The organism is Leisingera aquaemixtae (genome assembly GCF_001458395.1).
GTDB classification, from domain to species: domain Bacteria; phylum Pseudomonadota; class Alphaproteobacteria; order Rhodobacterales; family Rhodobacteraceae; genus Leisingera; species Leisingera aquaemixtae.
This window is the reverse complement of record NZ_CYSR01000002.1, coordinates 55,919-111,574: the sequence shown is the minus strand read 5'-3', so window position 1 is coordinate 111,574 and position 55,656 is coordinate 55,919. Positions and strand designations below refer to the sequence as shown.

Sequence of the window (55,656 nt, the reverse complement as noted above, 5' to 3'; positions counted from 1 at the left end):
AAGCTGCCGATCCTGCCGATGAGCGAAGGTGTCATCGACCCGCGCATCATCCTGGGCCTGAACGCCGCTGCCGAAGACGATCTGGAGGCCCGCCCCAGCCACCACGACGGCCACCACGACCACGAGCATGACGATTTTGAAAGCATCGTTGTCGAAATGGGTGAAGTCTCCGACCCCGAAGCGCTGCAGAATGCCATCGTGAAACTCGCCCGCGAACGCAACATCCTGCGCGTCAAAGGCTATGTCGCGGTGGAGGGAAAACCGATGCGGATGCTGGTTCAGGCCGTGGGCGAGCGCCTGCGCGCCCAGTACGATCAGCCCTGGGGCGCGCAGCCGCGCAAGACCGCCCTGGTGGTCATCGCAGAGCATGACGATATCGACGAACAGGCCATCCGCGCCGAGCTGGGGGCCTGAAGCAAGTGAAATTGAAGCGTCAGAAATTGAACGGTCCAGCCCGGCGGCACGCCGGGCAGCGCCCGTCCCGCCCCCGTCAAACCGAAGGTTTGCCTTCGGCAAAACGGGGCGGGCGCTTCGCTTCCTGCCCCGCCGGGCCGGGCGCTGCCCTCCCCGCTACCAAACGACCTTACAGGCAGGGAGCCTGACCGATGCACGTCGTCTTCCGCGAAAGCCACGGCCTTGACGAGACCGACACGCCGCAGGACCTCGGGCAGACGCCCGGCGATCTGGTGGTGCTGTCGTTTTCCGACAGCGATCTCGGCGCCTTCGCGGCAGGCTGGCACCGGGCAGACGGCAAGCTGCCCTCTCTGCGCCTCGCCAACCTGGTGGCGCTCAAGCACCCGCTGTCGGTCGACGTCTACGCGGAACAGACGCTGGAGGGCGTCAAGGGCGTTCTCGTCCGCCTGATCGGCGGCGAAAGCTACTGGTCATATGGCCTCGCCACGCTGCAGGACCTCGCCCGCCGCAAGGGCATCGCGCTGGCCATCCTGCCCGCAGACGGGCGCGAAGATGCGCGGCTGGATGAGCTGTCCACCCTGCCCGTCTCCACCCTGCGCCGCCTGCAATCCCTGTGCGACGCCGGCGGCGCGGTGGCAGCCCAGGCAGCACTTGCCCAGCTGTCGCTCGCCGCTGGCCTTTACGCAGGCCCGGTCCTCGGCCTCAAATCCATGCCCGAGCACGGGTTTTACGACCCGGACAAGGGCGTGCTCGCGGACCTTCCGCCGCAGGACAGGCCGCTGGTGCTGGTCAGTTTCTACCGCTCCTACCTCACATCCGCCGACACCGCGCCGGTGGACGCGCTGATCGAAGAACTGCGCGCCCGCGGCTACGCCGCCTTCGGCGCCTTTGCCGCCAGCCTTAAGGCGCCCGCGGCTGCGGACTGGCTGCGCGCCAAGCTCCCGGAGTTGACCCCGGCCGCAATCATCAACGCCACCGCGTTTTCGGCCCAAGGCACCGACGGCAGCGCCTCGCCGCTCAGCACCACCGGCTGCCCGGTGTTCCAGGTTGCCGTCTCAACGGCCCGCAGGAAAGACTGGCTTGAGGCCGGCCGCGGCTTGTCGCCCGCCGACCTTGCCATGCATGTCGTGCTGCCCGAGGTGGACGGCCGCATCTTCGCAGGCGTCGTCAGCTTCAAGTCGCCGGGCAGGAAAGACCCGGACCTGCAATATTCCCGCTTTGCCCACCGCGCAGACGCGGACCGCATCAGGGCTGCAGTGGACCGTGTGGAGGGCTGGCTGCGCCTCGCCAAACTGCCGAATGCAGACAAACGCCTTGCACTGATCCTCTCCACCTACCCCGGCCGCGACCACAACCTCGCCCATGCGGTCGGGCTGGACGCACTGGCCTCCTGCGACGAAATCCTGCGCGCGCTCTGGGATCAGGGCTATAGCGTCGAGCCGCAGGAAAACACCGGTCTGCGGCTGATGGACGAGACGCTGAGTGTCCCGCTGGAGGACTACAAGGCCGCCCTCGCCGCCCTGCCGCAAAACCTGCAGGATACCTTGGCCGAGGCCTGGGGCCGCCCGGAAGAAGACCCAGACTGCCGCGATGACGCCTTTCAATTCAAGGCCTTGCGCGCTGGTGAAGCGCTGATCGCACTGCAGCCGGAACGGGGTGAAGTGAAAACCCGCGTCGACGATTACCACGATCTCGACCGCACCCCGCGCCACGCCTATGTGGCCTTTTACCTGTGGCTGCGCGCCCAGACCGACGCCCTCGTCCACATCGGCGCCCACGGCACCCTGGAGTGGCTGCCGGGCAAGGCGGTGGCGCTGTCGGATACCTGCTGGCCTGAGGTTCTGACCGGCCCGCTGCCCGTCGCCTACCCCTTCATCGTCAACGACCCGGGCGAGGCCGCCCAGGCCAAGCGCCGCATCGGCGCCGTCACCATCGGCCACCTGCCGCCGCCCTTGGCGCAGACCAATTTGCCCGAGGGCATGGCGCGGCTCGAAAGCCTGCTGGATGAATACTCCACCGCCGACGGCCTGGATCCTGCCCGTCGCGACCGGCTGATCGGCGACATCCGGGCCGAGGCCCAGGGAACCGGTGTGGAAGCCGACCTGGGCCTCACCCCCGACACCTCGCCTGCCGAGGCGATCACCCGCATCGACGCCTTTGTCTGCGACATCAAGGAAAGCCAGTACGGCGAGGGGCTGCACATCTTCGGCACCGGCCAATGCGGAGCAGAGGAACGCGCCGGGCTGATCGCCGCGCTGGACGGCAGGATCGTCACCCCCGGTCCCTCCGGCTCGCCGTTCCGCGGCCGCGCCGATGTGATCCCGACAGGGCGCAACCTCTTTACCACCGACCCGCGGGCGGTGCCGTCGCGGGCGGCGCATGCGCAAGGGGTCAGGCTGGCGGAAGAGCTGCTGCGCCGCCACCTTCAGGATCACGGCGACTGGCCCAAGGGGCTGGTGATCGACCTCTGGGGATCCGCCACCATGCGCACCGCGGGCGAGGAGTTTGCCATGGCGCTGCATCTTGCCGGCCTCGCACCCAAGTGGGATGAAGGCTCCGAGCGCGTCTCCGGCTTCGAGGTGCTGCCGCTCTCGATGCTGAGCCGCCCGCGCATCGACGTGACCCTGCGTGTCTCCGGCCTGTTCCGTGACGTCTTCCCGGGCCTTGCCCAGATGTTCGAAAGTGCCGCCGCTGCCCTCGCGGCCCGCGAGGAGACCCAGGCGGACAACCCCTATCTGATTGAGACGCCGCGCGTTTTCGGCCCCAAGCCGGGTCAGTATGGCCTCTCAATGAACCCGCATCTGGACGACTACACCGACGCGGCCCGCCAGGCGGCGGGCGAGGCGTGGCTCAACGCCTCCTCCCACGCCATCGACGCCAAGGGCGAAATCAGCGACGCCCGCGAAGCGCTGGAAACCCGCCTGCAAGGCGCCGACAGCTTTGTGCACCTGCAGGACCTGCCGGAAACCGACCTGCTGGTCGCCTCGGACTACGCTGCCCATGAAGCGGGTTTTGCCGCCGCCATGGCGCGCATTGGCCAAGCCGCCCCAGCGCTTTACCACCTCGACGCGACCCGGCTTGACAAGCCGCAAGCGCGCTCCTTGGGCGAGGAAATCGCCCGCGTCACCCGCGCCCGCGCCGCCAACCCGGACTGGGCCACCTCGATGATGAACCACGGCTTCCGCGGCGCCGCCGAGATTGCCGCGACGCTCGACCACATGGCCGCCTTCGCGCATCTGGCGCAGGTGGTGCAGCCGCATCTGTTCGATCTCTACTTCGAGGCCACCCTGGGCCGGGAGGATCTGGTGGCGTTCATGGAGCGCGAAAATCCGGAGGCGCTCGCCGCCATGCGCGACCGCTTCCGCGCGCTGTTTGACGCAGGCCTCTGGAGCACGCGTCGCAACTCGATCATGGCAGAGCTGGAGGGCGCCGCATGAGCGGCTCGCCCGAACCCAAGGTCTATGGCTGGTGCCCCGGCGCTTTGCGGCCGATGATGTCCGGCGACGGGCTGGTGGTGCGGGTGCGCGCGCCTTTGGGTAAACTGACCGTTACACAGGCGCGCGGCGTGGCAAGGCTGTCTGAGGAATTCGGCAACGGCCTCCTCGACATCTCAGCCCGCGCCAACCTGCAGATGCGCGGCATCCGTGAAAACGCGCATGGGACGCTGATCGAAGCCTTGCGCGATCTCGGCCTAATCGACCCTGACGCCAGTGCCGAAGCCCGCCGCAACGTCCTGCTCGCCCCGTTCTGGGCAGAGGGCGACGACACCCATGCCATCGCCACCGATCTCAGCACCGCGCTGACCGGGGCGGCAAACCTCACCCTGCCCGGCAAGTTCGGCTTTGCCGTCGACTGCGGCACGGAACCCGTCCTGCAAGACACCGCCGCCGATATCCGCATCGAACGGTCCGGCGGCACTCTGATCCTGCGCGCCGACGGCGCCGGGACTGGCCTGCCCGTTACACGTGAATCCGCCGTTGCCGAAGCCCTCGCCCTCGCCCGCTGGTTTCTGGAGCAAGGCGGCGCGCCGGAGGGACGCGGAAGAATGCACCGTCTCATCGCGCGCCGCGGGCCTCCGGCAGCGCATGCCGCACCGATGGCAAAGGCCAGCTTCACCGCAAGACCCGGCCCCTTCCCCGCAGGAACTCTTGCCGCTTTGGAGTTCGGCCAGATGCCCGCCGCCACGCTGGCGCAGCTGGCAGGCCACGGTCCAATCCGCTTCACCCCCTGGCGGATGCTGCTGGTGGAAGGTGCCAAAAGCCTGCCGCCCCTGCCCGGCCTGATCCTGGACGCCACGGATCCGCGCCTGCAAGTGGTCGCGTGCACCGGCGCGCCCGGCTGCCTGCAGGCGCTTTCCGCCACCCGCGATCTGGCGCGCGACCTGGCGCCGCATGTCCCCGCAGGGGCCAAACTTCATATCTCCGGCTGCGCCAAGGGCTGCGCCTGCCCGGGCACCGCGCCACTCACGCTGACGGCCACCGGCAAAAACGAATTCTCCCTGATCCGCAATGGCACCGCCGCGGATCAGCCGCTAAAGACCCGCCTGAGCGCCGGCGCATTGCGCGCCGCTCCCGAACTTCTGAAAGAGGGCAACTGACATGCTCCACACCTATGAAACCAACGGCGCCGCGATCTACGCCGAAAGCTTTGCCACCATCCGCCGCGAGGCTGACCTGGCCCGCTTCAACAAGGACGAGGAAAGCGTTGTCGTCCGCATGATCCACGCCGCCGGCATGGTAGGACTGGAAGAGCACGTGCGGTTTTCCGAGGGCATGGCCGAAACCGCCCGCGCTGCAGTTGCCAACGGCGCGCCGATCCTCTGCGACGCCTATATGGTCTCCGAAGGCATCACCCGCCCGCGCCTGCCTGCGGACAACGAGGTGATCTGCACCCTGCGCGACCCGAAGGTGCCGGAACTGGCCAAGGAAATGTCCAACACCCGCTCGGCGGCCGCGCTGGAGTTGTGGCGCCCGAAACTGGCGGGCGCCGTGGTTGCCATCGGCAACGCCCCCACCGCGCTGTTCCACTTGCTGAACATGCTCAAGGACCCGTCCTGCCCCCGCCCCGCCGCCGTCATCGGCTGCCCGGTGGGCTTTGTCGGCGCGATGGAATCCAAGGAGGCGCTGATGCAGGACCTGCCGGTTCCGTCAATGATCGTGAAGGGCCGCCTGGGCGGCTCCGCCATCACCGTCGCCGCCGTGAACGCGCTGGCGAGCTGGAAAGAGTAACCGATGGGCAAAGTCATCTGCGCGGGGCTTGGCCCCGGCGACCCCGACCTGATGAGCGTGCGCGCGCACCGGCTGATCACTGGCGCGCGCCACATCGCTTATTTCCGCAAGGCCGGCCGCCAGGGCCAGGCCCGCGCCATTGTCGAGGGCATGCTGGCCGAGGGCGTCACCGAACACGCGATGGAATATCCAGTCACCACCGAGATCCATTTCTCGGACCCCGAATACAACCGGGTTCTGGCGGACTTCTATGACCGCTGGGCGGAGACCCTGGCGGAGATCGCCAAGGGCGAAGACGTGGTGGTGCTGTGTGAGGGCGACCCGTTCCTCTACGGCTCTTACATGCACCTATATACCCGCCTGCAGGGCTGCGCCGAACAGGAGATCGTGCCCGGGATTACCGGCATGTCCGGCTGCTGGACTGCCTCCGGCCAGCCGATCACCTGGGGCGACGATGTGCTGACCGTGGCGATGGCAACCCTCAGCGAGGATGAGCTGGCCAAGCGCGCGGCTGAGACCGACGCGCTGGTAGTGATGAAGATCGGCCGCAACCTGCCCAAGCTGCGCCGCGCGCTGGAACGGGCGGGCCGCGCGGAGGACGCCTGGCTGGTCGAACGCGGCACCATGCCCGGCCAGACCGTGCAGAAGCTCTCGGAGATCGACGGCGAGGTGCCCTATTTCTCCATCGTACTGGTTCACGGACAAGGGCGCCGGCCATGAAACTACCGCAAAACGGCTGGGTGGTGATCGCGGGCCTCGGCCCCGGCAACGAGGCGCTGGTGACGCAGGAAGTGCGCGACGCCATCAGCGAAGCCACGGATATCGTTGGCTATATCCCTTACGTGAACCGCGTTGAACCGCGTGAGGGCCTGACCCTGCACGCAACCGACAACCGGGTCGAGGTGGACCGCGCAACCCACGCGCTGGAAATGGCCGCCGCGGGCAAACGGGTGGTGGTGGTGTCCTCCGGCGATCCGGGAGTGTTCGCCATGGCCTCCGCCGTGTTCGAAGCGCTGGAAAGCAACGCCGAACGCAACCCTGAGTGGCTGGATCTGGACATCCGGGTGCTGCCCGGCATCACCGCCATGCTGGCCGCCGCCGCCGCCATCGGCGCGCCGCTGGGGCATGATTTCGCTGCCATCAACCTCAGCGACAACCTGAAGCCCTGGAGCCTCATTGAAAAGCGCTTGCAGCTGGTCGGCGAGGCCGGGCTTGCGATGGCGTTCTACAACCCGCGCTCCAAGTCGCGGCCGCATCAGTTTGCCCGCGCGCTGGAGATCCTGCGCGAGGCCTGCGGCGCGGAGACGCTGATCACCTTTGCCCGCGACGTGACCAAGCCGGGACAGGAGCTGCTGACCGTGCCGCTGAAGGACGCGACGCCCGAGATGGCCGACATGCGCACCGTGGTCATCGTCGGCAACCGCGACACCCGCCGGGTCGGCAGCTACGTATACACCCCGCGCTACGCCGCTGAGGGTTAATCTGCGGGATGCGACAGCCAGGCCATCACCTCTGCCACGCTGCCCATGACGGGACGCTGAGGCACCTCGGGTCTGCCGATCATGATGACCGGCAGGGCGAGATTGCGCGCGGCGGTGAGTTTGGCTGCGGCGCCCGCGCCGCCCGCGTTCTTGGCGACCAAATGGGTGGTGGCGTGGCGCTGCATCAGCGCGGTGTCGCCCGCCGCATCAAACGGCCCGCGGGCGATCTCGACCGTGGTGTGCGGCAGCGGCAGGGGCGTTTCCGGCGCGTCCACCAGCCGCAGCAGGTAGTGGTGCTGGGGCTTGGCCGCGAAGGCCGCAAGGTTCTGCTTGCCGATCGCCAGGAACACTCGCGCCGGGGTATCAGGCAGCGCGTTGACGGCCTCTTCTATGCTGTCCGTGTGCAGCCATTGGTCGCCCTCCCCCGCCTGCCAGGCCGGGCGTTCGAAGGCGCACAGCGGCACACCCGCCGCCTCGCAGGCGTGGACCGCGTTGGAACTCATCTGTGCGGCAAACGGATGGGTTGCATCGACCACATGGGTGATGTTTTCGGCCTCCAGGTAAGCCGCAAATCCTTCTATGCCGCCGAAGCCGCCGACGCGGGTGGGCAGCGGCTGGCTGACGGGATGCGCGGTGCGGCCCGCGTAGGAAAACACCGCATCCATACCCGCCCCGGCCAGGGTCTTGGCCAGCGCCGAGGCCTCGGTGGTGCCGCCCAGAAGAAGGATGCGAGTCATGTCTGATGACCTTTCAAAACACTGGCTGACAATCATTGGTCTGGGCGAAAATGGACTGGAAGGCCTCAGCGATGCAAGCCGGAAGGCGCTGGCAGAGGCTGAAGTGATATTCGGCGGCCCGCGGCATCTGGAGCTGGCGGACGCAGGCAGCAAGGGCCAGCCCTGGCCGGTGCCGTTTTCCATTGATCCGGTGCTGGAGCTGCGCGGCCGCAAGGTGGCCGTTCTGGCCTCGGGCGATCCGTTCTGGCACGGCGCCGGCGGCTCGCTGGCGCGGCATCTGGAGGCGGGCGAGTGGGTCTCTCACCCCGTTCCCTCAACCTTTGCGCTGGCGGCGAACCATCTGGCCTGGAAGCTGGAAGAGGTGCTGTGCCTCGGCCTGCACGCGGCACCTTATGCGCGGCTGCGTGCGCTGCTTGGGAATGGCACGCGTGTGATCTGCACCCTGCGCGACGGTGCAGCACCTGCGGAACTGGCGGAGTGGCTGACGGCAGAAGGGTTCGGCGCCTCGCAGCTGACCGTCATGGAATGCCTGGGCGGGCCGCGCAAGCGGGAGCGCTCCGCCACTGCCCAAGGCTTTGATCTGCAGGGCATTCAGGCGCCTGTTGCCGTGGCGGTTGAAGCCCTTGGCAACAAAGGCCTGCCGCAGGCCTCCGGCCTTGCGGATGATCTCTTTGCCAGCGATGGGCAGATCACCAAACGCCCCATTCGGGCGCTGACCCTGTCGGCGCTGGCACCGCGCGCGGGAGAACTCCTGTGGGATATCGGCGGCGGCTCCGGCTCGGTTTCGGTCGAGTGGTGCCTGGCGGCGCGTGGGGCGCGGGCCATCACCTTTGAGCCGCGGGAGAGCCGGCTGGAAAACATTCGCGCCAATGCCGCCGCCTTTGGGATTGAGCACCGGATGACCGCTGTGCTGGGCAAGGCGCCCGCCGTGCTGGAGGGCCACCCGCTGCCCGATTGCGTGTTCATCGGCGGCGGCGGCTCGCAAGCGCTGCTGGATCACCTGTGGGCGCTGCTGCCCGAAGGCACCCGGCTGGTCGCAAACGGCGTCACGCTGGAGACCGAAACCCTGCTGATGCGCGCCCATGCGGAACGTGGCGGCCACCTGCTGAAAGCGGAGATCGCCGAAGCCGGCCCGCTGGGCACCATGCGCGGCTGGGAACGCGCCCGGCCCGTCATCCAGTGGAGCGTCACCCGATGAAGGTGGCAGGCATCGGGTTCCGCAGCACGGCCACGGCGGCGGATTTGCAGGCGGCGCTGGCGCTGACCGGGGAGCGGGTGGATGCTGTCGCCTCCATCGCAGAGAAGGCCGAGACCCCTGCCATGCAGGAGTTCGCGCGCAGCATCGGCCTGCCGGTGATTGCCTTGCAGGAACAGGATATTGCCGGAGAGCAGACCTTGACCTGCTCGCCCCGGATCAAGGCGCGGTTCGGCACCGGGTCGCTGGCGGAAGCCGCGGCGCTGGCGGGCGCGCGCCATGGGGTGGATGGCGCACGCGCGCGCCTGCTCGCCCCCAGAGTTGTCACCGCGGATGGGCTTGCCACCGCGGCCATAGCAGAAAGACTTGAGCCATGACCGTTCACTTCATTGGCGCCGGACCGGGCGCTGCCGACCTTCTGACCTTGCGCGGGCGCGACATCATCGCCGCCTGCCCGGTGTGCCTTTACGCAGGTTCGCTAGTGCCGGAGGAAATCCTGAGCCACTGCCCGGCGGACGCGAAAATCGTGAACACCGCGGCGATGGACCTGGATGCCATCGTGGCAGAGATCAAGGCGGCGCATGAGGCGGGCCAGGACGTGGCGCGGCTGCATTCCGGCGATCTGTCGGTGTGGTCCGCGATGGGCGAGCAGATCCGCCGTCTGAAGGCCGAGGGCATCCCGGTCAGCGTCACCCCCGGCGTGCCGTCCTTTGCCGCTGCGGCTGCCGCACTGGGCACCGAACTGACCTTGCCCGGCCTTGGCCAGTCTGTGGTGCTGACCCGCACGCCGGGCCGCGCGTCCTCGATGCCCGAAGGCGAGTCGCTGGAGAATTTTGCGCGGACCGGCACCACGCTGGCGATCCACCTGTCGATCGGCAATCTGGATCACGTGGTGGACAGCCTGACGCCGCATTACGGCGGTGATTGCCCGGTCGCCGTGGTCTACCGCGCCAGCTGGCCGGATCAGCAGATCATCCGGGCAACGCTGGAGACCCTGAAGGACTCGCTGGACGAGAAGATCTCCCGCACCGCGCTCATTCTGGTGGGGCCGGTGCTGAAGGGCGAGGGCTTTGACGAAAGCTGCCTCTATTCCGCCGACTACGACCGCCGCTACCGGCCGCAGAGCGCCGACAGCCCGTGGTCGAGCTGGAGCCATGGGGACGATTGAGGCCATGACAAATATGAACCCTCCCGGACTGATGATCTCCGCGCCCTCCTCGGGCACTGGCAAGACCACCGTGATGCTGGGCCTTTTACGGGCGCTGGCCGAGGGCGGTCTGACCGTGCAGCCCTACAAGAGCGGACCGGATTATATCGACCCGGCCTTCCACCTGGCAGCGGCCAAACGGCCCAGTTTCAACCTGGACACCTGGGCGATGGACGGCGCGCTGCTGGATGCGGTCTCCAGCCAGTCGGCAGGGGCGGAAATCTGCATCGGTGAAGGCTCGATGGGCCTTTATGATGGCGTCGCAACCCGCGGGCAGTCGGGCTTTGGCTCCTCTGCCGAGACCGCCAAGCGGATGGGCTGGCCGGTGGTACTGGTCGTCGATGTGGGCGGCCAGGCGCAGTCGGCGGCGGCAACCGCGCTGGGATTCAGGAACTACGACCCGGAGCTGCCCTTTGCCGGGGTGATCCTGAACCGCGTGGCAAGCCCGCGCCATGAACGCCTGACCCGTCTGGGGATGGAGAAGGCTGGTATCAAGGTGCTGGGCTCCCTGCCCCGCCGCGGCGATCTGACCCTACCGGAGCGGCATCTAGGCCTGATCCAGGCGGTTGAGCATCCCGATCTGGAAGCCGCCATCGCGGGCTACGCGGCCTTCCTGCGCGACCATGTGGACCTGGAAGCAATCAAGGCCGCGGCCCTGGCGGGCCAGGCGCCCGCCCCGGCCAGCCTGCCGGAACCGCCCGCGCAGCGGATTGCGCTGGCGCGCGACGCGGCGTTTTCTTTCACCTACCCGCATCTGCTGACCGGCTGGCGCGCAGCGGGGGCGGAGATCCTGCCGTTTTCGCCGCTGGCGGATGAGGCCCCGGCGGCGGATGCCGATCTGGTCTGGCTGCCCGGCGGCTACCCGGAGTTGCACGGTGGCACGCTGGCGTCAGCAGAAAATTTCCGCGCCGGTGTCCAGAAACACGCCGAGACAAAGCCGGTGCATGGCGAATGCGGCGGCTACATGGCCCTGGGCGAGGCGCTGATCGACAAGGAGGGCAACCGGCACCAGATGCTGGGGCTGCTGGGCCTTGTGACCTCCTACGAGAAACGCAAGTTCCACCTCGGCTACCGCCGCGCCATTCTGCAGGCAGAGATGCCAGGCTTTGTTGCAGGCACCGCGCTGCGCGGGCATGAGTTCCATTACTCCACCATTCTGGAAGAACCCGACGCGCCGTTGGCGCAGGTCATGGATGCCGACGGCGGCCCGGTGCCAGAGACCGGCTCCATCAAGGGCCATGTGACCGGCACCTTCTTCCACCTGATCACGGGAGAGCGCACATGAGCGGTTTTGTGAGCTTCGTCTCCTCCGGCCCCGGCGACCCGGAACTGCTGACGGTCAAGGCGGTGAAGCGGCTGGCGGCGGCGGATGCGGTGCTGTTCGACGATCTGTCCTCCGGCCCGATCCTGAGCCACGCGCGGGCCGATGCAGATCTGGTGGGCGTGGGCAAACGCGCAGGCCGCCCCTCGCCCAAGCAGGACCATGTAAGCCAGCTGCTGGTGGATTATGCCCAGAGCGGCCTCAACGTGGTGCGGCTGAAATCGGGCGACTCCGGTGTCTTCGGGCGGCTGGAGGAGGAAATGACCGCGCTGCGCGAGGCGGGCATCGGGTTCGAGATCGTGCCGGGTGTGACTGCGGCTTCGGCGGCGGCAGCGGCGGCGAATATCCCGCTGACCCGGCGGCTGACTGCGCGGCGGCTGCAGTTCATCACCGGCCATGACGTGACCGGCGGCCTGCCGGATGATCTGAACATGGCGGCGCTGGCCGATCCCCATGCCACCACCGTGGTCTACATGGGCAAGAGCACCTTTGCCGCGCTGGCGGAGAAACTGATGGAGGCAGGCTTGCCAGCCGAGACCCACGCGCTGGTGGCACTTGGCGTATCCACGCCCGAGCAGAAGCTGTCCTGCCACAACGTGGGCGAGCTGCCCGCGGTGCTGCGCGCGATGGAGACCAAGGCGCCGGTGCTGATCCTTTACGGGCCGCTGGCCGACCAGGACCTGCCCGGCGCATGACCCCGCCAACCCTCACCCTGTGCCGCACCTGCCGCGACGCGGACCCCGCCCTGCCCGGGCAGGTCGCCGCGGCGCTGGAGGCGGCGGGAGTTGAGGTGCGGCTGCAGCAGGCGGACTGTATGTCCGGCTGCCAGCGGCCGCAGACGCTGGCGGTGCGCCAGAGCGGCAAGACCGCCTATCTGTTCGGGGAGATCACCGCAGAAGATCTGCCGGACGTCCTGACCTTTCTGCGCATGTATCAAGACAGCGCTGATGGCAATTTTGCCAACGCAAGACCGCTGGGCAATTTGCGGTTCAAGGCGATTGCCCGCATTCCGGCCGATCTGGCGTGATCCGCCTGCGGCGGGCGGGGGCAAAATTCCGGCGCGGAATTTTGGCCGGAAAGTTTGAATTTTCCGGCCTCCCTGGCCGCGCGCTCTTGTGCTGTTTTCTTGGTCCCGCGTGCCGCTGAAGGGCACAAATCTGGCGGATTCTTTCTTGACCAGACTCAGGCCCGCGGGGCATTACCATCTGATACGGTGTCTGATGGTGCCTAAGCATCGGGACTGAAACGGGAATGAGGACGGTGGACCAAATCGCGGCACCGAAGCCTCAACCGCCCCCGCGACTGTGAGCGGCGAGCGGCCTTCCACTAGCCACTGGCGCAAGCCGGGAAGGAGGAAGGCAGCAGCGACCCGCGAGTCAGGAGACCGGCCGTATGGGAACGCAACTTATACCGTCGGGTGTGACGGTGAGGAGGACAACAAATGACGACCAAGACGCTTAAGGCTTCTGCCGCTGGCACCAGTGTAATTCCGGCACTGTTCGCCGTGGTTCTGGGGCTGGGGATCATCACGCTGACCGGCCATGTTCAGGCATCTGCCCTGCACGACGCTGCTCATGACGTGCGCCACGCAACTGGCTTCCCCTGCCACTAAGGCCATGTTCAGTCGCATTCTGACCAGCGGCCTGTTCGCTGGCGCTGCAGCAGGGTTGATTACCGCCCTGCTGCAGCTTTATTTCGTGCAACCCGTGCTGCTCCACGCCGAACTCTACGAGGGCGGCGACCTGGTGCATTTCGGCGCTGATCCCGTAACCGCGCATCCTGACCTGCCCGGCATATTCACCGAGCCCATGCGCGATGGCCTCAGCATCATCTTCACCATGCTGACCTACACCGGCTATGCGCTGGTAATGGCGGCGCTGATGTCGGTGGCCGAGCGCCAGGGCCATGAGATCAACGCCCGCACCGGCCTCCTGTGGGGCCTGGCGGGTTTCATCACCTTCCACTTTGCGCCCGGCCTGTCGCTGGCGCCGGAGGTGCCGGGTGTTGCCGCCGCTGACATCGGCGCGCGCCAGATCTGGTGGACAATCACCGTAGCCGCCGCCGGCGTGGCCATGTGGCTGATCGCCTTCGGCGGAAACCTGGTGAGCTACCTGATCGCGGCCCTCTTGCTGATGGCCCCGCACATCATCGGCGCGCCCGAGCCCGAGAGCTTCTCCGGCCCGGTTCCGACCGAGATCGGCGCACTGTTTGCCGCCCGCGCCTTTGGCGTCGGCATGGCCGCCTGGGTGCTGCTGGGAAGCTTTGCCGGGTACTTCTGGCAAGCAGAAGGCAAACGCGCAGAAGCTGCCGCCTGATCCTAGCCTGACATGATCCCCGCCGGTCCCAACCGGCGGGGACTTTCATTTCCAAGGATTCCGATATGTCCCGCTCTCTCGCTCTTTTCGCCATCGGCCTGGTGTTCGGCGGCGGCGCCGGTTTTGTGATCGCCGCCGGCAATGGCGTGACCTTTGACGGCCATGACCACGGCGACCCGGCGCACCACGGCGGCACTTCTGCCGGAATGGCGGCGCATGACCATTCCCAATCGGTCAGCCTGCCCGCAGGCCCGGATGCCCCCAGCGTTGCCATCCAGCTGCACAAGGACCCGATGGCCGGCTGGAACCTGCAGGTGATCCCGCAGAACTTCCGCTTTGCGCCCGAGAACGCCTCCGCCGCGGACGCGGACGGCGAAGGCCATGCGCATGTCTATGTGAACGGCGAGAAACTCGCCCGGCTTTATGCCGGCTGGATGCATCTGCCCGCCCTGCCCGGCGGAGCCGAGGTCACGGTCTCGCTCAACACCAACAGCCACAGCCAGCTGGTGGTCGACGGCCAGCCGGTGGCGGCCACGCTGACCGTGCCGGCAGGCGGCGAAGGCTCCTGACCGCCATTCCAGGCTTGCAACACCAACGGCGCGGCTCCATAGGGGGCCGTGTTTTCACGTGAAAGGCCCCGTCATGATTGAGCTTTCCCTGATTGGCATCGGCACCGGCAACCCGCAGCACATCACGCTGCAGGCGATCGAGGCGCTGAATACGCAGGATCTGATCCTGATCCCCAACAAGGGCGCGGGCAAGGACGACCTGGCCGGGCTCAGGCGCGAGATCTGCAACCGCGCGATCAAGGGCGATGGCCCCAAGATCGTGGAGTTTGCCCTGCCGGTGCGCGACGAGGCCACCAAAAGCTACCGCCAGCGGGTGGACGACTGGCACGACGCCATCGCACAGATCTGGTGGCGTACCTTCACCGCCAACCTGCCCGACGGCGGCAAGGCCGGGTTTCTGGTCTGGGGCGATCCGTCGCTTTACGACAGCACCATGCGGATTGCCGAGCGGCTGAAGAAGCTGGCAGAGGTCAAGCTGACGGTCATCCCGGGCATCACCTCGATCCAGGCGCTGACCGCGGCGCATGCCATCCCGGTCAATGAGATCGGCGCCCCATTCACCATCACGACAGGCCGCCAGCTGCGCGAAACCGGCTGGCCGGACAGCGCGGATACGCTGGTGATCATGCTGGACGGCGAGTGTTCCTTTCAGGCCATCGGCCCGCAGGGGGTAGAGATCTTCTGGACCGCCTATGCCGGGATGGAGAACCAGATTTCCGTCGCCGGGCCGCTGGCGGAGGTATCGGAAGAGATCATTGCAACCCGCGCCAAGGCGCGTGCAGAGCATGGCTGGATCATGGATATCTACCTGCTGCGCAAGGGCTGAGTCCGGCGGCGCACCTGCTGGCGTCTGATGGGCAAGGCTGCTGGGCTGAGTGGCGGGGAGACAGGGATTCGAACCCTGGGAACGCTCTCACGTTCAACGGTTTTCAAGACCGCCGCATTCGACCACTCTGCCACCTCCCCGGTCCGTCAGCGGTTTAGGATGCAACGCTGGGCGAGGCAAGCGGAAATCCGTGCCGCAAGAGAAAACTGCGGGCCCCCGCCGGCCGCGCGGATTTATGCCGTCCTCGCGGGTTTCCCTTGTGCCGCTGCCTGTCAGGGTTTTCATGGCCGGATGTGCAGGCTATCATGCGCCAACCAAGAAGACCGGGCATTCCGGCGGGGGCGCAGAAGCGCCGCGGGCACAGGCAAGGATGAGAGCATGAAAGACACCATGTCGAAAGCAATGACGGCCCCGCGCGCCGCCGCGGCGGCCGTGGGCCTGCTGCTGCTGGCAGGCTGCGAGGACGGGCCGAAACTGGGCTTTCTGCAACCCAAACCCAAGGCCGAAGGCGCCGTCCAGGCCTCCAGCAGCACCAAGCTGGTGGAGCGCGACGTGGAAGCGCCCGAGGTGTTTCAGGTGACTGAAGCGGGCCTGTGGGACGGCCGCCCCTCGATCGGCGGCGTCTGGGTGGCGCATCCCGATACCAAGGATCCGGAGCGGGTGATCATCCGCAACAATGCCAACGGCCAGTTCGTGATCGGCGCGCTGTTCCGGCGCGAGCGGGAAATTCCGGGACCGCGGCTTCAGGTTTCCTCCGATGCGGCGGCGGCCCTGGGCATGCTGGCCGGGGCGCCGGTGGAGCTGAACGTGACCGCCCTGCGGCGCGAGGAAATCGCGCCGGAACCGCAGCTGGAAGAGCAGGCAGGCGATGGCGCCGCGCTGCCGGAGGCCGCGGATGTGAATGAGGCCGCGCTGGCGGGCAGCGCGATCACCGAAACCCAGCTGGACCCGATCACCGGCGCGGCTGCCGCTATTGACGCCTCCGCCCCGGCGCAGGCCGCGCCTGCCACGGCAGAGCCCGCTGCCGCCCCTGCCCCCAAGCCGCAGAAATCGTCGCTGAACAAACCCTTTATCCAAATCGGCATTTTCAGCGTCGAGGCGAACGCCAAGCGGACCGCCAACGTGATGCGCAGCGCGGGCATGGTGCCGGTGGTGCGGGAACAATCCTCCAGCGGCAAGACGTTCTGGCGCGTGCTGGTCGGCCCGGCACAGAACAAAACCGAACGCAGCCAGCTGCTGAAAAGCGTAAAGGAAACCGGATTTGCGGATGCCTATGCTGTCACTAATTGAACGAAACACCATTTTCTTGCGCCACGCTCTGAAATCTTCGCTGCGGCTGGTGCTGGCAGCGGGCCTTGCGCTCAGCCTGCCGGCGCTGCCGGCTGCGGCCTTTGATACCAGCGCGCGCGCGGCTTATGTGCTGGATGCGGGCACCGATACGGTGCTGCTCTCCAAGAACGCCGATGTGCCGCTGCCGCCGGCCTCCATGTCCAAGCTGATGACGCTCTATGTGGCGTTTGAAGCCCTGCGCGACGGGCGGCTGACGCTGGACGAACGGCTGCCGGTGAGCGAGCACGCGATGAGCTATGGCGGCTCGACCATGTTCCTGGACACCACCGACCGGGTCCGGGTCGAGGATCTGCTGCGCGGCATCATCGTGCTGTCGGGCAATGACGCCTGCGTGGTGATCGCCGAGGCGCTGAGCCCCGATGGCACCGAGGCCGGCTTTGCCCGCTACATGACCAAGCGGGCCGAGGATCTGGGCATGACCGCCTCGACCTTTGCCAATTCCAACGGCTGGCCTGCCGCCGGGCACCGGATGTCGGTGCATGATCTGGCGGTCCTGGCCGAGCGGCTGATCGAGGACTTCCCGGAATACTACCCGCTGTTTGCCGAGACCACGTTTGAATTCGACGGCCGCGCGCCCTCCAACATCCGCAACCGCAACCCGCTGCTGCGGCTGGGCATCGGTGCTGACGGTTTGAAAACCGGCCACACCGAGGAAGCGGGCTATGGCCTGGTCGGTTCCGCCAAACAGGGTGACCGGCGGGTGATCTTCGTGGTCTCGGGCCTCGACACCGAGCGCGGCCGCGCCGAGGAGGCGGAAGCCATTGTTAACTGGTCGTTTCGCCAATTTACCAAAAAGACCGTCGCCAAGGAGGGTATCGCCATCGCCGAAGCCGAGATTTGGCGGGGGGCCGAGCAATCGGTAGGGCTGGTGCCGGCCAAGGATCTGGAAATCCTGCTGCCGTCGCTGTCGGCCAACACCATCCAGGGCGAAGTCGTCTATAACGGCCCGATCGAGGCACCGGTGAAGAAGGGCCAGCGTCTGGCGGAACTGGTGCTGCAGCCGGAGGAACTGCCGGAGGTGCGGCTGCCGCTGGTGGCGGAAAGCGACGTGCCCGCGGGCGGCTTTGTGGTGCGGGTCAAGACCGCGGCGCAGGTGCTGATCAAGCAATTCCTGACCGGTCCCGAGGGGGCGCTGTGACGGCGGGCGGCAAGCGCGGCTTGTTCATCACCTTCGAAGGCATCGACGGCTCCGGCAAATCGACGCAATGCCGGCTGCTGGCCGAAGCCCTGCGCGCGGCGGGCCGCGATGTGGTGCTGACGCGGGAGCCTGGCGGCTCCCCCGGCGCGGAGGAGATCCGCCGCCTGGTGCTGGAGGGCGATCCTGACCGCTGGTCGGCGGAAACCGAGCTGTTGCTGTTCATGGCGGCGCGGCGGGACCATCTGGAGCGCACCATCGAACCCGCCCTGGCGGCGGGCAAGGTGGTGATCTGCGACCGTTTTGCCGACAGCACGCGGATGTATCAGGGCCTGTCGCGCGGCGACCTGCGGGCGGCGGTGGACCAGATGCACAGTCTTATGATCGGGCGCGAGCCGGACCTGACGCTGCTGATCGATATGGACCCGGCCGAGGGCCTGGCCCGCGCCAAGGGGCGGCAGGGCAAGGAAGAGCGGTTCGAGGATTTCGGCGTGGAACTGCAAGAAAAGATGCGCGCCGGTTTCCTGGCGCTGGCGCAGGAGTTTGCGGACCGTTTCCGGGTGGTCGATGGCGCCCGCCCGGTCGAAGACGTGGCCGCCGACGTGCGCAGGCTGGCAGAAGACGCGCTGGAAGGAACCGGGGCATGAGCGCTGGCGATGAGCTGCCGCGCGCCGACCAGGCCGAGGGCGCGCCGCACCCGCGCGAAACCCGGCAACTGATCGGTCAGGAGGCGGCGGAACGCGATTTCCTGACCGCCTACACCTCCGGCCGCCTGCACCACGGCTGGCTGCTGACCGGCCCGCAAGGGGTCGGCAAGGCGACGCTGGCCTGGCGGATTGCGCGGTTTCTGCTGGCCACGCCCCCGGCGGAAGAGGGGCTGTTCGGCGCCCCGCCCCCGCCGCAGACGCTGGACATTGACCCCGAGCATCCGGTCTCGCACCGTATTCAGGCGCTGGCAGAACCCGGTCTGGCACCGATCACCCGCTCCTACGACGACAAGGGCAAGCTGCGCAGCCAGATCGTCGTCGACGACGTCCGCAAGCTGAACCGGTTCTTCGGCCTGTCGGCCACCGATGGCGGGCGGCGGGTGGTGATCGTGGACGCCGCCGACGACATGAACGTGAGCGCCGCCAATGCGCTCTTGAAGATGCTGGAGGAGCCGCCGGCGCGCACCACGATCCTGCTGATCTCGCACCAGCCCTCGCGCCTGCTGCCGACAATCCGCTCCCGCTGCCGCACCCTGCGGCTGGGGCCGCTGTCTGCCCCGGACATGGAAGCTGCACTAGCGCAATCCGGTGTCGAGCTGCCGCAGAACATGGACAATCTCGCGGCCCTCGCGGGCGGGTCGGTCGGCGCCGCTTTGCGGCTGATCAATCTGGGCGGGCTCAAGATCTATGCCGAGCTGGTCCAGATCCTCGATTCAATGCCGCGGCTGGACCGGCAGCGCGCGATGGCCTTGGCCGAAGCGGCGGCGCAGCGCGGCGCGGCGGAGCGGTTTGAGCTGCTGTTGTCGCTGACAGAGATGGCGCTGGCCCGGCTCGCGCGCACCGGCGCCACCGGCGCGCCGCCAGCGCTTGAAGCGGCACCGCAGGAAGCGGCGATGCTGGCGCGGCTGTCTCCCGATCCCCGCAAGGGGCGCGCCTGGGCCGACCTCGCAGCGGAAGTGACCGCCCGCGCCCGCCACGGCCAGGCGGTGAACCTTGACCCCGCGGCGCTTGTCCTAGATACGGTTTTCAAGATGCAGGAAACCGCGTCGCGCTAGGCTTTTGGCGCGGCGCAAGCGGCACCAGAGGATACATGACCGAGACGCCCCCCCAGATTACCGACAGCCATTGCCACCTGGACTTTCCCGACTTTGAGGGACGGCTGGACGAGGTGATCGCCAGCGCGGCTGAGGCTGGCGTGACACGGATGGTGACGATCTGCACCAAGATGAAAAACGAGCCCTCCGTGCGCGCGATTGCCGAGGCGCATGCGCCGGTGTTCTATGCCGCGGGCACCCACCCGATGAGCGCCGCGGAGGAGCCGATGGTTACGGTGGACGAACTGGTGGCGCTGGCAAAGCACCCGAAATTCGTCGGCATCGGCGAGACCGGGCTGGACTATCACTACACCGCGGACAGCGCTGACGTGCAGCAGGAGTCCCTGCGCATCCATATCGCCGCCGCGCGCGAAACCGGCCTGCCGCTGATTATCCACGCCCGTGCCGCCGACGACGACATGGCGCGCATCCTGGGCGAAGAGATGAAGAACGGCGCATACAGCTGCGTGATGCACTGTTTCTCCTCCTCCGCAGAACTGGCCAAGGCGGCGCTGGACTTGGGCTTCTACCTGTCGATGTCCGGCATCGCTGCCTTCCCCAAAAGCCAGGATCTGCGCGACATCTTTGCTGCCGCCCCGGTGGAGCGCATCCTGGTGGAGACCGACGCCCCCTATCTGGCGCCGCCGCCCTACCGCGGCAAGCGCAACCAGCCGGCCTATACCGCCTTTACCGCCAGGGCGGGCGCGGAGGTGTTCGGCATGGATTACGCCGATTTTGCCGCACAGACGCAGGCGAACTTTGACCGGCTGTTCTGGAAAGCCGCCCAGTATCAGGCTGCCGCCTGATGGCAGAGATGCGCTTTACCATCCTCGGCTCGGGCTCCTCGGGCGGGGTGCCGCGGATTGGCGGTCACTGGGGCGACTGCGACCCGCAGAACCCGAAGAACCGCCGCCGCCGCTGCTCGATGCTGGTGGAGCGCGACGGCCCGGACGGAACCACCTCGGTGCTGATCGACACCACGCCGGACATGCGCAGCCAGCTGCTGGATGCGGAGGTCAGCCGCCTGGATGCGGTGGTCTACACCCATTCCCATGCCGACCACCTGCACGGGATCGACGATCTGCGCATGGTCTATTTCAACATGCGCCAGCGGATCCCGGTCTATGCCGACGGGGCAACCCAGAACGACCTGCTGAACCGCTTCGGCTATGCCTTTGCGCAGCCCGACAACTCCCCCTATCCGCCGATCCTGGACCTGAAGACCATCGGCGGCCCGTTCACCATCGGCGGGCCCGGCGGCGGCATCACGTTCCGCCCGTTCGAGGTCAGCCACGGTTCTATCGACGCGCTTGGGTTCCGCATTGGCGGGCTGGCCTATCTGCCGGATGTGTCCGCCATCCCCGACAGCGCCCTGCCGGAACTGGAGGGGCTGGATATCTGGATCCTGGACGGCCTGCGCCGCACCCCGCATCCCACCCATTTCAGCTATCAGGAAGCGCTGGAGTGGTTCGACAAAATGGCGCCCAAGCGCGGCATCATCACCAACATGCATATCGACATGGATTACGCCACGGTCGAGGCCGAGACCCCTGACCATATCACCCCCGCCTATGACGGGATGGTGATCCGGATGGAGGTCTGAAGGGGCGCACCTCAGCGCCCTTTTTCTTTTGAGGGATTTGAGGAAGCAGCGTGTTTCAAAGCCTGATTGACGTCATCCTGCCGGTGTTTCTGGTTGTCGGCGCGGGTTATGCCGCCACCGCCAGGGGGGTGCTGAGCCAGGACCAGATCGAAGGGGTGATGAAATTCGCCCAGGGCTTTGCCATCCCCTGCCTGCTGTTCAAGGCGATGGCGGAATTGGATCTCTCTGCCAGTTTCGATCCGCGGCTGCTGGCAAGCTTTTACACCGGTGCCTTCACCTGCTTTCTGATTGGCGTCTTTGGTGCCCGGATCCTGTTCAAACGGGACTGGGAAGACTGCATCGCCATTGGCTTCTGCTGCCTGTTCTCCAACTCCGTCCTCTTGGGCCTGCCGATCACCGAGCGCGCGTTTGGCCCGGACAACCTGACCGGCAATTACGCGATCATCGCCTTTCATTCGCCGTTCTGCTACGGCGTCGGCATCACTGCGATGGAATTTGTGCGCAACCGCGGCGCTGGCGGGATCAGGACCGTGGCCTCGGTGCTGAATGCGATGTTCCGCAATGTGCTGATCCTGGGGATCACGCTGGGATTTGCGGTCAACTTGTCGGGGCTGACCATTCCGCTGGTGGTGGACGAGGCCCTGTCGCTGATCATCCGCGCCGCCCTGCCCGGCGCGCTGTTTGCCCTGGGCGGGGTGCTGGTGAAATACCGGCCCGAAGGCGATATGCGGGCGATCCTGTTTGTCTGCTTCACCTCGCTGATGATCCACCCGAGCATTGTCTGGACCATGGGGTCGGCGCTGGCGCTGCCGCAGGATCTGTTCCGCTCGGGCGTCTTGAACGCCGCGATGGCGACCGGGTTCAACGGCTATATCTTTGCCAGTATGTACGGGCGGGCCAAGCGTGTGGCGGCCTCATCAGTGCTGATTGCGACCGGGGCGAGCATCCTGACCGTGTGGTTCTGGCTGCTGATGCTGAGCTGACAGAAAGGTCAGAACCTCTGCCGCAATGTTTCGCGCGCGAAACATTCGGACAGAAAGCCTGACCTTATCATTCAGATTTCATTAAGAAACTTCCAGCACCTGCAAACCGCGGGCCCGGCCCTTTCTATTCGTCCGGCACGTAAAGCTGGGAGAACGCGATGCGGACTGCCACCGTCGCCTCCTCCCGGCGTTTTTCGATATGGCTGCGCATGGCCGCCGCTGCGGCCTGCGGGTCGCGGGCGGCGATGCCTTCGGCAATCTGCCGGTGCGCCGAGGTGTCCCCCGGCGCCCTGCCCCCGGCCCGGTCGCCCATGCGCTTGAGGTCAATAAGCCGGATATAGCGGATGCGGCCGTTGAGGTTGTTGAGGATGCGCTGCAGCTCACTGTTGCCGGAGAGCTGTGCGATGCGGGCGTGGAAGCTTTCATCCATCGCCAGAAGCGCCTCCGGGCCGGTGGCGCTTTCGTACTCCGGCTCCATCCGGTCCAGGTCATCCGCCAGCGCCGCGATATCCTCGTCCGAAGCCCGGGCACAGGCCAGCCGGGCGGCCTCGCACTCCACCGCCACCCGGGTTTCGTACAGGTCCATGATATAACTGGGGGTCAGCGGGCGGCAGAAGAAGCCGCGGTTGTTCTGGAAGGTCAGGAAGCCTTCGGCCACCAGCCGGTTCAGCGCCTCGCGCAGCGGTGTGCGGCTGGCGCCCAGCACCTCGGACAGCGCGCTTTCGTTGATCCGCTGATCCGGCTTGAAGGCAAAATCCGCCGCCATCCGGCGCAGGGCTTCGTATACCCGCTCCACATTGCTTTCCCGTTTGGCCATGTTCCCGCCGTTCGTTCAATCCGCCGTGCAGAGTACGGCAGCGGCCGGCTTCGCGCAAGATTGAGTTCGGAGCTGCATACAGTTAGCGCGCCGTTCAAAACAGGCGGTCTGAGCCGCTGCCGGACGGCGGCGCGGACGTCCGGGTCTCAGGACAGGAAAGTGACCCCGGGCATCCGGCGGATCAGTTCGGTGTCGGCCATGTAGGTCTCCCCCATCGCATCCACCAGCGGCTGCGACCAGCCCGGCAGGTCGATCTCCTCCTCCACTGCCTCCTCGGAATGGAAGTACGTCAGGAACAGCTCATGCACCCGCTCCCGCTGCTCTTGGGACAGGCCGGGGCGGCTGGCGAGATAGGCCTCCAGCCGTTCGTACCCCTGCTCGGAGATGATGCCGCGGGTGATGTCCAGCGCGCCGCTGAAGCGAAAACTGCTGCCAAGGCCGGTCACATGGCCCAGGATGCCGGGCCAGATCACCGGGGTTTCCTCATTGCACCAGACGGTCAGGCGGCAGCCGGGATTGTGCTCCAGAATGTCAGTAACGACATCGGACCAGCGCAGGTTCAGGAAATCCGTGCGCCCGGCGAATTGCTCCCATGTTCTGCCAGACTGCGACCGGAACACCGGTCCGATCAGCGTGGCCGGGTCGCGCAGGCCCAGGAAAAACTCGCACGGGTTGCCGGGAAACGCGTGCCGCAGGGCGGCGGTGTTCTTGCCAGCGTTGCGGAACAGGCGGCCGCCGCTGAGCATCCAGCCGGGCATCCCCAGAAAGGCCGAGTTGGTCAGGATGAGGCGGGACACGTCCTGATCCTTGACGATCGAGGCCAGCAGCGCCTCACGCTCCTGATCCGTCACCGGCCCCCTGTCCTGCTTGTGCATCAGCTTGGTGACGGCGGTCACATAGGTGCCCGGACGGCGGATCAGCACGCCGCGGTCCAGCAGCGGCTGCGCATCCTTGCGCAGCGACCAGGTCAGCTGGCCGTTGTCGGTATTGGGGGCCCCGATGTGAAAGGCGAGGGTAATGTCCCGCATGGTGCTGTCTGCCTGGTTCATTGTCCTGTCCGACCGCATTCCGGTGTCCTTTTCGCGGCGCCGGCCCGGTCCGGCCTGCTGCACCGCTGTGTGCGCGGGTTAGAGCCGCGCCTTCAACCGGCGGAAGAACCGGTCGTCCCGCTGGCGCAGAATATAGTCGCAGACCCGCTGCGCAAGCCGGGGATGGCCGCGGTCCAGCGCCAGGTTTGCCAGCTCCCGCTGGAAGCGGGGAAAGCTGTGCCGCCTGCGCAGCAAGCGGTGGAACTGGTGCGCTGTCAGCCCGCCTGTGATGGCATCGCGGGCAATCTCCTGCAGGATGCCCATCTGCTGCAGCGAAGAGCCCAGCCGGTGCCCCAGCAGCGGACAGCGCCACAGCCTGACATTTGCCCCGGTGAAGCGGGCGGCATGGGCCGCGTCCGGCGCCACATAGGGATCGAACATGATATGCACCTCGCCCGCCGCCTGACTGGCCTGCGCGGCGTCCCCGAAGGGCCCGGAGAAATCCCGGTCCCAGACCTTCTTGTAGCGTATCTCCCAAGGCACCAGCGTCTTGTCGAGGGTGGATTGCGGGCTGATTGCAAACACGGTGGCCCCCGGCGCCGCGGCAGCATAGGCCGCCGCCGCATAGCCGCCCATCGAGGCGCCGTAGAACACCACCCGGGAAAACTGCGTGAAAAAACCGCTGTCGCGCAGCGCCTCGAACTTGCGGGTGACTTCGGGGTGCCGGAACCAGGTCCAGCCATTGGCCATCACCCCCAGCATCGACCAGCCCTGCGCCTCGATAAAGCCAAACCCCCAAGGCCGCCGGTCATCCCGCTTGGTCATTGCGATGTCGAGGTTGTCGAAGGTGACCACCAGCGTCTTGCCGCGCGGCATGAACAAAAAGGAATGCTCCTCCAGCGCGTCAAAGAAACCTTCCTTGCCGGCCAGCTGGCGGGCTACCCGAGACCACTCGCCCGAGGGCGGCAGCACCTCCTGCGGTTCGGCAGAGAGTATGGCCAGGCCGTTCCTGCCCGTTTCCGGCGGCAGCAGCGTGTTGCAGCTGCCATAGGCCTTGAGGAACGGGTAGCTGCCAGACCCCTTGCGGATCTCGATCACCAGGCGGCTGAGCGGGTGCAGCGCGCGGTCCAGCAGCGGTTTGAAATTCTGAATCTTGTGGCGGGCACCAAAACCGTTGAGCGCCAGGATCACGTCATAGCTGCCCGGCCTGCGCGCCGTGTCCGCAACCCGGATCGCGTCCCGGTCCACTCCGGCCTGTTCAAGCCGGGCCAGCCAGCCCTGAACCGCCGCATCATCCGGTGCCTTCGGCGTGCCTTTGCGGTCCAGGCTGACAAAATCAATGCTGCAGCCGTAGCGCTGATAGAGCAGAATACACAGCTCAGGAGCCTGGCCGTTGACGTCGGCGACGGTGCGGACTTCATCCGCATCCAGTGCCGGCGGAACCGCCTTGAAGTCTAAATCTTCACCAAACATATGCTGTCCACTGCCCCATGGGCCTGCCGTCCCTGGCTCCGCTTGGCATCTTCCAGCCGGCGGCGGCCGCCAGCATGGGAACCGGGAGGTTTGCCTGCCTCCCGCCATATCCGAAAAAAGTTAAGAACCGGATACCGCTCACGCCTCCAGCCCGCGGCGGGTCAGAACGGTGGAGTATTTTCCGTGCTTTGCCAGCACCTCGACAGCGCCGAAGCTTTTCATCGCGCCGATGCCGCCGGAGCCTTTGCGGATGTCCAGCACGATACCGCCGCCCTTGCTGATCTGATTGCGGAACAGATCCTCGTAAGTGCCGACAGGGTAATGGAAACCGCAGGACGCCAGGCTGATGACCAGATCAAAGCTTCCCAGCGCCGCGGTGTCTTCGGTGTTGGGATTGAGGGTGGTGATCTTCTCCGCCGGAACGCCGTTCTTCTCAAGAAACGCACGGGCGGTTTCCAGACTGGTATAGCCTGCCCCTTCGCCCTGAAAGCCGAAATGGCGGCCATTGCCGTCTTCGATGTCGATCAGCACGATTTCGCAGCCATAGCGGCGATGCAGCAGAAGGCTGGCAAACGCATAGCCGCAGCCGATGTCGGCGGCCCGCTTGGGCGCGATGGCATCGGTGGCGGGAAAAAAGAAGCTGCATTCCCGTTCTGCAATCCGGATCGAACGTTGCAGGATACGGTCCCGCTGCGCCCGGGCTTCCGCCAGCAGGAGCGCTTCGTCGCCTGCCATCCAGTCCCTGATGGTCTGGCCGGAGCGTGCCAGCTCGGAGCGCTGCAGCAGAATGTTGGCCGCATCCCGGTCGCTGAACATCGAAAAGTCCAGGGTGGCGGGGTCCATCGCATCTGCACTGGCCTCCTCCGGGTCGGGGGCGGGCTGCAGCAGGTGGCGGGTTTTTTCCGCGTCAATCCGGTGCTTGGCCAGCAGTTCGTGCACATAACACCCCTCGGCCGGCACGCCGCCGTATTTGGCGGCGATATTGCGGAAGCGGCGGCCCCAGAAGTGGATCGAGAGGGTATCGCTGCGGATGTGCTCCCGCGCCTGGTTCGGGCGGTTCGGGTTCAGCACCACGCCTGCCCGCTTGAACGGCACCGGATAGATCACATGGCCCGGGCGGGAATGAGAGATTTCCCCGGTTTCCTGCAAGAACCAGGTCAGCGCATCCGGCCCCCAGACACCCCAGGGCAGCAGCGAGACGTGAACCCCCTGCCCGGCGTCCTTGAGCGCCTGCAGCTCAGCCTGTTTCTGCGCGCTGTACCAAGGCGGGATGGGGTATTCGTCGCTGGTGAACCGCAGCATCGCCTTGAGCGTCTTGGAAGTTTTGGGCAGCCGCAGCACGCCATTATTGACCATCGGCTTGTTGTCGGAGATCCAGCCGTGGAAATGCTTGCCCTTGATGTCCCAGGGCTGGCAGCAATAGGCATCGGTGTCGGCCCAGATATAATCGGTCTGGCGCAGCATATGCAGCCGGAAGATATCGGCGTGATAGGCCGGGCTGCCGGTCTTGGCGTGGCGGATGATGCGCTCAGCGGGCAAGATGGCGCTGGCATCAGCCATCTGCACGCCATCGGGCACACCTTTGACCCCCTCATAGGTGAACAGGATCACCTCATGCCCATTGTCCAGAAAGGACTGCAGGCAGAGCTGTTCGAGCCAGCTGAGCTCAGCGCCCACCCAAAGTGACGCAATGGCCGGAAGTGCCATGATACCTGCCCCTTATAAAACCTGATACGCTGGCCGCTTAACCGCGCCTTATTGTTACCGAAAATTACCCCGCCGCCAGAAGGCCTGTCAATCTGCCGGGGCCGCAAGGCCTAATGTGTGGTTTCCCCGCGCGCCACCGTGAACCAGAAGTCGCTGTCTGGATCCTTCCCGGCGATCTCGTCCGGGATCACGCCGGGGCCGCTAAGGAAAACGTTGGCGCCGAAATGCGCGTGCATCCGCGACAGCTTGCGCAGCTTGTCCCCGGTCAGTTCGCGGAACAGCTCCTGCATGTCATCCCGGGTCTTCAGCTCTTCGATCTTCTCCCGGTGCTTGCGGCAGGCGTATTCATGCGCCGCCGCGATCTCCGGATCCGCCAGCAGCCGCGCCATCTCCGCCTCCAGCGCCGGGATCATGCGCTGGATCGAGCGCTCCTCCTCGGCGTTGTTGTTCATCCGAAACCAGTAGGACAGCCCCTGGTCGCGGTCGACATGGTTGACCCGGCCGCGGTCGCGCTTGACCAGAAAGCTTTCGGCGCTGCGCACCGCATAGTGATTGAGCTGCACCAGGTCATAGCCATAGGTGCTCATCGACGAGCGCCAGCCGTTGCGGAACATCTCGCGCGGCATGTCCCGGCCGGAGCCGTTGATCCAGCGGATGTCCTCCCACAGCTGCGGCTTCAGCCCCTTGGGCCGGTGGACCCCCAGTTTCTTGAAGATGCCAGTGTTGCGGAACAGCGTCTTGAAGCCCCAGGCCTGATGCGGCTTGCGGGTCACCTCAAAGGCGCAGCGGGTGAAATCGCGCAGGATCAGACCGCCGGTGAAATCGCGCACGTCGTTATTGCCGAACAGCCGCCAGGTCATCGAGATCATGTTGGCATCGCCCGCCGCCGCGAACAGGTCGGCCAGCCGCCCCTCCCCGCATTTGATGTTGATGAATTCATCCACATCCATGCAGACCAGCCAGTCGGCGGTCTTGATAACCGCTTCATCCTCCGCCGCCTGCAGGGCCGCGTGCTGCGGTTTCAGGCCGGAGCCCTGGAACGGATTTGCGCGGTGCTGCACAAGGCCCTTCTCCTGCAGCATCTGCAGCATGGTGTCGGTGCCGTCGGTGCAGTCGTTGGTGTAGATCAGGAAATCATCCACCCCGATCACCCGGTGATAGGCCAGCCATTCCAGGATGAACGGACCCTCATTCTTCATGGTGGTGACGATCGCGGTCCTGGGTTTGCCGCCGCTGCGCTTGACCGCCTGTTCTTCAGGGATGCGCACGGGGTTGGCGCCAAAGTACCCCGTGGCCAGCTCCAGCAGGTCCGGGGTTTCCACCAGGCTGGTTTTCGGCACGATCCTGGACACCGTTTCGGTGGGATGGCGCAGCGCCATGCAGCGGTAGAACCGGAGGCCGTCCGCGGGATCCGGCACGGCCCCCACAACCCGGATCAGGCGCCAGACGCAGTTCGCTGCGGCCTTGGCCGGGGCCAGGCACCAGCGGGGGCGCGCACCAGCGGCGTCAAACTGGGTGCAGATATGGTCCGCGAACGAAGCCTCGCTGTCCTTGCGCACCCGCCAGGGGTAGGCCTGCACCCCGCCCAGCCGCACACAGCCGCTGGGGGCCTCCGCCGCGCGGTCAAAGACACTGGGGCCGCTGCTGGGGGCCAGCAGATCAAACAAGTCGATATTGGCCACCGCCCGGGCCCGTGCCAGAAAGCGCGCGCGCAGGATCTCGTAGATCAGGAATTCCCCCAGCGGCGCGCGCCAGGGATCTGCGGGCGGAACCTCCATCCGGTCCTTGCCCGGCGCACCCGGCACATTGAAGGGGTGCGCCTCCTCTGGCAGTCCGTCCTTGCCCAGGGGCAGTTTGGAATGCACCACCACAACCCGCTGCAGCCCCTTGATGCCCGCCGCCTGCTCCCGCAGGGCCTGAATGAACAGCCGGCTCTCCTGCGGCGGCGCCCGGTCGAGGATGACCGCGCCTTGCAGGCCATGCTGCACCGCGTGAAACCGCAGCCATTCCACTGCCGTCTGCACCGTTTCGCCATTGCGCACCGCGGCCAGCACATTCAGGCCCGCAAACAGCTCCGTCTCATCCGGGTGCAGGCCGGTTTCAAACCGCGTGCCGTCAACGGAAACCGCAAGCGGGCTGCGCCCGTCCTGGATCTCCACGTCCAGAACAGGTGCCCCGCCAAAGTTGTGCAGGATCGTTTTGCCGGACCCGGAAGGTATTCCAAGCGCCTGCGGCGGCGTGCCGGATTTGAAAAACAGCCGGGCAAGGCGGCCCTTGCCTCCGGGCATGTCTACCGCGTCCAGCAACACAGCCCCCTGCAAGGACAACGCGCAAAGCTCGCGTTCAAGGATCCTGCTGTCGGGCTTCCCGGTTTCTGGACTGGACATACTGCTGCTTCACATTGGGGCATTATTGGCCCCGGAAGCCGCGCCCCGGGGCATCTGCGCTTATAACCGGCCCGCCAATGTGCCGGAACCGGGAAACGCTGCAGCCCGCCGCCAAAGCCGCCGGCCGCTGATATTCCAGCAACAGACCAGCCAGGCACAGCGCCGCACCGGGCTGCGAAGGGGGGTATGATTTTCTTGAAAAGTTGGTGCGGTCGAGAAGACTCGAACTTCCACTCCGGTTAAGGAACAGCGACCTCAACGCTGCGCGTCTACCAATTCCGCCACGACCGCACTGTCTTAGGCTTGGTGTAGGGGCGTATAGACCAGCGCGGAAGCGATGTGAAGACGAAAATCGCCTTTTCGCCGCAGAATGTTCGCCGCCGCTGCGCGCCCCGCCTAAGTGCAGGAAAACAGACTTATAACCGCGCTGCCCTTGCTGTTTTCCGGGCCCCCGCCGCCGGTCAATTGGCCTTGGCAGCCGACTCGCGGCGCAAGCCTGTCTCTCCGGGTGAGCGGCCGCAAGAGGCCGGCAGCGGGCCCTGATTCACCAGTGGCACAGCTGTCGGCCTTTAGCGCTGCGAAGGCAGGACGCCTCCCCGCCTCAATCAGAGGAGAAGGAGGGCAGCGCCGCCGCGCCGCTGGAGGCCTGGACCGGCTGCACCCGGCCGCCCGCCAGCTTGGCCGATGCCGCCTTGATCAGCTCTGGTCGTCCGGGCTGTCCGGGGGCAAACACCGGCGCGGTGCCGCCTTCCAGCGAGATTACCGCCATGCTGTACCACTCCTGCGCCTTTTCGGCTGCGTTCGGGGCGCCGAAGCCCAGCGCCAGGTGGTGGCCGATCAGCTCCGCGTAGGGGCGCTTGCCGATGCCGGTCAGGATCAATGCGGCGCCCAGCGCCACCTCCATGTCGTCGCGGCGGTAGCCGGAGAACAGGCAGATCCCGGCGGTATTGGCCAGCTGCTCCAGCGACATGCCGGATTGCAGCACGAATTTCTGCACATCGCCCATCACCTCGCCGCTGCCTGCGGTGCCAAGCTTGGCCAGGAACGGCTGCACCGCCGGGCCGAAGGCATCGCACTGGCTGTCGATCTGCGCTTGGGTCACGCCCTTGACCTTGCCGGCCTGCGTCTCCCCTGCGTTGATGGCATAGGTCCGGGCCAGGCAGAACTGCTCGCCCAGCGCCAGTTCCGGGTCGGTCATGCTGTCCGCCGTCATGAAGCCGCCGTTGGAGCTGGTCAGCAGGCTGACCTTGCTGCAATAGCTGGTGAGCGAGGCGCTTTCCTTGGGCTGATCAAACAGGGTGATCCCGCCCAGCGGCACGCTTGGCTGTGCGGCAGCGGCGGTCACCGTGCTGCGGGTCTCCTGCGCGGCCTGCACCGGGGCTTCGGTGCCGGCATCCAGGATGCGGCAGGTGCCCTGGCTGCAGGCAAAGCTGGCGGGCGTCACGCCGCGCGCCAGGAAGTCGTTGCGCTGATACCCCTGCGGGGTCGAGGCAAAGACCATCACCGAACAGTTGGAGGCACCGCACCAGAACGAGCTGCCGGAGACCGAGGTGTCCAGCACGTAGTCGTTGCGGCCGTCGCCGTTCAGATCTGCCAGCTGCATGAAGCCGGTGCGCTGCAACAGCTGCTCGCCCGAGGGTTCGGAGCTGGCGGCGACCTCATCCACCGCATGGCTGACTTCCGGCGGCAGACCGCCGTAGGTGTTGCCGCCATAGCTGCTGCCGGCGGTGCGCAGGCCCGCCGCCTCATCGCGCCAGCCGTGCAGCAGGCCGCGCACGCCCTGCGGGCCCTGCATCGCCTTGATCACCTGCGGGCCGCCGATCTGCGCGCGGTTATAGGAGCTGACAAGGAAGTTGCGCTCATACGGAGCCAGATGGCCGGTCGCCGGATAGCCCATGTGGATCTGATACTGGGTGATCGCCGCACGCGACCGGCGGCCCAGAACCCCGTCGGCAGAGCCAGCATTGAAGCCGAAATAGTTGAGCGCGGTCTGGGTCTCGCGGTTTTCAGTCCGCGCGGCGGAATAGGCCGGCGCCCGGCGGTAGGTCCGGGCAGTGCTGCGCTGGCGCTGTTTATTCTTGTGAATTTCATTGACGATAACACCGCCAATGACGCCCCCGACAATTGCGGCGCCCAATTCGTCCGCGATGGCAGGGCCCGTGGCCGAGGTTGCCAAAAATGCGGCCGCCAAGGCCGGCTTGAGCGGCTTGGTAAACATGATACTCGCCCCCTATGGATACTCGTTACGGAATCAGGATACTCCACAGGCAGCGCCTGCACCTAGGGGTTTTCCGGCCGATTTGCCGGCCTGCGCCTTGCGCACGGATGGAAAAGGACAGTTTCGGCCATGGTTGAGTGGATCACAGCAGACGGTCTTGTCGAGTATGATCAAGCGGTTGCCTTCATGGAAGCGCGCGCCGCGGCAATTGCTGCGGGAACGGCGGAGGAGTGCATCTGGCTGGTCGAGCATCCGCCGCTTTATACCGCCGGCACCTCGGCCAAGCGCGAAGACCTGACCGATCCGGACCGTTTCCCGGTCTATGAGAGCAAGCGCGGCGGCCAGTACACCTATCACGGGCCGGGGCAGCGGGTGGTCTATGTGATGCTGAACGTCGGCCAGCGCGGCCACGATGTGCGCCGGTTCGTGGAGCAGCTGGAAAGCTGGGTGATCGCCGCACTCGACGAATTCAACATCAAGGGCCACATCCGCGAGGGCCGGGTTGGCGTCTGGGTGGAACGCCCTGACAAGCCGCGCACCGTCTCGGGCGGTATGGCAGAAGACAAGATCGCGGCCATCGGCATCCGCCTGCGCAAATGGGTGAGCTTTCACGGCATCTCGATCAACGTCGAGCCGGAGCTGGAGCATTTCACCGGAATCGTGCCCTGCGGGATCACCGAATACGGGGTCACCAGCCTGGTCGACCTGGGCCTGCCGGTCACTTTGGCGGATGTGGATGTCGCCCTTAGACGCAGCTTTGCGCAGGTGTTCGGAGGCTAGGAAGCGTCCGGAGCCGCTGCGGCGCAGTCCTGCAGGGCCGTCAGAACCAGCTCCGGAAAGGTGTAGAACACCAGCGCGCCCGCTTCCTGGCTGACGCACAGCTGGGCGCCGCCAAGCCCGTTCAGCGCATCCCGCACGTCACGCAGCGGCGCCACGTGATCCTCGCCGCCATGCAGGAAGACCGCCCGCGTCCCGCGCGGCAGCGGCAGTTTGGGGACGCCCCGCCGCATCATTTGCACATCCGTCAGGAACCCGGCCCCGCCCTGCTGCAGGAACAGGGCCTGGCTCTGCTGCAGCAGCGGCAGCAGAGCCATTTTTTGCAGCAGCGCCCTTTCGCGGCTGCCGCGGGCGGTCTGGAACCGCAGCAGCGCCTTGGGGCCGTACCAGCGCAGCGCCGCGGACCAGCCCTTCATCAGCACCGGCAGCAGCCAGTTGGCCCGCGCGGCGCAGGCGGCGGCAAGCCAGGCATACCCCCGCAGCCCGGAAAACTGCCGCGTCGAGGTGATGGAGCAATTCGGCGCCACCGCCACCAGCCCGGCGATCCGCTGATGCAGGCGGTTGGCGGCGCGGCAGCCGTAAAGCGCGCCGCCGCGGTGGCTCAGCAGCACCGGGCGCTGCAGGTTTTCGCGGTGCATCAGCCCCTCCAGCTGCCGCACAAAAGCGTCCGCCGGATCCTGCCCGCGCGGCAGCGGCGCTGAGCCGCCGTAGCCGGCCCGCATCGGCGCATAGACCCGGAACCCAAGCATCCGTAGCTGCGGCTGCAGCCGCTGCAGCGGCGCGATGCCGTCCAGCAGCCCGTGCACGAAGACCACCGGCTGGCCGGTTTCCGACCCCAGCCGGAAATACTGGCAGCGCAGCCCGCTCGTGTCCTGGAACTCCTCCGCAGGCGGCAGCAGTTCTCCGCGCGCAATCTTCAGATCCCGGGTGTATTCGGTCATCAGGAAGGCGGTCAGCCGGATCAGCTCCGCCGCGCCCGGCGCCCCGGCCCGTGCGGCGGCCTGCTGCAGCCCGCCTGCCACCCTGCCGCCGGGGCCGCTCAGCACCGCCTTCAGCGGCTTGAGGTCAGCTTTGCGCAGGCCAAAGGCCGCAGCAACCTGGCCCGCGGCTTCGCCGTTCCATTCCCACTCCAGAAGCTCCGCCATCACCGCCACCGCCGTGCCGCCTGCCGTGTCCAGCCGGACCGGGCGGCACAGAAAACGCTCGCCGGGGCGGCGGGTACGCAGCACCAGAACGTCCTGCCACGAGAACGCCCCCTGGCGCACCTGCTTCAGAAAGGTATGCCAGCGGCCGGCAGCCGCCCGGGTCAGCCCCATGGCTGCGGCAAGACCGCCGCGGCCCTCGATTTGCCCCGCCGCCCGCTGCGAAGCATTGAGCAGCCTGCCGCCGGTCCCGGTTCCGGTCCCGGCGAGCAGCCAGAACCGGCTCCCCATACTGCAGCAGCTGCTGGGGTGCGGCCGCCCGGCCTGCTCCCATTGCTGTTCCTGAATCTCCGCGGCGCGGGCAAAATGCGCCCGCAGCACCGGTGCCCCCCGCGGGCGCTGCGGCACCTGGCCGCCCGCGGCGGCCTGCCCTGCCGCCGGCGGCCCGGAGAAAAACCGGTCGAACTGCTCCGGCCGGATCATGGTCTCGTAAATTGCGGCGGCGACCTGCTCCTGGGACATGGCCTGCGCGCGGTACAAGAGCGTCACGGCGCCCCTCCAATACTGCTATCCGGGCCAAAGAGACCGCGCGCGCCGCAAGCATAGGACAGCGTGCAGGCGCAGCGGCCCGCACGGTTCAGGCAGTCAGCCTGTCATTCATGAAAACCCGGCATTTGCGCCCCTGACAGAGCAGCCAATTGGTGCCGGACCACCCCAATTCTAGGGACCCTATACGCTTGGGCGCGTGCGCCCTCTCTGACTTACAACCAATCTGGGAAACAGCTATGATCAAATTCAACTGAAATTCAACATTTAATTCAAATGCGCTCAGCCGCGGATGATCTCACGGAAGAATTCGCTGTGAAAACGCCGCCTGAACCGGCGGCGTTCCCAAGGCATTGCGCGGGCGGCAGCCGTCAGTTTCGGCCAAGAGCCGCGCGAATCTTCTCTGCCTGGGCCTGGATCTGATCCATATCGCCCATCTGCCCGGGCGGGCGCAGCCGGTCGCCCTCCTGGCGCGGCAGCACGTGCATATGCAGGTGAAAGACCTCCTGCCCGCCGGCCGCCTCGTTGAACTGCTGCACGGTGACGCCATCGGCGCCCAGCCCCTTGATCACCGCATGGGAGAGTTTCTGCACCGTCTGCATCACCGCTGCCATCTGCGCCGGGCTGGCATCCAGCAGGTTGCGGCAGGGCGTTTTCGGAATCACCAAGAGATGCCCGTCCGCCCGCGGCATGATATCCATGAAGGCCAGCGTCTCATCGTCCTCATAAACGCGGGTTGAGGGGATCTCGCCGCGCAAGAGCTTGGCAAAGATGTTGTCGGGATCATATGCGGGCATGCGCCTGGCCTCCTTCTCTGGCTGTTCCCGGTTGTGCGCGCGCCCGGACGCCAGGTCAAGCGCTCGCGGCCCCGGCCGCAGCCTGCGGATTCAAGGCCCTGCGGCAATAAATCTTGATCCAGATCAAACTCCGCCATTGAAGGCGCCGGCCGGCCATTCTAATACTCCCAAGGAATCCAGGCCGCCCGGAGTCCGTCTCCGGGGGCCTTTCGTTATGCAGCAGGAGGCACCTAAATGGCAGACGCAGCCATTCATGGTCACGGCCACGAGGACGAGCGGAGTTTTTTCACCCGCTGGTTCATGAGCACGAACCATAAGGATATCGGCATTCTTTACCTGATCGTTTCGGCGATCGCAGGTCTCATCTCCGTCATCTTCACCGTCTACATGCGGCTTGAACTGATGGACCCCGGCGTTCAGTACATGTGCCTGGAGGGTGCGCGCATGTTTGCCGACGCCTCCGCGGAATGTACTCCGAACGGCCATCTCTGGAACGTGATGATCACCGCTCACGGCATCCTGATGATGTTCTTCGTGGTGATCCCGGCGCTGTTCGGCGGTTTCGGCAACTACTTCATGCCGCTGCAGATCGGCGCGCCGGACATGGCGTTCCCGCGCATGAACAACCTGTCGTTCTGGATGTATGTCGCAGGCACCTCGCTGGCGGTTCTCTCGGTTGTCTCCCCGGGCGGCAATGACCAGCTGGGCTCCGGCGTCGGCTGGGTTCTGTACCCGCCGCTGTCGGTGAACGAGGGCGGCTACTCGATGGACCTGGCAATCTTTGCGGTTCACGTCTCGGGCGCGTCGTCGATCCTGGGTGCGATCAACATGATCACCACCTTCCTGAACATGCGCGCGCCGGGCATGACCCTGTTCAAGGTGCCGCTGTTTAGCTGGTCGATCTTCGTGACCGCCTGGCTGATCCTGCTGTCCCTGCCGGTTCTGGCCGGCGCCATCACCATGCTGCTGATGGACCGCAACTTCGGCTTCACCTTCTTTGACGCGGCAGGCGGCGGCGACCCGATCCTGTACCAGCACATCCTGTGGTTCTTCGGCCACCCGGAAGTGTACATCGTGATCCTGCCGGGCTTCGGCATCATCTCCCACGTCATCGCCACTTTCGCCCGCAAGCCGGTCTTCGGCTACCTGCCGATGGTCTGGGCGATCATCGCCATCGGCGTGCTGGGCTTTGTCGTGTGGGCGCACCACATGTACACCGTCGGCATGTCGCTGAACCAGCAGGCCTACTTCATGCTGGCCACCATGGTGATTGCGGTTCCGACCGGGGTTAAGGTGTTCTCCTGGATCGCCACCATGTGGGGCGGCTCCATCGAGTTCAAGGCACCGATGATGTTCGCCTTCGGCTTCCTGTTCCTGTTCACCGTCGGCGGTGTGACCGGCGTGGTGCTGTCGCAGGCGGCTGTCGACCGCGCCTATCACGACACCTACTATGTGGTTGCGCACTTCCACTACGTGATGTCGCTGGGTGCGGTGTTCGCGATCTTCGCAGGCGTGTACTTCTACTTTGGCAAGATGACCGGCCGCCAGTACAACGAGTTGGGCGCCCAGATCCACTTCTGGATGTTCTTCATCGGCGCCAACCTGACCTTCTTCCCCCAGCACTTCCTGGGCCGTCAGGGCATGCCGCGCCGGTACATCGACTATCCGGAGGGCTTCGCCTACTGGAACAAGATCTCCTCCTACGGCGCGTTCCTGTCCTTTGCATCGTTCCTGCTGTTCTTCGGCGTGGTGATCTATTCGCTGCTGCGCGGCGCCCGCGTCACCCAGAACAACTACTGGAACGAATACGCGGACACGCTGGAGTGGACCCTGCCCTCCCCGCCGCCGGAGCACACCTTTGAAATCCTGCCCAAGCAGGAAGACTGGGACCGCTCGCATTCGCACTAAGCGGCGTGAAGCAGTGACATCAGAAAAGGCCCCGAAGCATCCGCTTCGGGGCCTTTTTCCTGACGCCCGCCCGCGGTATCAAGGCAGTGGAAATCCGGACTTTCCGCCACATCATTAAGAATGAAGCTTCCGTCACAGCAGACGCTATCCGATGCCTTACAACTGGACCCGACCGCAAACCGGTGCCGAACGCGAGCTGCACCTCTGGCCGCATCAGTCGCTGCCGCCGCAGGGCTATGCCCGGTTCCTCGGCCTCACCGCCGCACTGATCTGCGTGCCGCTGATCCCGGTCCTGGGCTCCGTCCTACTGTGGGGGCTGCTGCCATTCCTGCTGCTTGCAGTGTTTGGCATGAAGTGGGCGCTAGACCGCAGCCGCCGCGACCACCAGATCCTGGAGGTGCTGACCATTGGCCCGCAGGATGCCCGGCTGGAGCGGATCAACCCGGACGGCAGGCGGCAAAGCTGGCACTGCAACCGTCACTGGGCGCGGGTCGAGATGCACGACCACGACGGCCCGGTGCCGCATTACGTCACCTTGCACGGCTGCGGCCGCGAGGTGGAGATTGGCGCCTTCCTGTCAGAGGAAGAGCGGGTCGCGCTTTACGGCGACCTCAAATCCGCCTTCACCCGCTGAGCCGCAAAAGAAAAGGCCCGCAATGCGGGCCTGCTCTCTTCATCTTTCCCGAAATACTCCCGCCGGAGGCCGCGCGCGCAAGCGCGCTCTCCCGGTCAGCAATCGCCTTTGCTGCAGAGCTGGTCCTTGACCATGGGCCCGGCTTTGCCGAAATCCATCTGGCCGGTGTATTTCGCCTTCAGCGCAGCCATCACCTTGCCCATGTCGCGAATCGATTCGGCGCCGGTTTCAGCCACAGCGGCCTTGACCGCATCCGCGGCTTCCTCGTCGCTCAGCTGCTGCGGCAGGAATTCCTCGATGACGGCAATCTCGCCCAGTTCCCGTTCCGCCAGGTCCAGCCGCCCGCCTTCCTCATAGGCGCGGGCGCTTTCCTTGCGCTGCTTGGTCATCTTGCCCAGGATGGCCAGAATTTCCTCATCGCCGATGCTGCTTTCCTCGCCATCGGCGCGGGCCGCAATCTCGCGGTCCTTGATGGCCGCATTGATCAGCCGCAGCGTGGCCAGCCGGTCGGCGGCCTTGTCTTTCATCGCCTGCTTCAGGGCCTGATTGACCCGTGTGCGCGTATCCATATTCAAAAGCATCCCCATGGTTGCCGGACACCGATGGTTATCCATTCTGCCGCCGCTGTGCAAGTTTACAGTAAATTTTCCATTCCGGACCCCGCGTCAGCCTGCCCGCCCCTTGCCGGGTTGACCCGCTGCCGCGCCCCCCTTACAAGCCCATGAATTTATCCCGCATGGAGACTCGCGCAATGGCCGCTTCCGCCCCGTCCAAGCCCACCGCATGCCTGGCGCTCGCTGATGGCACCGTCTTTTACGGCACCGGCTTCGGCGCCACCGGCGACACCGTGGCCGAGCTCTGCTTCAACACCGCGATGACCGGCTATCAGGAGATCATGACCGATCCCTCTTATGCGGGGCAGATCGTCACCTTCACCTTCCCTCACATCGGCAACACCGGCGTGACCCCGGAGGATGACGAGACCGCTGATCCGGTTGCCGCCGGCATGGTGGTGAAATGGGATCCGACCCTGGCCTCCAACTGGCGCGCCACCGAGGAGCTGAAGGACTGGCTCACCCGCACCGGCCGTATCGCCATCGGCGGCGTCGACACCCGCCGCCTGACCCGTGCGATCCGCCAGCAGGGCGCGCCGCATGTGGCGCTGGCGCATGACCCCGAAGGCAACTTCGACATTGAGGCGCTGGTCGCCAAGGCGCGCGCCTGGTCCGGCCTGGTGGGTCTGGACCTGGCCAAGGACGTGACCTGCGCGCAAAGCTACCGCTGGGACCAGATGCGCTGGGCCTGGCCCGACGGCTATGCCCGCCAGGAAGCCCCCAAGCACAAGGTTGTGGCGGTTGACTACGGCGCCAAGCGCAACATCCTGCGCTGTCTGGCCAGCGCGGGCTGCGACGTGACCGTGCTGCCCGCCACCGCCACCGCGGAAGAAGTGCTGGCCCACAACCCCGACGGCGTGTTCCTGTCCAATGGCCCGGGCGACCCGGCGGCCACCGGCGAATACGCGGTGCCGATGATCCAGGAAGTTCTGAAGGCAGACCTGCCGGTGTTCGGCATTTGCCTCGGTCACCAGATGCTGGCGCTGGCGCTGGGGGCAAAGACCGTCAAGATGAACCACGGCCACCACGGGGCCAACCATCCGGTCAAGGAGCACGCCACCGGCAAGGTCGAGATCACCTCGATGAACCATGGCTTTGCGGTGGACGCGCAAACCCTGCCCGAAGGCGTCGAAGAGACCCATGTGTCGCTGTTTGACGGCTCCAACTGCGGCATCCGGGTGTCCGGCCGTCCGGTGTATTCGGTGCAGCACCACCCCGAGGCCAGCCCCGGCCCGCAGGACAGCTTCTACCTGTTCGAGCGCTTTGCCGAGGCGATGGCCGAGCGCAAATCTGCGTAAAAAACCTGTTAACCACGCCGCCTGGCGGCATGGTTAACGCCGCGTTTACCGTTTTTTAAGCCGCCGCCGCCAGCCTGAGGGCCTGACGGGTTTATTGGTGCGGGCAGGCGATGGGTTATGTGTCACTACCGCTGCGGCAGGTCAGGCTGCCGCAGCCTGCGGGGAAGCTCTCTCCGGGTCCGCGGCAGCCGCTGGATGGCACCAGCATGATGCGCGCGCTGGTGCTGCGCCAGCACCAGAAGGCAGCGCTGGGACGGGTGCTGGTGGCCGAAGGGCTGGCCAGCGAGGAGCAGGTGCAGGACACGCTGGCGCGGCAGTACCGGATGCCCCGCGCCGATCTGGCCGGGCAGATTGCCAACACCCGGCTGCTGGCCCGCAAACCTGCCCAGTTCTGGCTGCGCCATTGCGCCCTGCCCTGGCTGCAGCTGGGCCAGACCGTCACCGTTGCCATTGCCCACCCCGACCGGTTCGAGGCGCTGCAGCGCGAACTTCAGGACAGCTTCAGCAGCATCACCCCGGTGCTGGCGGGCGAGGCGCAGATCACCGCCTTGCTCACCCGCCATTTCAGCCCCGCCCTGGTGCGCCAGGCCAGCAACAGTGTGGTGCCGCAGCTCAGCTGCCGCACCCTGCAGCCTGCCCGGGGCCGCGCTGTGGCAGCGGCCTGCGCCCTGCCCGCCCTGTACCTGTGCTGCACCGCCCCGGCGGCGCTGTTTACCGTCCTCAGCCTGCTGGCGCTTGCGTCAGTGCTGCTGTTCACGGCGCTGAAGGCCTGCGGGCTTGCGGCCTATTGGTCCGCCCGCGCCCGCCGCGGGCGTCCCGCCGCCGCCCCGCCGCCGCTGCCTGCCGCCCGCCCGCAGCACGGGCCGGACCTGCCAGTCATTTCGGTCATGGTCCCGCTCTACAAGGAGGCTGAGATCAGCCGAGCCCTCTTGTCGCGCATCCGCAAGCTCAGCTATCCCCGGGCTTTGACCGACGTTATCCTGGTGCTGGAAGAACACGACAGCGTCACCCGCATGGCGCTGAAGAACACCCGGCTGCCGCCCTGGATCCGGGTGGTGGAGGTTCCGGCCTTCGGCGGCCTGACCACCAAGCCGCGGGCGATGAACTATGCGCTGAACTTCTGCCGCGGCGCCATCATCGGCGTCTGGGACGCCGAAGACGCGCCAGACGCGGACCAGCTCGCCAAGGTTGCGCAGGCCTTTGCCCGGGCGGACAGCAAGACCGCCTGCGTTCAGGGTGTTCTCGACTATTACAACCCGCGCACCAACTGGATCTCGCGCTGCTTCACGCTGGAATACGGCAGCTGGTTCCGCATTGTCCTGCAGGGCATCTCCCGGCTTGGCCTGGTGGTGCCGCTGGGCGGCACCACCATGTTTGTCCGCCGCCATGTGCTGGAGGAGCTGGGCGGTTGGGACGCCCACAACGTGACCGAGGACGCCGACCTGGGCGTTCGCCTGTACCGCGCCGGCTACCGCACCGAAATGCTGCCCAGCGCCACTTATGAGGAGGCCAACTGCCGTCCCTGGCCCTGGGTCAAGCAGCGCTCGCGCTGGCTGAAGGGGTTCATGGTCACCTACCTGGTGCACATGCGCCGGCCGCTGCGGCTGCTGGGCGATCTCGGCTGGAAACGCTTTCTGGGGTTTCAGGCGTTCTTTCTAGGCACGCTGGGGCAATTCCTGTTTGCGCCGCTATTGTGGTCGTTCTGGCTGATTGCCCTGGGACTGCCGCATCCCAGCGAAGGCGCGGCACCGCCGTTTCTCCTGCCGCTGGCGGCGGCGGCGCTGGTGTTTTTCGAACTGCTGGGCGTGCTTATCTGCATCACCGCTGCCCGGGACATGGGCCGCCCCTGGCTGGCGGCCTGGGCGCCCGTGATGGTCCTGTATTTCCCGATGGGCGCCCTCGCCGCTGCCAAGGCGGCTTATGAGCTGGTGGCCCGCCCCTTCTTCTGGGACAAGACCGCCCACGGCGTCAAACCCAACGCCAAAACCGGTGCCAAACCGCGCCGGAAATCCCGGCTCGGGCGGTTCAGCCCCGCCCGCTGGCGTCTTGTTTCAGCCGGGTCATGAAGGCAATGGAAATGTGATCTTTCAGCGCCTGGCCCGCGGCATCCTCATCGCGGCGGCTGATCGCGTCGACAATCCCATTATGCTCGGACTGGGCAATCTCGCTGCGCCCTTCCGCCGCCAGCGAGGTGGTCGCCATCAGCGCCATGGTCCGGTGCACCAGGTCCAGCTGCTGCACCAGATACCGGTTGTGCGAGGCCAGGTGGATCTGCTCGTGAAAACGGCGGTTGGCCTTGGACAGCGCCGCCGGGTCGCCGATCAGCTGGTCATCCGCCTCGACCATTTCCTGCAGGACACGGATCTCTTCCTCGGTGGCATGGCGCGCCGCCAGCCGGGCCGCCAGGCCTTCCAGCTCGCGCCGCACCACATAGAGCTCCGCCATCTGGTTGTGGTCCAGCGACGCGACGATCAGCGACCGCCCGTCACGCTCCAGCAGCGATTGCGTCTCCAGCCGCTGCAGCGCCTCCCGGATCGGGGTGCGCGAGACGCCAAAGCGCTCGGCCAGGTCGCTCTCCACCAGCCGGTCGCCCGGTTTGTAGACCCCTGAGTCGATCGCTTCGAGGATCAGCGCATAGGCGTCTTTCTGGTTGCTGCGGCTCTGGTTCATTGTCGTTCCTGTTCATTCCGGTGCGCCAATCTCTACAGGCCAAGGGGCAGCAATCAACCCTGATGGCGCCAATGTGCTGAAAACCCGCAGGCAAAATGCGCTTTTGATTGCAATCGCGGCCATCGCGCCCTAATCCGGCGGCATGCCCAAACACGCTTTTTCCCATGTCTCGCAATGGGTGTTCGACCTCGACAACACCCTGTACCACCCGTCCGCGCGGCTGTTCGACCAGATCGAGGTCAAGATGACCGCTTATGTGATGGACGCCCTCAGGGTGGACCGGGCCGAGGCCGACCGCCTGCGCAGCCAGTACTGGCGCGAGCACGGCACCACGCTTGCGGGCCTCATGCGCGAGCATGATCTGGATCCGGACCCCTATCTTGTGGCGGTGCATGACATCTCGATGGACCACCTGGAAGAGGACGCGGACCTGGCCGCAGGCATCCGCAACCTGCCGGGCAAGAAGATCGTCTATACCAACGGCTCCGCCCCCTATGCCGAGCGGGTGCTGGCCGCCCGCGGGCTGTCGGGGCTGTTTGACGGCGTCTTTGGCGTCGAGCACGCGGACTACCACCCGAAACCGGAGCGGCGCGCCTTTGACAGGGTCTTTGCCCGCGCGGGCATCGCCCCGCAGCAGGCGGCGATGTTCGAGGATGATGCACGCAATCTCGCCGCTCCGCATGAAATGGGCATGCGCACGGTGCATGTGGCGCCAGAGCCCGTGGACGCCGCCCACATCCATCATCATTCGGATGATCTGGCCGGTTTTCTGGCACGGCTGATCTGATTTTCCGGCTCTGACTGCGGCGCGTGCAGGGGGCAATGCCCCGTTTCTGCATGTGCACAATCGCATACCGGCGAATCTTCGCACCTGCGGCAAAATATACCTGTTTGCCGCATGTTTTCCTCCCTATATGCGCCGCGTACCCAAACGTAGGAGCCCGACCGATGAGCGCATATGCCCTTCCCGCACAACTGACCCTGTGGCAGCGAATCCTGTTTGCCGTGCCGCTCCTGGGCCGGATGATCAAAGAGGTTGCCTACGGCCCGGCAGAGAACCTCTATTACGCCATCGCCACCTTCGTCAGCCTGTGGGGCTGCTCGATCCTGCTGTTCGGCATTCCCGGGCTGTATCTCCCGGCGCTGGCGATGGTGCCGGTGATCTTTACCCTGCTGATCACCATCACCCGCGGCTAAGCGCCCTATCTGCCGGTATCGGCTTGTCTTCCCCCGCTGTCCGGGCCTATTTCTGGCCCCAGAACGGAGGGCTGACGAGATGGCCGATACCTGCGATATCCTGATTTCCGGCGGCGGCATTGCGGGACTGACCGCAGCCGCCGCTTTTGCGTCCAGCGGCTTCAGCGTGATCTGCGCGGACCCCGCCCCGCCGGTAACCGACCGCGACGCCGAAGGATCCGATCTGCGCACCACCGCGTTTCTGCAGCCCGCGCAGGCCCTGCTGGACCGCTGCGGCATCTGGGCGCGGCTGGAAGAGCATGCGGCGCCCCTGCAGATCATGCGCATCGTCGATGCCGGCGGCGCCCGGCCCGAGCCGCGGGTGGTCAAGGATTTCAACGCCGCCGATATCTCCGACCAGCCGTTCGGATGGAACCTGCCGAACTGGCTGTTGCGGCGCGAGATGATTGCCCGGCTGGCGGAGCTGCCCAACGTCGACCTGCGCTTTGGCACCGGCACCACGGGCCTGTTCACCCGCACCGGTGAGGCGCGCGTCAGCCTCAGCGACGGCAGCCAGGTGACGGCGAAGCTGGTGGTGGCCTGCGACGGCCGCAACTCCCCGATGCGCGCGGCGGCGGGCATTCCGGTGAAAACCACCCGCTACGGGCAAAAGGCGCTGGCTTTTGCCGTCACCCACCCGTTGCCGCACGAGAATGTCTCCACCGAGATCCACCGCTCCGGCGGCCCGTTCACCCTGGTGCCGCTGCCCGACTACCAGGGGCAGCCGTCTTCGGCCATTGTCTGGATGGAGCGCGGGCCGCGCGCGCAGGAGCTGTTGAACCTGGACCCCGCAGCCTTCGAGGCCGCGATGACAGAGCGCAGCTGCGGCTTGTTCGGCGATCTGAAACTGGCCTCGCGCTGCACCATCTGGCCAATCATCAGCCAGTCCGCGGAGCGGCTGAACGGCGAGCGGCTGGCGCTGATGGCCGAGGCGGCCCATGTCGTGCCGCCGATCGGCGCGCAAGGCCTCAACATGTCGCTGGGCGATCTGCGCAGCCTGCTGGAGCTGGCCGAAGCCCGCCCCGAAGGCCTGGGCGATGCGCAGATGCTGGCGGCCTACCACAAGGCCCGCCACAACGAGATCCTGCTGCGGGTGAAGGGCATCGACCTGTTGAACCGGACCTCGATGCTGGCCCCGCGCCCGTTGCGCGACCTGCGCGCTTTTGGCCTCAACGCGCTGTATTCGCTGGCGCCGGTGCGCAAGACGCTGATGCAGATGGGGCTGGGCGTAAAGTAAAGTAAAGCGGCTTTCCTAGTGGAAAGCCGCTGCCTCCGGCGGGAGTATTTTTTGGAAAGATGAAACGCCGGTGCGTTTACAGCACCTGATCCGCGACTGTCTTCAGCCGTGCCAGGGTACCATCCACATCATACAGCTTGTCGAGGCCGAACAGGCCGAGGCGGAAGGTGCGGAAACCGTCAGGCTCGTCGCATTGCAGCGGCACGCCCGCGGCGATCTGTGTCCCCAGCGCCAGGAATTTCTTGCCGTCCTGGACGTCCGGGTCGCTGGTGTAGCTCACCACCACCCCCGGCGCGCCGAAACCGTCCGCGGCAACCGAGGTGATGCCCTTGTCCTTCAGCATCATCCGCACACCGTTGCCCAGCTTCCATTGCGCCTCGCGCAGGCGCTCAAAGCCGTACTCCTTGGTCTCCAGCATGGTGTCGCGGAAGGCACGCAGCGCATCGGTCGGCATGGTGGCGTGATAGGCATGGCCGCCGTCCTCATAGGCCTTCATGATGGCGCGCCACTGTTTCAGGTTCAGCGCAAAGCTGTCGGAGGCGGTCTCCTCCAGCCGCGCCAGCGCGCGGTCTGACAGCATCACCAGACCGGCGGAGGGCGAGGCGCTCCAGCCCTTCTGCGGGGCGGAGATCAGCACATCGACGCCGGTCGCTTTCATGTCGACCCAGGCGCAGCCCGATGCGATGCAGTCCAGCACCATCAGCGCGCCCACCTCATGCGCGGCCGACGCCATGGCGGTCACATAGTCGTCCGGCAGGATCACACCCGCAGCGGTTTCCACATGCGGGGCAAATACGATGTCCGGTTTCTGCTCCTTGATCGCGGCCACCACCTCGGCAATCGGCGCCGGTTCAAAGGGCGAGGCCGGTTCATTGCCGGTGCGGCGTGCCTTCATCACGGTCGAGGACGCGGTGAAGCCGCCCGCCTCGAAAATCTGGCTCCAGCGGTAGGAGAACCAGCCATTGCGCACCACCAGCGCGTTCGCATCCCGGGCAAACTGGCGCGCCACCGCCTCCATCGCATAGGTGCCGCCGCCCGGCACCAGCGCTACCGCTTCGGCGTTATAGACCTCTTTCAGCATCGCATTGATGTCCAGCATCACCTGCTGGAAGGCTTTGGACATGTGGTTGAGCGAGCGGTCGGTGAACACCACCGAGAATTCATCCAGACCCTGCGGGTCGACGGTATCGAGCAATGCCATTGCGGCCTCCCTGAAATATTTCATGAAACGGCTAGCCGGTGCTGCGGGCTTTGGCAAACCCTGACTTGGCATACATCGGAACCGCCGTTCCCCGAAGGGGGATATTGACGCCGACACGGCAAAAAGACAGCCCAGGCACGACAGAAAGCCCCCGCATTTGCGGCACGCGGGTTCCGGACCGGCAACAAAAGGGCGGCGTCAGCCCAGCGGCCCCGGCCTGCGCTCCTCGCTCAAGAGCACATTGGCCTCCACATTGCCGACGCCCGGCAGGGTCATCACCCGGCGGCGCAGCACGCGTTCAAAGTCGGAAATGTCCCGCGCCGTCACCCGCAGGCGGTAGTCGTACATGCCCAGAACATGCTCCACCGTCTGCACTTCAGGGATGGCTGAGACCGCGCGTTCGAAATCCTCCAGGGAGACCCTTCCCTTGGCCGCCAGCTTCACCCCCAGAAAGACGGTGACGCCAAACCCCAGCTTTTCCTTGTCCAGCTCCAGCTTGCGCCCGGCAAGGATGCCCGCCTCCTGCAGCCGCTTGATCCGCCGCCAGGTGGCAGGCTGGCTGAGGCCCAGTTGCCGCCCCAGCGCGCCCGCCGATTGCGTCGCATCCTCCGACAAGGCGCGCAGCAGGGCGAAATCGAGAGCATCCAGCGCGCTCATACCGGCAGCACCTCGTCCGACTTGATCCGCGCCACGTGCATCAGCGCCTCGATATCGGCGATATGCGGCAGCGTCAGGATGCCTGCGCGGTAGATCTGCTGGTAATGCGGCATATCCCGCGCGATCACCGAAAGCCGCACATCGACCTGACCCAGAAAGGTCTGGATCTCTAGAACCTCCGGAATGTCGCGGGCAGCGGCAATGAACTCGTCAAAGGCGCGCGGATTTGTCTTGTCCAGCGTTACCCGCAGCGAGACCTCCACCGCGTACCCCAAGGCCCGCCAGTCGATCACAGCCCGCTGCCCCAGGATCACGCCGCCCTCGCGCAGCTTCTCCAGCCGCCGCGCCAGCCGCGAGGCGGTCATGCCCAGCCGGTCGGCCAAATCCGGAATCGATTGCTCCGGCTCGCTTTGCAGGTGGCGGAGAATGCGCCGGTCAAGATCATCAAGCATGAATTCTTCACTATCACTGCATTTCACGAATGACCATCGCAAAGAAACTGAAGATTATACGCGCAACCGCAATCGCTTTCCCCGCCCGCTCGCCTATGATGCCTTCAAACACCAAATGAAAGGACGTGGATTATGCGCGTTTATTACGACCGCGATTGCGATGTGAACCTCATCAAGGACAAGAAAGTGGCCATCCTGGGCTATGGCTCCCAGGGCCACGCCCACGCGCTGAACCTGCGCGACAGCGGCGCCAAGAACCTTGTCGTTGCCCTGCGCGAAGGCTCCCCGTCGGCCAAGAAAGCCGAAGGCGAAGGCCTGCAAGTGATGGGCATCGCAGAAGCGGCCGCCTGGTGCGATGTGATCATGTTCACCATGCCCGACGAACTGCAGGCGGAAACCTACAAGAAATACGTCCACGACAACATCCGTCCGGGTGCGGCCATCGCATTTGCCCACGGCCTGAACGTCCACTTCGGCCTGATCGAGCCGAAAGAAGGCGTCGACGTCATCATGATGGCGCCCAAGGGCCCGGGCCACACCGTGCGCGGCGAATACACCAAAGGCGGCGGCGTGCCCTGCCTGGTTGCGGTTCACACCGACGCCACCGGCAAAGCGCTGGAAACCGGGCTGTCCTACTGCTCCGCCATCGGCGGCGGCCGCTCCGGCATTATTGAGACCAACTTCCGCGAAGAATGCGAAACCGACCTGTTCGGCGAGCAGGCAGTTCTCTGCGGCGGCCTGGTTGAGCTGATCCGCTGCGGTTTCGAGACCCTGGTCGAAGCCGGCTACGCCCCGGAAATGGCCTATTTCGAGTGTCTGCACGAAGTGAAGCTGATCGTTGACCTGATCTATGAAGGCGGCATCGCCAACATGGATTACTCGATCTCCAACACCGCCGAGTACGGCCAGTACGTCACCGGCCCGCGCATCCTGAAGTACGACGAGACCAAAGCCCGCATGAAGGCGGTTCTGGAAGACATCCAGCAGGGCAAGTTCGTCCGCGACTTCATGCTGGAAAACGCGGTTGGCCAGCCGACCCTGAAAGCCTCCCGCCGTGCCAACGACGAGCACCTGATCGAGGAAACCGGCGCCAAGCTGCGCGGCATGATGCCCTGGATCTCGGCCGGCAAGATGGTCGACAAAGAGAAGAACTAAGGCGCCCGCGGGTACACCCGCTGACCTTACCTCTGCAGGGCGCTCCGTTTCGGGGCGCCCTTTTTACAGGCGCAACTCAGTTGCACTTACGTATTTTCGTCGAGCCATACGCCCAAATGCGGATAACTGCATGTGATGCGCAAGGGGCAGCGCCCTCCCATGGGGAGGGTCGGGCGCTGCCCGGCCTTTAGCCGGGCGATACAGGAGACAAAGATGAACCATTCCCCCGGCGCCGCCAATTGGGCCAAGCTTCTGTTCCTCGGCGTGATCTGGGGTGCTTCCTTCATGGCGGTGTCACTGGCGCTGCGGGGCTTTCCGCCGATGACCATCGCGGCGCTCCGCATCTTGATCGGCGCGATTTGCCTGCTGGCCGTCGTCTATGCCATGGGCATCGGCCTTCCGTCGCTGCGCGCGCGCGAGGGCCGGATCATCTGGGCCTGCGCGGCTGGGATGGGGTTCTTCACAAACGCCCTGCCCTTCACTTTGCTCAGCTGGGGGCAAACTTATGTCGCCAGCGGCTTTGCCGGGGTCTGTATGGCGGTGGTGCCGCTGTTTGTGCTGCCGCTGGCGCATCTTCTGGTGCCGGGCGAGCATATGACCCTGCGCCGCACCATCAGCTTCCTCATTGGCTTTGCCGGCGTGGTGGTGCTGATCGGGCTCGATGCCTTCCGCTCCGCCGGAACGGATTTTGAATCGCTGGCCCGCCTGGCCTGCCTGGGCGCGTCGCTGTGTTATGCCATCGGCTCGATCATCACCCGGCTCTGCCCGCAGGTGAACATGCTGTCGCTCTCCGCCGCAGCGCTGCTGTGCGGCGCTGGCATGATGACCCCTGCCGCGCTTTGGGCCGAGGGCGTGCCGGAGCTGCCCGCAGCCCTGCCGCTCGCTGCTGTCATCTACCTTGGCCTCCTGCCCACGGCGCTGGCGCAGGTGCTGCTGGTGCAGGTCGCCCGCAGCGCCGGCCCGGCGTTCCTCTCTACCGTGAATTACCAGGTGCCGGTCTGGTCGGTGATCTTTGGCGCGGCACTGCTTGGGGAAACCCTGCCGCCGCAGCTGTTTGCCGCGCTGGCGCTGATCCTCGGCGGCCTCCTCCTCAGCCGCAGCCGCCGCCCACGGGTGGCGTGAAGCGCAAACTGTTCGATAGATAACAAAGCAATTTCCATTGACCCCGCCCGCCCGGCGGGGTCTTGTCGCGCGGTGAATTGGCACGAGGGACCCATGCCCGATATCGCACCACGCTATTGGCTGATGATCGCCACCCTCGGCTTTGTCTGGGGCGGAACCTTTCTGCTGATCAAGCTGGCGCTGGACGGCATCACCCCGTTCTGGCTCGCCGCCGGGCGGATCGGCTTCGCTGCGCTCTTGCTCTGTGCGATCTGGGGCTGGCGCGGGTTCAAGCTGTTCCGGGGCGAGACCAGTTGGCCCTCGCTGGTGATCATCGGCATCCTCAGCACCGCCCTGCCCTTCATGCTGATCTCCTGGGGGCAGCAGCATGTCTCCTCCGGCTTTACCGGCGTCAGCATGGCGGCGATCCCGCTGATGGTGCTGCCGCTGGCGCATGTCTTCGTGCTGGGTGAGCAGATGACCCTGCGCCGCTTGATTGGTTTTGCCATCGGCTTTGCCGGTGTTGCGCTGCTGATCGGCGGCAAGGCGTTTGAGACCAGCGGAGCTGAGCTGGAGGCCTATGGCCGCGCCGCCTGCCTGTCGGCAGCGGCCTGCTATTCGGTCAGCTCGATCCTGACCCGCCGCCTGCCGCCGGTGGACCCGGTGGGGCTGGCGGCCATCCTGCTGGTGATCGGCTGCTTCGTCATCTTCCCGGCCGCCTGGGCAGCCGAAGGCCCGCCGGTGATGCCGGACACGAAGACGCTGCTGATTGCCGCCATCCTCGGCCTGATCCCGACCGCCGCGGCCAATCTGCTGCGGGTGATCGTGGTGCGCGAGGCCGGGCCGACCTTCATGACCCTCACTAATTACCAGGTGCCGGTCTGGGCGGTGGTGCTGGGCGCGATTTTCCTGGGCGAAGAGCTGCCGCCCTCAATGCTGCTGGCGATGTTAATGATCCTGGGCGGCCTCGGCCTCAGCCAGTTCGGCAGGTTGAGCCGGCTGTTCGGCAAAGGGGGCTGACGCCCCCCCCTGCCTTATTCGGACACAGCCGCCTCGACCGCGGCCACAACGCTGTCGACTGCCAGCGTCATCAGCTCCGCGTCTTCGCTTTCCGCCATCACCCGCACCAAGGGCTCAGTTCCGGACTTGCGGATCAGCAGCCGCCCCTGGCCGTCCAGCATCTTCTCAGCCGCGGCGATTGCCTCCTGCACCTGCTCGTCCTCCAGCGGCGCCTGGCCTGCCTCAAAGCGCACGTTGCGCAGCCGCTGCGGGACGGTTTCGAACTGATGCGCCAGGGCGGAGGCCTTCTGGCCGGTCTGCACCATCTCCGACAGGAAATGCAGCCCCGCCATCAGCCCGTCGCCGGTGGTGGCATAATCGCTCATCACGATATGGCCGGACTGCTCGCCGCCCAGGTTAAAGCCGCCCTCGCGCATCCGCTCCACCACGTAACGGTCGCCGACGGCGGTACGCTCCAGCCCCAGGCCCTTGGCCTCCAGATGCCGCTCCAGGCCCAGGTTCGACATTACCGTCGCCACCAGAGCGCCGCCCGCCAGCTGGTCCTGCTCGGCCCAGCGGGTCGCCAGCAGCGCCATCAGTTGGTCGCCGTCGGCCACTGTGCCGGTTTCGTCAATCACGATCACCCGGTCCGCATCGCCATCCAGACAGATGCCCGCATGGGCGCCATGCGCCACAACCGCCTCCGCCGCGGTCTGCGGCTGGGTCGAGCCGCAGCCTCGGTTGATGTTCAGCCCGTCCGGCGACACGCCAACCGGGATCACTTCGGCGCCCAGCTCCCACAGGACCTCGGGCGCCGTCCGGTGCGCTGCGCCATTGGCGCAGTCGATCACCACCTTCAGCCCGCTGAGGCTCAGGTTGCGCGGCAGCGAGCTTTTGACACGCTCGCCATAGCGGAAGCGGGCGTCATCGATCCGCTTGGCGCGGCCGATATTGGCGGCCTGCGCCAGTTCAACGCCGGTGTCGATCAGCGCCTCGATGTCCAGCTCGGCACTGTCGGACAGCTTGAAACCATCCGGGCCGAAAAACTTGATGCCGTTGTCCTCGGACGGGTTGTGGCTGGCGGAGATCATCACTCCGAGATCGGCCCGCATCGAGCGCGTCATCAGCCCCACCGCAGGCGTCGGCACCGGCCCCAGCAGCAGCACGTTCATGCCGGTCGAGGTCAGCCCCGCCGTCAGCGCGTTTTCAAACATATAGCCGGACAGCCGGGTGTCCTTGCCGATCACCACCCGGTGCGCCCCGGTGCCATCGCGCCGGAAGTAGCGCCCGACAGCAGCGCCGATGCGCAGTGCCATCTCGGCGGTCATGGGGTGGATATTGGCCGTGCCGCGCACGCCATCGGTGCCAAAAAGCTTTCGCATTATTATTTTCCTGCCCAAAAAAGCCCTAGCGGACGGCCTGCCAGAGGCGCAGCGCCTGAACCGTCTCGGCCACGTCATGCACCCGCAGAAATTGCACGCCTTGCGCCAGCGCCGCAAGCCCGGCGGCAATGGACCCCGGCGCGCGGGCCTCCGCGCGCGGCTCTTCGCCGATCCTGCCGATAAAACCCTTGCGCGACACGCCCAGCAGGATCGGGCAGCCAAGCCCGTGAAACAGGCTGAGATTGCGCAGAAGCGTCAGATTGTGCTCCTGCGTCTTGCCAAAGCCGATGCCGGGGTCGATCACTATCTGCTCGCGTATCACCCCGATGGCTTCCAGCCGGTCGATCTGCTGCTCCAGGAAGTCATAGACGTCCAGCAGCACGTTGGCATACTGGGGGTCCTGCTGCATGGTGGCGGGATCGCCCTGTGCATGCATGATGCAGACCGGCACGCTGGCCTGCGCCGCCAGCGGCGCCAGCGCGGGGTCGAAGGTGAAACCAGACACGTCGTTCAGCAGGTCGGCGCCCGCCTCCAGCGCTTCCAGCCCGACCGTGGCTTTGCGGGTGTCGATGGACACCGGCACCTGGCTTTCGGCCCGGATTGCCGCAATCACCGGCGCGGTGCGGGCGATCTCGTCGGCCTCAGCCACGTCCGCGGCCCCCGGGCGGGTGGACTCGCCGCCCACATCAATAATCGTGGCGCCGTCGGCCACCATCTGCAGCGCCGCGGCCTTGGCGGCCTCGACGCCTGCATGTTTGCCGCCGTCGGAGAAGCTGTCAGGGGTCACATTCAAAATACCCATGATCTGCGGCTGGGTCATGTCCAGCCCGGCGATCGAGGCGCGCCGCGCGCTCAGGCGGCGGCGCTCCTTCTCGGGCACCAGCCCGGCCGGGGCAATCCGCGGCGGCGCCTCGCGGCTCAGGATCTCAACCTCGGTGAACCACAGGGCACTGCCCGCCAGCGGAACCGCGCCCTCGGGGCGCGCCTCGCCATGTCGAACCAACGGCCGGTAATATGTCACAGTTGTGCTTGCTCCACGCTCACGCCCCGCAACGGGACGCCGGGATTATCAGGCAAATTCCCGCCAAGCACAATCATTTCACCCGCCTCAAAGGTGGCGGCAAACCAGGCCGCCAGCGCCACCGAGTTCGACGGCGGCGCCGAGGGCCCTTCCACCGCGTCCAGCACGATCTTGGAGGGCGCCCAGACGCAGATCTGGCCGTTCTTCATCGCCCAGTCCAGCTCGGTCCGGGTCGACACCACAACGCAGCGGTCGTCCCTCGCCGCCAGCCGCCAGGCGTTTTGTTCAATCGCCAACAGGTCGATCCGCCGCTGCGTCCATTTGTGCCCGGTTGCGGGCACCGGCAGCGGATGGGTGCCGACGCACAGGATCAGCGGCCGCTTGCGGCATTGCATCTGGTCGATCCAGCCGGTCAGGTTCTCGCTGTCGATGGCGTCATTGGACAGATACATCAGGCGCGGATGCGGGCGCTCTTCCTCATTCACCAGATGGCTGATCTGATCCTTCGAGCGCACCACCTCGACACCCAGCGCGCCGGGTCCGCGGTCCAGTTTCTCGATCCGCACAAAGGCGCGCACCGCCTGATGCTCCAGCAGGATCCGCTCGGCCACGCGTTCGGCCAGGGTTTCCAGCAGGTTCAGCCGCTCAGCAGCCAGCTCATGCGCAATCGCCTCCGTCACCTTGTCATAGGACAGGATGCGGTCAACATCGTCATCCAGATCCTTGGGCAAGGGCGCCACTTCGACCACCACGTTGAAACAGATCCGCTGGGTGGTGCCGCGCTCCGCCTGAAAGGCGCCGATCTCCACCTCGACGGTGTGGTCCCGCAGGGAAATGCGGTCCAGCGGACCCGGTGCGGCGGTCGCCACGGAACGCTCAGAGGGGTGCGCAAAGGCGAGGCGGATTTCAGAGGGCATGGGAAACGGGCCTTTGGCTGGCTGTGTCGGGTGTGGGTCCCAACAATAGTCTTTTGGCGCCTTCATAACAGTCCCGCAAACGCCACGCCAGTAGCCGAAAGCGGCACGGATATGCCGCCTTCAGGTGTTCAGTTGCTCAGCGCGGTCCGGTAGCGATCGTCGCGGTAGAACACATGCACGCCGATGCGCGCGGTGTTTGTGAAGACCCGGCTCCAGCGCGGCCGCACCGCGGTGGTGTGATAGTAGGTCGCGCCATCCGTCAGCTCGGTCTTCAGCCCGTCCAGCGCCGCCCGCGCCACCTTGGACACCCGCTGATAGGCCTTCTTTTCGTTGATCACTTCCTTGTAGCCGTCGCAGGTGTAGGTGAACTGGCACTGGTACTTGCGCCCGGTGCCCTGTTTGATCACCCCGCACAGCGTATTCGGGAACTGGGCGCTTTTGACCCGGTTCAGGATCACCTCGGCCACGGCAAACTGGCCTTTCACGGTCTCGCCCCGGGCCTCGAAATACAGCGCCTCCGCCAGGCAGGCAAATTGCTCTCCGCCTGTCGCTTTTGGCCGCGAATCCAGCCACGCTTTGCTGTATTCGACTTTCGCCTGAGGCTTACGGCTATTGAGCGGATTTGAGCGGTATCCAAACAATCCGCTGAACTTTCGGGCAGGCACTGCGTTGAGACTGGCCTGTTCACGCTCGATCAGCGCATCCAGGCCGGTTTCGGCGGCAACACTTTTACCCATCGTGATGGTGGCAGCCATCACGGCAATCATAGTCAACAATTTCATTCAGGGTTCCCCCGTCCTAGCAGCTTGTGCCCGGTGTCCCCAGCACATGCGATCGCATCCCTTAATGGAATTGGCCCCAAACGTCCAGCTTTCGGGGGGCTGCCGCACGGTACAGGAAACACACGAGCCGCCGGTCTGACGCCGGCGGCCGCTGGATGCCCCAATTTTTCTTAATATTTTGTGTAGGTTGGTGCGACCTGGCCGGTTTGGCTGGAAATCGCCAATTGGGCTGCGGCCAAACGCGCAACCGGCACGCGAAACGGCGAGCACGAAACGTAATCAAAGCCCGCATCCCGGCAAAACGCAATCGATTCGGGGTTGCCGCCGTGCTCGCCGCAGATCGACAGGGTGATATCCGGATTCTCCGCCCGGCCGCGCTGCACCCCCAGTTTCAGCAACTCTCCCACGCCGTCAGTGTCCAGCACATGGAAGGGATCTTCGGGGAAAACGCCCTGGTTCACGTAATCCGACATGAACCGGCCCGCATCGTCGCGCGACAGGCCATAGGTCATCTGGGTCAGGTCGTTGGTGCCAAAGCTGAGGAACGCCGTATGCGGTGAAATCTCGCCCGCGCGCAGCGCCGCCCGCGGCGTTTCCACCATCACCCCCAGCCGGTAGGTGAAATCCTCGCCCCGCTCTGCCTTCACCGCGGCGGCCACCGCATCAATACGGGTCTTGACCAGCTCCACCTCGCGCTTGGCCGAGACCAGCGGGATCATGATCTCCGGCACCACCGGCTCGCCCCATTTGGAGGCCTCCAAAGTGGCCTCAAAGATCGCCCGCGCCTGCATGTCGTAGATTTCCGGCACCGTGACGCCCAGCCGCACGCCGCGCAGGCCCAGCATCGGGTTGTACTCGCCCATCTCCTCCACCCGGCGCGTCACATCGCTGACCGGGATGCCCAAGGCCTCCGACAGCTCGCGCTGGCCGGATTTCGTGGCGGGCAGGAATTCATGCAGCGGCGGGTCGAACAGGCGGATGCAGACCGGCATCCCCTCCATGATCCGGAACAGCTCGCGGAAGTCATTGCGCTGCATCGGCAGCAAGCGCTCCAGCACCGCAGCCCGGCCAGAGGATGTTTCGGCAAAGATCATCTCCCGCATCACCGTCAGGCGGCCGGGATCAAAGAACATGTGCTCGGTGCGGCAGAGCCCAATGCCTTGGGCGTTGAATTTCCGTGCCGTTTCCGCATCTTCCGGCGTATCCGCATTGGCCCGGATGCCGATGTCGCGGGCACCGTCCGCCCAGGTCAGCAGGGTCAGCAGCGCGCCGTCCTCTGCCGCCTCCAGCATCTCCGGCTGGCCCGCCAGAACCTGGCCGCTGCTGCCGTCGATG

The 55,656-nt window shown here is 66.0% G+C and carries 53 protein-coding genes, 2 tRNA genes and 1 riboswitch (2 of these 56 only partly in view); of the genes, 34 read left to right on the top strand and 21 right to left on the bottom strand.

Translation table 11 applies throughout. From position 1 onward, the window contains the following. The 6 genes from cobW to cobJ form a co-directional block, all read left to right on the top strand. Window positions 1-414, top strand: partial view of a cobalamin biosynthesis protein CobW gene (gene cobW, locus PHA8399_RS00600; RefSeq protein ID WP_058284281.1) — the 3' end only. It extends 621 nt beyond the left edge of the window; 414 of the gene's 1,035 nt are visible here — the last part of the coding sequence; its start codon lies off the left edge, out of view; the stop codon is at window positions 412-414. Window positions 415-605: 191 nt separating this feature from the next. Continuing rightward, on the top strand, window positions 606-3,851 hold the full coding sequence (gene cobN, locus PHA8399_RS00595; RefSeq protein WP_058284280.1) for a cobaltochelatase subunit CobN: 3,246 nt from the start codon (window positions 606-608) through the stop codon (window positions 3,849-3,851). Next, window positions 3,848-5,011: a precorrin-3B synthase gene (gene cobG, locus PHA8399_RS00590; protein WP_058284279.1), complete on the top strand. Its 1,164-nt coding sequence runs from the start codon at window positions 3,848-3,850 to the stop codon at window positions 5,009-5,011. Before cobN ends, cobG begins: the two co-directional genes overlap by 4 nt. 1 nt (window position 5,012) lies before the next feature. Next, a complete protein-coding gene (locus PHA8399_RS00585) occupies window positions 5,013-5,642 on the top strand; it encodes a precorrin-8X methylmutase (RefSeq protein WP_058284278.1) in 630 nt (209 codons plus the stop codon). Between the two features lie 3 nt (window positions 5,643-5,645). Beyond that, entirely contained in the window at window positions 5,646-6,362 is a 717-nt protein-coding gene (locus tag PHA8399_RS00580; protein WP_058284277.1) for a precorrin-2 C(20)-methyltransferase, read from the top strand. Next, window positions 6,359-7,123 carry a precorrin-3B C(17)-methyltransferase gene (gene cobJ, locus PHA8399_RS00575; RefSeq protein WP_058284276.1) on the top strand — a complete coding sequence of 255 codons (765 nt, stop codon included), beginning with the start codon at window positions 6,359-6,361 and terminating at the stop codon, window positions 7,121-7,123. Before PHA8399_RS00580 ends, cobJ begins: the two co-directional genes overlap by 4 nt. On the opposite strand, the gene PHA8399_RS00570 is transcribed toward cobJ, so the two are convergent. Next, on the bottom strand, window positions 7,120-7,860 hold the full coding sequence (locus tag PHA8399_RS00570; RefSeq protein ID WP_058284275.1) for a cobalt-precorrin-6A reductase: 741 nt from the start codon (window positions 7,858-7,860) through the stop codon (window positions 7,120-7,122). The genes cobJ and PHA8399_RS00570 overlap by 4 nt on opposite strands. Between PHA8399_RS00570 and PHA8399_RS00565 the strand changes: the two genes are divergently transcribed. From PHA8399_RS00565 to cobF, 10 genes are all read left to right on the top strand, one after another. Then, window positions 7,859-9,058, top strand: coding sequence for a bifunctional cobalt-precorrin-7 (C(5))-methyltransferase/cobalt-precorrin-6B (C(15))-methyltransferase (locus tag PHA8399_RS00565; protein WP_058284274.1), 1,200 nt, complete (start codon window positions 7,859-7,861; stop codon window positions 9,056-9,058). The genes PHA8399_RS00570 and PHA8399_RS00565 overlap by 2 nt on opposite strands. Then, window positions 9,055-9,432, top strand: a complete 378-nt coding sequence (locus PHA8399_RS00560; RefSeq protein WP_058284273.1) for a cobalamin biosynthesis protein — start codon at window positions 9,055-9,057, stop codon at window positions 9,430-9,432. Before PHA8399_RS00565 ends, PHA8399_RS00560 begins: the two co-directional genes overlap by 4 nt. Further along, entirely contained in the window at window positions 9,429-10,223 is a 795-nt protein-coding gene (cobM, locus tag PHA8399_RS00555; RefSeq protein WP_058284272.1) for a precorrin-4 C(11)-methyltransferase, read from the top strand. The genes PHA8399_RS00560 and cobM overlap by 4 nt, the downstream gene beginning before the upstream one ends. 4 nt (window positions 10,224-10,227) lie before the next feature. Continuing rightward, window positions 10,228-11,547, top strand: coding sequence for a cobyrinic acid a,c-diamide synthase CobB (locus PHA8399_RS00550; protein ID WP_145976953.1), 1,320 nt, complete (start codon window positions 10,228-10,230; stop codon window positions 11,545-11,547). Then, entirely contained in the window at window positions 11,544-12,278 is a 735-nt protein-coding gene (gene cobA, locus PHA8399_RS00545) for a uroporphyrinogen-III C-methyltransferase (protein ID WP_058284270.1), read from the top strand. Before PHA8399_RS00550 ends, cobA begins: the two co-directional genes overlap by 4 nt. Next, window positions 12,275-12,610 carry a DUF1636 family protein gene (locus tag PHA8399_RS00540; protein ID WP_058284269.1) on the top strand — a complete coding sequence of 112 codons (336 nt, stop codon included), beginning with the start codon at window positions 12,275-12,277 and terminating at the stop codon, window positions 12,608-12,610. The genes cobA and PHA8399_RS00540 overlap by 4 nt, the downstream gene beginning before the upstream one ends. A 169-nt stretch (window positions 12,611-12,779) precedes the next feature. Beyond that, a riboswitch (cobalamin riboswitch) is annotated at window positions 12,780-12,990 on the top strand. Window positions 12,991-13,024: 34 nt separating this feature from the next. Next, a complete protein-coding gene (locus PHA8399_RS21740; protein ID WP_082649410.1) occupies window positions 13,025-13,195 on the top strand; it encodes a CbtB domain-containing protein in 171 nt (56 codons plus the stop codon). Window positions 13,196-13,199: 4 nt separating this feature from the next. Next, window positions 13,200-13,898 (top strand): CbtA family protein, encoded by a 699-nt coding sequence (locus PHA8399_RS00535; RefSeq protein WP_058284268.1) that lies wholly within the window; start codon window positions 13,200-13,202, stop codon window positions 13,896-13,898. Window positions 13,899-13,963: 65 nt separating this feature from the next. Further along, on the top strand, window positions 13,964-14,467 hold the full coding sequence (locus PHA8399_RS00530) for a hypothetical protein (protein WP_058284267.1): 504 nt from the start codon (window positions 13,964-13,966) through the stop codon (window positions 14,465-14,467). A 73-nt stretch (window positions 14,468-14,540) separates the two neighbouring features. After that, window positions 14,541-15,293, top strand: coding sequence for a precorrin-6A synthase (deacetylating) (cobF, locus tag PHA8399_RS00525; RefSeq protein ID WP_058284266.1), 753 nt, complete (start codon window positions 14,541-14,543; stop codon window positions 15,291-15,293). Between the two features lie 50 nt (window positions 15,294-15,343). Here cobF and PHA8399_RS00520 read toward each other — a convergent pair. Continuing rightward, window positions 15,344-15,433 (bottom strand) — tRNA-Ser (locus tag PHA8399_RS00520). 238 nt (window positions 15,434-15,671) lie between these two features. Between PHA8399_RS00520 and PHA8399_RS00515 the strand changes: the two genes are divergently transcribed. From PHA8399_RS00515 to PHA8399_RS00485, 7 genes are read left to right on the top strand one after another with little or no spacing between them, the layout of a single operon-like run. Next, on the top strand, window positions 15,672-16,583 hold the full coding sequence (locus PHA8399_RS00515; RefSeq protein WP_058284265.1) for an SPOR domain-containing protein: 912 nt from the start codon (window positions 15,672-15,674) through the stop codon (window positions 16,581-16,583). A gap of 16 nt (window positions 16,584-16,599) precedes the next feature. Continuing rightward, the gene (locus PHA8399_RS00510; RefSeq protein ID WP_439330513.1) at window positions 16,600-17,781 is read left to right on the top strand and encodes a D-alanyl-D-alanine carboxypeptidase family protein; all 1,182 of its coding nucleotides are present in this window, start codon (window positions 16,600-16,602) and stop codon (window positions 17,779-17,781) included. After that, entirely contained in the window at window positions 17,778-18,425 is a 648-nt protein-coding gene (tmk, locus tag PHA8399_RS00505) for a dTMP kinase (RefSeq protein ID WP_058284263.1), read from the top strand. The genes PHA8399_RS00510 and tmk overlap by 4 nt, the downstream gene beginning before the upstream one ends. Then, entirely contained in the window at window positions 18,422-19,540 is a 1,119-nt protein-coding gene (locus tag PHA8399_RS00500; RefSeq protein WP_058284262.1) for a DNA polymerase III subunit delta', read from the top strand. The genes tmk and PHA8399_RS00500 overlap by 4 nt, the downstream gene beginning before the upstream one ends. Before the next feature lie 35 nt (window positions 19,541-19,575). Then, the gene (locus PHA8399_RS00495; RefSeq protein WP_058284261.1) at window positions 19,576-20,385 is read left to right on the top strand and encodes a TatD family hydrolase; all 810 of its coding nucleotides are present in this window, start codon (window positions 19,576-19,578) and stop codon (window positions 20,383-20,385) included. After that, complete coding sequence (locus PHA8399_RS00490) at window positions 20,385-21,182, top strand: MBL fold metallo-hydrolase (protein ID WP_058284260.1); 798 nt, start codon at window positions 20,385-20,387, stop codon at window positions 21,180-21,182. Before PHA8399_RS00495 ends, PHA8399_RS00490 begins: the two co-directional genes overlap by 1 nt. 50 nt (window positions 21,183-21,232) lie before the next feature. Continuing rightward, window positions 21,233-22,165: an AEC family transporter gene (locus tag PHA8399_RS00485; protein ID WP_058284259.1), complete on the top strand. Its 933-nt coding sequence runs from the start codon at window positions 21,233-21,235 to the stop codon at window positions 22,163-22,165. 124 nt (window positions 22,166-22,289) lie between these two features. On the opposite strand, the gene PHA8399_RS00480 is transcribed toward PHA8399_RS00485, so the two are convergent. The 7 genes from PHA8399_RS00480 to PHA8399_RS00450 all read right to left on the bottom strand — a co-directional run bounded on the left by PHA8399_RS00480 (window position 22,290) and on the right by PHA8399_RS00450 (window position 31,795). Further along, a complete protein-coding gene (locus PHA8399_RS00480) occupies window positions 22,290-22,982 on the bottom strand; it encodes a GntR family transcriptional regulator (RefSeq protein ID WP_058284258.1) in 693 nt (230 codons plus the stop codon). Between the two features lie 146 nt (window positions 22,983-23,128). After that, on the bottom strand, window positions 23,129-24,031 hold the full coding sequence (locus PHA8399_RS00475; RefSeq protein ID WP_058284475.1) for a hypothetical protein: 903 nt from the start codon (window positions 24,029-24,031) through the stop codon (window positions 23,129-23,131). A 78-nt stretch (window positions 24,032-24,109) separates the two neighbouring features. After that, window positions 24,110-25,483 carry a hypothetical protein gene (locus PHA8399_RS00470; RefSeq protein ID WP_058284257.1) on the bottom strand — a complete coding sequence of 458 codons (1,374 nt, stop codon included), beginning with the start codon at window positions 25,481-25,483 and terminating at the stop codon, window positions 24,110-24,112. A gap of 138 nt (window positions 25,484-25,621) precedes the next feature. Continuing rightward, complete coding sequence (locus PHA8399_RS00465) at window positions 25,622-27,190, bottom strand: class I SAM-dependent methyltransferase (protein ID WP_058284256.1); 1,569 nt, start codon at window positions 27,188-27,190, stop codon at window positions 25,622-25,624. A gap of 110 nt (window positions 27,191-27,300) precedes the next feature. Further along, a complete protein-coding gene (locus PHA8399_RS00460) occupies window positions 27,301-29,577 on the bottom strand; it encodes a glycosyltransferase family 2 protein (RefSeq protein ID WP_058284255.1) in 2,277 nt (758 codons plus the stop codon). A 204-nt stretch (window positions 29,578-29,781) separates the two neighbouring features. Next, window positions 29,782-29,868 (bottom strand) — tRNA-Leu (locus PHA8399_RS00455). Window positions 29,869-30,178: 310 nt separating this feature from the next. Further along, window positions 30,179-31,795 carry a peptidoglycan-binding domain-containing protein gene (locus PHA8399_RS00450; protein ID WP_058284254.1) on the bottom strand — a complete coding sequence of 539 codons (1,617 nt, stop codon included), beginning with the start codon at window positions 31,793-31,795 and terminating at the stop codon, window positions 30,179-30,181. Window positions 31,796-31,924: 129 nt separating this feature from the next. Here PHA8399_RS00450 and lipB point away from each other — a divergent pair, with 129 nt between their 5' ends. Next, on the top strand, window positions 31,925-32,575 hold the full coding sequence (lipB, locus tag PHA8399_RS00445; protein WP_058284253.1) for a lipoyl(octanoyl) transferase LipB: 651 nt from the start codon (window positions 31,925-31,927) through the stop codon (window positions 32,573-32,575). Here the strand turns inward: lipB and PHA8399_RS00440 are convergent. Together PHA8399_RS00440 and PHA8399_RS00435 are read right to left on the bottom strand one after the other, a co-directional pair. Then, complete coding sequence (locus tag PHA8399_RS00440; protein ID WP_058284252.1) at window positions 32,572-34,263, bottom strand: alpha/beta hydrolase; 1,692 nt, start codon at window positions 34,261-34,263, stop codon at window positions 32,572-32,574. The two genes, lipB and PHA8399_RS00440, sit on opposite strands and share 4 nt — an antisense overlap. A gap of 368 nt (window positions 34,264-34,631) precedes the next feature. Then, the gene (locus tag PHA8399_RS00435; RefSeq protein ID WP_058284251.1) at window positions 34,632-35,057 is read right to left on the bottom strand and encodes an HIT family protein; all 426 of its coding nucleotides are present in this window, start codon (window positions 35,055-35,057) and stop codon (window positions 34,632-34,634) included. Between the two features lie 234 nt (window positions 35,058-35,291). Here PHA8399_RS00435 and PHA8399_RS00430 point away from each other — a divergent pair, with 234 nt between their 5' ends. Together PHA8399_RS00430 and PHA8399_RS00425 are read left to right on the top strand one after the other, a co-directional pair. Next, complete coding sequence (locus PHA8399_RS00430) at window positions 35,292-36,965, top strand: cytochrome c oxidase subunit I (protein ID WP_008555249.1); 1,674 nt, start codon at window positions 35,292-35,294, stop codon at window positions 36,963-36,965. Between the two features lie 151 nt (window positions 36,966-37,116). Then, a complete protein-coding gene (locus PHA8399_RS00425) occupies window positions 37,117-37,599 on the top strand; it encodes a DUF2244 domain-containing protein (protein WP_058284250.1) in 483 nt (160 codons plus the stop codon). A 95-nt stretch (window positions 37,600-37,694) separates the two neighbouring features. Here the strand turns inward: PHA8399_RS00425 and PHA8399_RS00420 are convergent, their stop codons facing one another. After that, on the bottom strand, window positions 37,695-38,168 hold the full coding sequence (locus PHA8399_RS00420; protein ID WP_058284474.1) for a GatB/YqeY domain-containing protein: 474 nt from the start codon (window positions 38,166-38,168) through the stop codon (window positions 37,695-37,697). 182 nt (window positions 38,169-38,350) lie between these two features. Here PHA8399_RS00420 and carA point away from each other — a divergent pair, with 182 nt between their 5' ends. Both carA and PHA8399_RS00410 read left to right on the top strand, forming a co-directional pair. Further along, entirely contained in the window at window positions 38,351-39,511 is a 1,161-nt protein-coding gene (carA, locus tag PHA8399_RS00415; RefSeq protein WP_058284249.1) for a glutamine-hydrolyzing carbamoyl-phosphate synthase small subunit, read from the top strand. A gap of 110 nt (window positions 39,512-39,621) precedes the next feature. Next, window positions 39,622-41,577, top strand: coding sequence for a glycosyltransferase (locus tag PHA8399_RS00410; RefSeq protein WP_058284248.1), 1,956 nt, complete (start codon window positions 39,622-39,624; stop codon window positions 41,575-41,577). Here PHA8399_RS00410 and PHA8399_RS00405 read toward each other — a convergent pair. Beyond that, complete coding sequence (locus tag PHA8399_RS00405; protein WP_058284247.1) at window positions 41,537-42,181, bottom strand: GntR family transcriptional regulator; 645 nt, start codon at window positions 42,179-42,181, stop codon at window positions 41,537-41,539. The two genes, PHA8399_RS00410 and PHA8399_RS00405, sit on opposite strands and share 41 nt — an antisense overlap. A gap of 142 nt (window positions 42,182-42,323) precedes the next feature. Here PHA8399_RS00405 and PHA8399_RS00400 point away from each other — a divergent pair, with 142 nt between their 5' ends. The 3 genes from PHA8399_RS00400 to PHA8399_RS00390 all read left to right on the top strand — a co-directional run bounded on the left by PHA8399_RS00400 (window position 42,324) and on the right by PHA8399_RS00390 (window position 44,654). Beyond that, complete coding sequence (locus PHA8399_RS00400; RefSeq protein WP_058284246.1) at window positions 42,324-42,968, top strand: pyrimidine 5'-nucleotidase; 645 nt, start codon at window positions 42,324-42,326, stop codon at window positions 42,966-42,968. A gap of 161 nt (window positions 42,969-43,129) precedes the next feature. Further along, window positions 43,130-43,378 (top strand): hypothetical protein, encoded by a 249-nt coding sequence (locus PHA8399_RS00395; protein WP_058284245.1) that lies wholly within the window; start codon window positions 43,130-43,132, stop codon window positions 43,376-43,378. A gap of 79 nt (window positions 43,379-43,457) precedes the next feature. Further along, complete coding sequence (locus PHA8399_RS00390) at window positions 43,458-44,654, top strand: UbiH/UbiF family hydroxylase (protein ID WP_058284244.1); 1,197 nt, start codon at window positions 43,458-43,460, stop codon at window positions 44,652-44,654. 76 nt (window positions 44,655-44,730) lie between these two features. On the opposite strand, the gene PHA8399_RS00385 is transcribed toward PHA8399_RS00390, so the two are convergent. The 3 genes from PHA8399_RS00385 to PHA8399_RS00375 all read right to left on the bottom strand — a co-directional run bounded on the left by PHA8399_RS00385 (window position 44,731) and on the right by PHA8399_RS00375 (window position 46,964). Then, a complete protein-coding gene (locus tag PHA8399_RS00385; RefSeq protein ID WP_058284473.1) occupies window positions 44,731-45,855 on the bottom strand; it encodes an aminotransferase class V-fold PLP-dependent enzyme in 1,125 nt (374 codons plus the stop codon). Window positions 45,856-46,053: 198 nt separating this feature from the next. Continuing rightward, window positions 46,054-46,512 carry an Lrp/AsnC family transcriptional regulator gene (locus PHA8399_RS00380; protein WP_058284243.1) on the bottom strand — a complete coding sequence of 153 codons (459 nt, stop codon included), beginning with the start codon at window positions 46,510-46,512 and terminating at the stop codon, window positions 46,054-46,056. Beyond that, on the bottom strand, window positions 46,509-46,964 hold the full coding sequence (locus PHA8399_RS00375; RefSeq protein WP_058284242.1) for an Lrp/AsnC family transcriptional regulator: 456 nt from the start codon (window positions 46,962-46,964) through the stop codon (window positions 46,509-46,511). The genes PHA8399_RS00380 and PHA8399_RS00375 overlap by 4 nt, the downstream gene beginning before the upstream one ends. Before the next feature lie 132 nt (window positions 46,965-47,096). Between PHA8399_RS00375 and ilvC the strand changes: the two genes are divergently transcribed. The 3 genes from ilvC to PHA8399_RS00360 all read left to right on the top strand — a co-directional run bounded on the left by ilvC (window position 47,097) and on the right by PHA8399_RS00360 (window position 50,240). Continuing rightward, entirely contained in the window at window positions 47,097-48,119 is a 1,023-nt protein-coding gene (gene ilvC / locus PHA8399_RS00370) for a ketol-acid reductoisomerase (RefSeq protein ID WP_058284241.1), read from the top strand. A 213-nt stretch (window positions 48,120-48,332) separates the two neighbouring features. Beyond that, the gene (locus tag PHA8399_RS00365; RefSeq protein WP_058284240.1) at window positions 48,333-49,241 is read left to right on the top strand and encodes a DMT family transporter; all 909 of its coding nucleotides are present in this window, start codon (window positions 48,333-48,335) and stop codon (window positions 49,239-49,241) included. A 93-nt stretch (window positions 49,242-49,334) separates the two neighbouring features. After that, a complete protein-coding gene (locus PHA8399_RS00360; protein ID WP_058284239.1) occupies window positions 49,335-50,240 on the top strand; it encodes a DMT family transporter in 906 nt (301 codons plus the stop codon). A gap of 14 nt (window positions 50,241-50,254) precedes the next feature. On the opposite strand, the gene glmM is transcribed toward PHA8399_RS00360, so the two are convergent. From glmM to PHA8399_RS00335, 5 genes are all read right to left on the bottom strand, one after another. Then, complete coding sequence (gene glmM / locus PHA8399_RS00355; protein WP_058284238.1) at window positions 50,255-51,601, bottom strand: phosphoglucosamine mutase; 1,347 nt, start codon at window positions 51,599-51,601, stop codon at window positions 50,255-50,257. Between the two features lie 25 nt (window positions 51,602-51,626). Next, entirely contained in the window at window positions 51,627-52,622 is a 996-nt protein-coding gene (gene folP / locus PHA8399_RS00350; RefSeq protein ID WP_058284237.1) for a dihydropteroate synthase, read from the bottom strand. Next, window positions 52,619-53,539 (bottom strand): dihydroneopterin aldolase, encoded by a 921-nt coding sequence (locus tag PHA8399_RS00345; protein WP_058284236.1) that lies wholly within the window; start codon window positions 53,537-53,539, stop codon window positions 52,619-52,621. The genes folP and PHA8399_RS00345 overlap by 4 nt, the downstream gene beginning before the upstream one ends. Window positions 53,540-53,667: 128 nt before the next feature. After that, on the bottom strand, window positions 53,668-54,321 hold the full coding sequence (locus tag PHA8399_RS00340; RefSeq protein ID WP_058284235.1) for a cell wall hydrolase: 654 nt from the start codon (window positions 54,319-54,321) through the stop codon (window positions 53,668-53,670). 170 nt (window positions 54,322-54,491) lie between these two features. Then, window positions 54,492-55,656, bottom strand: the 3' end of a protein-coding gene (locus tag PHA8399_RS00335; protein WP_058284234.1) for a putative PEP-binding protein. The gene runs 1,412 nt beyond the window's last position; 1,165 of the gene's 2,577 nt are visible here — the last part of the coding sequence; its start codon lies beyond the right edge, outside the window; its stop codon occupies window positions 54,492-54,494.

Bases quoted from the DNA above. Each gene is read 5' to 3' on its own strand.
- cobN (WP_058284280.1), top strand. From the start codon at position 606: ATGCACGTCGTCTTCCGCGAAAGCCACGGCCTTGACGAGACCGACACG.
- cobG (WP_058284279.1), top strand. From the start codon at position 3,848: ATGAGCGGCTCGCCCGAACCCAAGGTCTATGGCTGGTGCCCCGGCGCT.
- PHA8399_RS00585 (WP_058284278.1), top strand. From the start codon at position 5,013: ATGCTCCACACCTATGAAACCAACGGCGCCGCGATCTACGCCGAAAGC.
- PHA8399_RS00580 (WP_058284277.1), top strand. From the start codon at position 5,646: ATGGGCAAAGTCATCTGCGCGGGGCTTGGCCCCGGCGACCCCGACCTG.
- cobJ (WP_058284276.1), top strand. From the start codon at position 6,359: ATGAAACTACCGCAAAACGGCTGGGTGGTGATCGCGGGCCTCGGCCCC.
- PHA8399_RS00565 (WP_058284274.1), top strand. From the start codon at position 7,859: ATGTCTGATGACCTTTCAAAACACTGGCTGACAATCATTGGTCTGGGC.
- PHA8399_RS00570 (WP_058284275.1), bottom strand. From the start codon at position 7,860: ATGACTCGCATCCTTCTTCTGGGCGGCACCACCGAGGCCTCGGCGCTG.
- PHA8399_RS00560 (WP_058284273.1), top strand. From the start codon at position 9,055: ATGAAGGTGGCAGGCATCGGGTTCCGCAGCACGGCCACGGCGGCGGAT.
- cobM (WP_058284272.1), top strand. From the start codon at position 9,429: ATGACCGTTCACTTCATTGGCGCCGGACCGGGCGCTGCCGACCTTCTG.
- PHA8399_RS00550 (WP_145976953.1), top strand. From the start codon at position 10,228: ATGACAAATATGAACCCTCCCGGACTGATGATCTCCGCGCCCTCCTCG.
- cobA (WP_058284270.1), top strand. From the start codon at position 11,544: ATGAGCGGTTTTGTGAGCTTCGTCTCCTCCGGCCCCGGCGACCCGGAA.
- PHA8399_RS00540 (WP_058284269.1), top strand. From the start codon at position 12,275: ATGACCCCGCCAACCCTCACCCTGTGCCGCACCTGCCGCGACGCGGAC.
- PHA8399_RS21740 (WP_082649410.1), top strand. From the start codon at position 13,025: ATGACGACCAAGACGCTTAAGGCTTCTGCCGCTGGCACCAGTGTAATT.
- PHA8399_RS00535 (WP_058284268.1), top strand. From the start codon at position 13,200: ATGTTCAGTCGCATTCTGACCAGCGGCCTGTTCGCTGGCGCTGCAGCA.
- PHA8399_RS00530 (WP_058284267.1), top strand. From the start codon at position 13,964: ATGTCCCGCTCTCTCGCTCTTTTCGCCATCGGCCTGGTGTTCGGCGGC.
- cobF (WP_058284266.1), top strand. From the start codon at position 14,541: ATGATTGAGCTTTCCCTGATTGGCATCGGCACCGGCAACCCGCAGCAC.
- PHA8399_RS00515 (WP_058284265.1), top strand. From the start codon at position 15,672: ATGAAAGACACCATGTCGAAAGCAATGACGGCCCCGCGCGCCGCCGCG.
- PHA8399_RS00500 (WP_058284262.1), top strand. From the start codon at position 18,422: ATGAGCGCTGGCGATGAGCTGCCGCGCGCCGACCAGGCCGAGGGCGCG.
- PHA8399_RS00495 (WP_058284261.1), top strand. From the start codon at position 19,576: ATGACCGAGACGCCCCCCCAGATTACCGACAGCCATTGCCACCTGGAC.
- PHA8399_RS00490 (WP_058284260.1), top strand. From the start codon at position 20,385: ATGGCAGAGATGCGCTTTACCATCCTCGGCTCGGGCTCCTCGGGCGGG.
- PHA8399_RS00480 (WP_058284258.1), bottom strand. From the start codon at position 22,982: ATGGCCAAACGGGAAAGCAATGTGGAGCGGGTATACGAAGCCCTGCGC.
- PHA8399_RS00475 (WP_058284475.1), bottom strand. From the start codon at position 24,031: ATGAACCAGGCAGACAGCACCATGCGGGACATTACCCTCGCCTTTCAC.
- PHA8399_RS00470 (WP_058284257.1), bottom strand. From the start codon at position 25,483: ATGTTTGGTGAAGATTTAGACTTCAAGGCGGTTCCGCCGGCACTGGAT.
- PHA8399_RS00465 (WP_058284256.1), bottom strand. From the start codon at position 27,190: ATGGCACTTCCGGCCATTGCGTCACTTTGGGTGGGCGCTGAGCTCAGC.
- PHA8399_RS00460 (WP_058284255.1), bottom strand. From the start codon at position 29,577: ATGTCCAGTCCAGAAACCGGGAAGCCCGACAGCAGGATCCTTGAACGC.
- PHA8399_RS00450 (WP_058284254.1), bottom strand. From the start codon at position 31,795: ATGTTTACCAAGCCGCTCAAGCCGGCCTTGGCGGCCGCATTTTTGGCA.
- lipB (WP_058284253.1), top strand. From the start codon at position 31,925: ATGGTTGAGTGGATCACAGCAGACGGTCTTGTCGAGTATGATCAAGCG.
- PHA8399_RS00435 (WP_058284251.1), bottom strand. From the start codon at position 35,057: ATGCCCGCATATGATCCCGACAACATCTTTGCCAAGCTCTTGCGCGGC.
- PHA8399_RS00430 (WP_008555249.1), top strand. From the start codon at position 35,292: ATGGCAGACGCAGCCATTCATGGTCACGGCCACGAGGACGAGCGGAGT.
- PHA8399_RS00425 (WP_058284250.1), top strand. From the start codon at position 37,117: ATGCCTTACAACTGGACCCGACCGCAAACCGGTGCCGAACGCGAGCTG.
- PHA8399_RS00420 (WP_058284474.1), bottom strand. From the start codon at position 38,168: ATGGATACGCGCACACGGGTCAATCAGGCCCTGAAGCAGGCGATGAAA.
- carA (WP_058284249.1), top strand. From the start codon at position 38,351: ATGGCCGCTTCCGCCCCGTCCAAGCCCACCGCATGCCTGGCGCTCGCT.
- PHA8399_RS00410 (WP_058284248.1), top strand. From the start codon at position 39,622: ATGGGTTATGTGTCACTACCGCTGCGGCAGGTCAGGCTGCCGCAGCCT.
- PHA8399_RS00405 (WP_058284247.1), bottom strand. From the start codon at position 42,181: ATGAACCAGAGCCGCAGCAACCAGAAAGACGCCTATGCGCTGATCCTC.
- PHA8399_RS00400 (WP_058284246.1), top strand. From the start codon at position 42,324: ATGCCCAAACACGCTTTTTCCCATGTCTCGCAATGGGTGTTCGACCTC.
- PHA8399_RS00395 (WP_058284245.1), top strand. From the start codon at position 43,130: ATGAGCGCATATGCCCTTCCCGCACAACTGACCCTGTGGCAGCGAATC.
- PHA8399_RS00390 (WP_058284244.1), top strand. From the start codon at position 43,458: ATGGCCGATACCTGCGATATCCTGATTTCCGGCGGCGGCATTGCGGGA.
- PHA8399_RS00385 (WP_058284473.1), bottom strand. From the start codon at position 45,855: ATGGCATTGCTCGATACCGTCGACCCGCAGGGTCTGGATGAATTCTCG.
- PHA8399_RS00380 (WP_058284243.1), bottom strand. From the start codon at position 46,512: ATGAGCGCGCTGGATGCTCTCGATTTCGCCCTGCTGCGCGCCTTGTCG.
- PHA8399_RS00375 (WP_058284242.1), bottom strand. From the start codon at position 46,964: ATGCTTGATGATCTTGACCGGCGCATTCTCCGCCACCTGCAAAGCGAG.
- ilvC (WP_058284241.1), top strand. From the start codon at position 47,097: ATGCGCGTTTATTACGACCGCGATTGCGATGTGAACCTCATCAAGGAC.
- PHA8399_RS00365 (WP_058284240.1), top strand. From the start codon at position 48,333: ATGAACCATTCCCCCGGCGCCGCCAATTGGGCCAAGCTTCTGTTCCTC.
- PHA8399_RS00360 (WP_058284239.1), top strand. From the start codon at position 49,335: ATGCCCGATATCGCACCACGCTATTGGCTGATGATCGCCACCCTCGGC.
- glmM (WP_058284238.1), bottom strand. From the start codon at position 51,601: ATGCGAAAGCTTTTTGGCACCGATGGCGTGCGCGGCACGGCCAATATC.
- PHA8399_RS00345 (WP_058284236.1), bottom strand. From the start codon at position 53,539: ATGCCCTCTGAAATCCGCCTCGCCTTTGCGCACCCCTCTGAGCGTTCC.
- PHA8399_RS00340 (WP_058284235.1), bottom strand. From the start codon at position 54,321: ATGAAATTGTTGACTATGATTGCCGTGATGGCTGCCACCATCACGATG.